This window comes from Microvirga terrae, assembly GCF_013307435.2.
In the GTDB taxonomy this organism is placed as follows: Bacteria; Pseudomonadota; Alphaproteobacteria; order Rhizobiales; family Beijerinckiaceae; genus Microvirga; species Microvirga terrae.
In genome coordinates this window covers 3875015-3932685 of the sequence record NZ_CP102845.1, presented here as the reverse complement: position 1 = coordinate 3932685, position 57671 = coordinate 3875015, and the positions used below count along the sequence as shown (strand labels likewise).

The 57671-nt window shown below is 56.8% G+C and carries 46 protein-coding genes, 3 tRNA genes and 6 pseudogenes (2 of these 55 running past the window's edge); 28 read left to right on the top strand and 27 right to left on the bottom strand.

The window, feature by feature from the left end; translation table 11 throughout:
• Positions 1-231, bottom strand: partial view of a MarR family winged helix-turn-helix transcriptional regulator gene (locus tag HPT29_RS18440; RefSeq protein ID WP_173947946.1) — the 5' end (the start) only. The gene continues 399 nt to the left of window position 1, outside the view; only the first 231 of its 630 coding nucleotides appear in the window; it begins with the start codon at positions 229-231; its stop codon lies beyond the left edge, outside the window.
• A gap of 735 nt (positions 232-966) precedes the next feature.
• On the opposite strand from HPT29_RS18440, the gene HPT29_RS18435 reads away from it, so the two are divergent.
• Entirely contained in the window at positions 967-1824 is an 858-nt protein-coding gene (locus tag HPT29_RS18435) for an exonuclease domain-containing protein (protein WP_173947945.1), read from the top strand.
• Positions 1825-2450: 626 nt separating this feature from the next.
• Here the strand turns inward: HPT29_RS18435 and HPT29_RS18430 are convergent.
• Complete coding sequence (locus HPT29_RS18430; protein WP_259060152.1) at positions 2451-3008, bottom strand: metallophosphoesterase family protein; 558 nt, start codon at positions 3006-3008, stop codon at positions 2451-2453.
• Between the two features lie 545 nt (positions 3009-3553).
• On the opposite strand from HPT29_RS18430, the gene HPT29_RS18425 reads away from it, so the two are divergent.
• Both HPT29_RS18425 and HPT29_RS18420 read left to right on the top strand, forming a co-directional pair.
• Positions 3554-4057, top strand: coding sequence for a hypothetical protein (locus HPT29_RS18425; protein ID WP_173947943.1), 504 nt, complete (start codon positions 3554-3556; stop codon positions 4055-4057).
• Positions 4058-4105: 48 nt separating this feature from the next.
• Positions 4106-4705, top strand: a complete 600-nt coding sequence (locus HPT29_RS18420; protein WP_173947942.1) for a site-specific integrase — start codon at positions 4106-4108, stop codon at positions 4703-4705.
• A gap of 103 nt (positions 4706-4808) precedes the next feature.
• Here HPT29_RS18420 and HPT29_RS18415 read toward each other — a convergent pair.
• From HPT29_RS18415 to HPT29_RS18390, 7 genes and pseudogenes are all read right to left on the bottom strand, one after another.
• A tRNA-Pro gene (locus HPT29_RS18415) sits at positions 4809-4885 on the bottom strand.
• 261 nt (positions 4886-5146) lie between these two features.
• Positions 5147-5299, bottom strand: coding sequence for an excalibur calcium-binding domain-containing protein (locus HPT29_RS18410; protein ID WP_259060751.1), 153 nt, complete (start codon positions 5297-5299; stop codon positions 5147-5149).
• 471 nt (positions 5300-5770) lie between these two features.
• Positions 5771-6268, bottom strand: coding sequence for a hypothetical protein (locus HPT29_RS18405; RefSeq protein ID WP_173947941.1), 498 nt, complete (start codon positions 6266-6268; stop codon positions 5771-5773).
• A gap of 248 nt (positions 6269-6516) precedes the next feature.
• Positions 6517-6996, bottom strand: coding sequence for a ribonuclease HI (gene rnhA / locus HPT29_RS18400; protein WP_173947940.1), 480 nt, complete (start codon positions 6994-6996; stop codon positions 6517-6519).
• A gap of 702 nt (positions 6997-7698) precedes the next feature.
• Positions 7699-8907 (bottom strand): annotated as a pseudogene (locus HPT29_RS18395) (IS3 family transposase).
• A gap of 66 nt (positions 8908-8973) precedes the next feature.
• A complete protein-coding gene (locus tag HPT29_RS28875) occupies positions 8974-9684 on the bottom strand; it encodes a tyrosine-type recombinase/integrase (protein ID WP_432807261.1) in 711 nt (236 codons plus the stop codon).
• A 103-nt stretch (positions 9685-9787) separates the two neighbouring features.
• Positions 9788-9864: transfer RNA gene (locus HPT29_RS18390), tRNA-Pro, on the bottom strand.
• A gap of 147 nt (positions 9865-10011) precedes the next feature.
• Here HPT29_RS18390 and HPT29_RS18385 point away from each other — a divergent pair.
• A tRNA-Gln gene (locus HPT29_RS18385) sits at positions 10012-10086 on the top strand.
• An 84-nt stretch (positions 10087-10170) separates the two neighbouring features.
• On the top strand, positions 10171-10380 hold the full coding sequence (locus tag HPT29_RS18380) for a hypothetical protein (protein WP_173947938.1): 210 nt from the start codon (positions 10171-10173) through the stop codon (positions 10378-10380).
• A 532-nt stretch (positions 10381-10912) separates the two neighbouring features.
• Here HPT29_RS18380 and HPT29_RS18375 read toward each other — a convergent pair.
• On the bottom strand, positions 10913-11428 hold the full coding sequence (locus tag HPT29_RS18375; protein ID WP_173947937.1) for a transposase: 516 nt from the start codon (positions 11426-11428) through the stop codon (positions 10913-10915).
• 33 nt (positions 11429-11461) lie between these two features.
• The gene (locus HPT29_RS18370; RefSeq protein WP_173947936.1) at positions 11462-11947 is read right to left on the bottom strand and encodes a winged helix-turn-helix domain-containing protein; all 486 of its coding nucleotides are present in this window, start codon (positions 11945-11947) and stop codon (positions 11462-11464) included.
• 1166 nt (positions 11948-13113) lie between these two features.
• Between HPT29_RS18370 and HPT29_RS18365 the strand changes: the two genes are divergently transcribed.
• Complete coding sequence (locus HPT29_RS18365; protein ID WP_173947935.1) at positions 13114-13566, top strand: winged helix DNA-binding protein; 453 nt, start codon at positions 13114-13116, stop codon at positions 13564-13566.
• A 112-nt stretch (positions 13567-13678) separates the two neighbouring features.
• Here the strand turns inward: HPT29_RS18365 and HPT29_RS18360 are convergent.
• Positions 13679-14887: pseudogene (locus HPT29_RS18360) on the bottom strand (IS3 family transposase).
• 453 nt (positions 14888-15340) lie between these two features.
• On the opposite strand from HPT29_RS18360, the gene HPT29_RS28665 reads away from it, so the two are divergent.
• Positions 15341-16651: a glycosyl hydrolase gene (locus tag HPT29_RS28665; RefSeq protein WP_173947934.1), complete on the top strand. Its 1311-nt coding sequence runs from the start codon at positions 15341-15343 to the stop codon at positions 16649-16651.
• A gap of 20 nt (positions 16652-16671) precedes the next feature.
• On the opposite strand, the gene HPT29_RS18345 is transcribed toward HPT29_RS28665, so the two are convergent.
• The 3 genes from HPT29_RS18345 to HPT29_RS18335 form a co-directional block, all read right to left on the bottom strand.
• Complete coding sequence (locus HPT29_RS18345; protein ID WP_173947933.1) at positions 16672-17589, bottom strand: glycoside hydrolase family 26 protein; 918 nt, start codon at positions 17587-17589, stop codon at positions 16672-16674.
• Between the two features lie 54 nt (positions 17590-17643).
• The gene (locus HPT29_RS18340) at positions 17644-18180 is read right to left on the bottom strand and encodes a DUF995 domain-containing protein (RefSeq protein ID WP_173947932.1); all 537 of its coding nucleotides are present in this window, start codon (positions 18178-18180) and stop codon (positions 17644-17646) included.
• 97 nt (positions 18181-18277) lie between these two features.
• On the bottom strand, positions 18278-18721 hold the full coding sequence (locus HPT29_RS18335; RefSeq protein ID WP_173947931.1) for a DUF995 domain-containing protein: 444 nt from the start codon (positions 18719-18721) through the stop codon (positions 18278-18280).
• 509 nt (positions 18722-19230) lie between these two features.
• On the opposite strand from HPT29_RS18335, the gene HPT29_RS18330 reads away from it, so the two are divergent.
• Genes HPT29_RS18330 through HPT29_RS18320 form a run of 3 tightly spaced genes read left to right on the top strand, consistent with a single transcriptional unit; the run spans position 19231 to position 23107 of the window.
• A complete protein-coding gene (locus HPT29_RS18330) occupies positions 19231-20286 on the top strand; it encodes a UDP-glucuronic acid decarboxylase family protein (protein WP_432807260.1) in 1056 nt (351 codons plus the stop codon).
• Between the two features lie 7 nt (positions 20287-20293).
• Complete coding sequence (galE, locus tag HPT29_RS18325; RefSeq protein ID WP_173947929.1) at positions 20294-21298, top strand: UDP-glucose 4-epimerase GalE; 1005 nt, start codon at positions 20294-20296, stop codon at positions 21296-21298.
• A gap of 30 nt (positions 21299-21328) precedes the next feature.
• On the top strand, positions 21329-23107 hold the full coding sequence (locus HPT29_RS18320) for a glycosyltransferase family 2 protein (RefSeq protein ID WP_432807259.1): 1779 nt from the start codon (positions 21329-21331) through the stop codon (positions 23105-23107).
• A gap of 2153 nt (positions 23108-25260) precedes the next feature.
• Here HPT29_RS18320 and HPT29_RS18315 read toward each other — a convergent pair.
• On the bottom strand, positions 25261-26526 hold the full coding sequence (locus tag HPT29_RS18315; protein WP_173944988.1) for an IS701 family transposase: 1266 nt from the start codon (positions 26524-26526) through the stop codon (positions 25261-25263).
• 198 nt (positions 26527-26724) lie between these two features.
• Here HPT29_RS18315 and HPT29_RS18310 point away from each other — a divergent pair, with 198 nt between their 5' ends.
• From HPT29_RS18310 to HPT29_RS18275, 8 genes are read left to right on the top strand one after another with little or no spacing between them, the layout of a single operon-like run.
• On the top strand, positions 26725-27696 hold the full coding sequence (locus tag HPT29_RS18310) for a glycosyltransferase (RefSeq protein WP_173947144.1): 972 nt from the start codon (positions 26725-26727) through the stop codon (positions 27694-27696).
• Positions 27693-28682 carry a glycosyltransferase family 2 protein gene (locus HPT29_RS18305; RefSeq protein WP_173947145.1) on the top strand — a complete coding sequence of 330 codons (990 nt, stop codon included), beginning with the start codon at positions 27693-27695 and terminating at the stop codon, positions 28680-28682. The genes HPT29_RS18310 and HPT29_RS18305 overlap by 4 nt, the downstream gene beginning before the upstream one ends.
• Positions 28675-29772, top strand: coding sequence for a Gfo/Idh/MocA family protein (locus HPT29_RS18300; protein ID WP_173947146.1), 1098 nt, complete (start codon positions 28675-28677; stop codon positions 29770-29772). The genes HPT29_RS18305 and HPT29_RS18300 overlap by 8 nt, the downstream gene beginning before the upstream one ends.
• Positions 29769-30884: an NAD-dependent epimerase/dehydratase family protein gene (locus HPT29_RS18295; protein ID WP_173947147.1), complete on the top strand. Its 1116-nt coding sequence runs from the start codon at positions 29769-29771 to the stop codon at positions 30882-30884. Before HPT29_RS18300 ends, HPT29_RS18295 begins: the two co-directional genes overlap by 4 nt.
• Before the next feature lie 3 nt (positions 30885-30887).
• The gene (locus tag HPT29_RS18290; protein ID WP_210272066.1) at positions 30888-32522 is read left to right on the top strand and encodes a glycosyltransferase; all 1635 of its coding nucleotides are present in this window, start codon (positions 30888-30890) and stop codon (positions 32520-32522) included.
• On the top strand, positions 32522-33499 hold the full coding sequence (locus HPT29_RS18285; protein WP_173947148.1) for a polysaccharide deacetylase family protein: 978 nt from the start codon (positions 32522-32524) through the stop codon (positions 33497-33499). The genes HPT29_RS18290 and HPT29_RS18285 overlap by 1 nt, the downstream gene beginning before the upstream one ends.
• Positions 33500-33543: 44 nt before the next feature.
• Positions 33544-34419 carry a glycosyltransferase family 2 protein gene (locus HPT29_RS18280; protein WP_173947149.1) on the top strand — a complete coding sequence of 292 codons (876 nt, stop codon included), beginning with the start codon at positions 33544-33546 and terminating at the stop codon, positions 34417-34419.
• Positions 34419-35354, top strand: a complete 936-nt coding sequence (locus tag HPT29_RS18275; RefSeq protein ID WP_173947150.1) for a glycosyltransferase family 2 protein — start codon at positions 34419-34421, stop codon at positions 35352-35354. The genes HPT29_RS18280 and HPT29_RS18275 overlap by 1 nt, the downstream gene beginning before the upstream one ends.
• On the opposite strand, the pseudogene HPT29_RS18270 reads toward HPT29_RS18275, so the two are convergent.
• The 4 genes and pseudogenes from HPT29_RS18270 to HPT29_RS18255 all read right to left on the bottom strand — a co-directional run.
• Positions 35326-35548 (bottom strand): annotated as a pseudogene (locus HPT29_RS18270) (integrase core domain-containing protein); the annotation flags it as partial. The gene HPT29_RS18275 and the pseudogene HPT29_RS18270 overlap by 29 nt on opposite strands.
• Positions 35549-35607: 59 nt before the next feature.
• Positions 35608-35658: pseudogene (locus HPT29_RS28870) on the bottom strand (hypothetical protein); the annotation flags it as partial.
• 195 nt (positions 35659-35853) lie between these two features.
• Complete coding sequence (locus HPT29_RS18260; RefSeq protein ID WP_259060151.1) at positions 35854-36981, bottom strand: ABC transporter ATP-binding protein; 1128 nt, start codon at positions 36979-36981, stop codon at positions 35854-35856.
• 102 nt (positions 36982-37083) lie between these two features.
• Positions 37084-37986, bottom strand: a complete 903-nt coding sequence (locus HPT29_RS18255; protein WP_210272067.1) for an ABC transporter permease — start codon at positions 37984-37986, stop codon at positions 37084-37086.
• 695 nt (positions 37987-38681) lie between these two features.
• Here HPT29_RS18255 and HPT29_RS18250 point away from each other — a divergent pair.
• The 4 genes and pseudogenes from HPT29_RS18250 (at position 38682) to HPT29_RS18235 (ending at position 43904) form a co-directional block, all read left to right on the top strand.
• On the top strand, positions 38682-39413 hold the full coding sequence (locus tag HPT29_RS18250; protein ID WP_173947152.1) for a hypothetical protein: 732 nt from the start codon (positions 38682-38684) through the stop codon (positions 39411-39413).
• Positions 39414-39733: 320 nt separating this feature from the next.
• Complete coding sequence (locus HPT29_RS18245) at positions 39734-41929, top strand: glycosyltransferase (RefSeq protein ID WP_173947153.1); 2196 nt, start codon at positions 39734-39736, stop codon at positions 41927-41929.
• Between the two features lie 282 nt (positions 41930-42211).
• Positions 42212-43347, top strand: a pseudogene (locus HPT29_RS18240) (IS3 family transposase).
• 326 nt (positions 43348-43673) lie between these two features.
• Positions 43674-43904 (top strand): DUF6429 family protein, encoded by a 231-nt coding sequence (locus tag HPT29_RS18235; RefSeq protein WP_009495284.1) that lies wholly within the window; start codon positions 43674-43676, stop codon positions 43902-43904.
• A 2-nt stretch (positions 43905-43906) separates the two neighbouring features.
• On the opposite strand, the gene tnpC is transcribed toward HPT29_RS18235, so the two are convergent.
• The 3 genes from tnpC to tnpA all read right to left on the bottom strand — a co-directional run bounded on the left by tnpC (position 43907) and on the right by tnpA (position 46335).
• Positions 43907-45523, bottom strand: coding sequence for an IS66 family transposase (gene tnpC / locus HPT29_RS18230; protein WP_173947154.1), 1617 nt, complete (start codon positions 45521-45523; stop codon positions 43907-43909).
• 96 nt (positions 45524-45619) lie between these two features.
• Positions 45620-45967, bottom strand: coding sequence for an IS66 family insertion sequence element accessory protein TnpB (gene tnpB / locus HPT29_RS18225; protein ID WP_173947155.1), 348 nt, complete (start codon positions 45965-45967; stop codon positions 45620-45622).
• On the bottom strand, positions 45964-46335 hold the full coding sequence (gene tnpA / locus HPT29_RS28865; protein ID WP_173947156.1) for an IS66-like element accessory protein TnpA: 372 nt from the start codon (positions 46333-46335) through the stop codon (positions 45964-45966). The genes tnpB and tnpA overlap by 4 nt, the downstream gene beginning before the upstream one ends.
• 883 nt (positions 46336-47218) lie before the next feature.
• Between tnpA and HPT29_RS18215 the strand changes: the two genes are divergently transcribed.
• The 4 genes from HPT29_RS18215 to HPT29_RS18200 all read left to right on the top strand — a co-directional run bounded on the left by HPT29_RS18215 (position 47219) and on the right by HPT29_RS18200 (position 49677).
• A complete protein-coding gene (locus HPT29_RS18215; protein ID WP_173947157.1) occupies positions 47219-48229 on the top strand; it encodes a hypothetical protein in 1011 nt (336 codons plus the stop codon).
• A 77-nt stretch (positions 48230-48306) separates the two neighbouring features.
• On the top strand, positions 48307-48996 hold the full coding sequence (locus tag HPT29_RS18210) for a glycosyltransferase family 2 protein (protein WP_173947158.1): 690 nt from the start codon (positions 48307-48309) through the stop codon (positions 48994-48996).
• Positions 48993-49322: a DUF2304 domain-containing protein gene (locus HPT29_RS18205; RefSeq protein WP_173947159.1), complete on the top strand. Its 330-nt coding sequence runs from the start codon at positions 48993-48995 to the stop codon at positions 49320-49322. Before HPT29_RS18210 ends, HPT29_RS18205 begins: the two co-directional genes overlap by 4 nt.
• 4 nt (positions 49323-49326) lie before the next feature.
• Positions 49327-49677, top strand: a complete 351-nt coding sequence (locus tag HPT29_RS18200; protein ID WP_173947160.1) for a DMT family transporter — start codon at positions 49327-49329, stop codon at positions 49675-49677.
• A gap of 119 nt (positions 49678-49796) precedes the next feature.
• Here the strand turns inward: HPT29_RS18200 and HPT29_RS18195 are convergent.
• Positions 49797-50554 (bottom strand): annotated as a pseudogene (locus tag HPT29_RS18195) (IS5 family transposase).
• Between the two features lie 157 nt (positions 50555-50711).
• Here HPT29_RS18195 and HPT29_RS18190 point away from each other — a divergent pair.
• Positions 50712-51542: an IS5 family transposase gene (locus tag HPT29_RS18190; RefSeq protein WP_173947161.1), complete on the top strand. Its 831-nt coding sequence runs from the start codon at positions 50712-50714 to the stop codon at positions 51540-51542.
• A gap of 136 nt (positions 51543-51678) precedes the next feature.
• Here HPT29_RS18190 and HPT29_RS18185 read toward each other — a convergent pair whose 3' ends face one another.
• Together HPT29_RS18185 and HPT29_RS18180 are read right to left on the bottom strand one after the other, a co-directional pair.
• Positions 51679-53406: a glycosyltransferase gene (locus HPT29_RS18185; RefSeq protein WP_173947162.1), complete on the bottom strand. Its 1728-nt coding sequence runs from the start codon at positions 53404-53406 to the stop codon at positions 51679-51681.
• Between the two features lie 251 nt (positions 53407-53657).
• Positions 53658-54590, bottom strand: coding sequence for a glycosyltransferase family 2 protein (locus HPT29_RS18180; RefSeq protein WP_173947163.1), 933 nt, complete (start codon positions 54588-54590; stop codon positions 53658-53660).
• Between the two features lie 1306 nt (positions 54591-55896).
• Between HPT29_RS18180 and HPT29_RS18175 the strand changes: the two genes are divergently transcribed.
• Complete coding sequence (locus tag HPT29_RS18175) at positions 55897-56940, top strand: glycosyltransferase (protein WP_173947164.1); 1044 nt, start codon at positions 55897-55899, stop codon at positions 56938-56940.
• Between the two features lie 86 nt (positions 56941-57026).
• On the opposite strand, the gene HPT29_RS18170 is transcribed toward HPT29_RS18175, so the two are convergent.
• Positions 57027-57671 carry the 3' portion of an IS256 family transposase gene (locus HPT29_RS18170; RefSeq protein ID WP_173947165.1) on the bottom strand. Its footprint extends 555 nt past the window's final position, so the window shows 645 of its 1200 coding nt (coding positions 556-1200); its start codon lies off the right edge, out of view — the gene reads right to left on this strand; it ends in the stop codon at positions 57027-57029.

Sequence of the window (57671 nt, the reverse complement as noted above, 5' to 3'; positions counted from 1 at the left end):
AAGGTAACCTTTTGCGCGAAGCGATTGCACGTGCGCGTGCAGAACCCCCTTTGACGTCTCGAGTTGATTTGCGATTTCAGTCAAATTCTTTGGGCCTTCGTTGGCTATGACCCACAAGATTGCTCCGGCCCACTTCGAGAGGTCATCTCCAAACGCGAGCTTCTCGGCCTCCTTGAGGACACGCACGAAGGTTGAGATTGAACTTTCTAGTGATGTGGCGTCCCGCAGCATCTCTGTATCCGCGAATGAAGATTACTCTATCCACGATACAGCAACAAAGTTGAGAATTGGTTTGGTGCCAAACACGTTCGGTCTCAAACATGTTCAGAACTAAACTCGTATCGAGGGTGCAGAGTGCTCACCTTTGAGCGCAGACCTGCTCATTAGCGTCAGTGAAGACCCAACCGACACCTCTGACTGGGGACAGAGATCTCCCTTGCCCTGATGTGAGGGGCGGGCAACGAAGGTGAACGAGCCTTCAGGCATTGTGGGCGAACTGCTGAATCAATTGTCCGGGTCTGGTGAGAATTGCTGCAACTTCACCGTTATGGTGGCCGATGGCGAGATCTCGCGCGGCCGCTACCCGGACTGCCCCATGCAGCCATGCGCGGAGCCAGTCACCCCTAAATGGGCCTTATTAATCCATGGTGAATTATAATTTCAACATACAAGCTCCATAGATTTGAGAAAAATTACTGTTTTAATCAAATAATTTGATGCGTGGCATCATGTAATGATTTCAGTGTAATCATCAGTTTTTTACACCAATGACATCATAAGGCGCTTGAGATCTAGACTATACGCGAATCTGTGGCATGTTTACATGAGAGTGAGGGAGGAATTCGGTGTGCTTTCTGTAACGAAGCAAAGGCCGGGCCAAGTTGGGAGTGGCGTGTTACGCCGCTGACGGCTGCGCGGCTTGGTCTGTTCGGGAGACAAGCGCCTCCCGCAATGAGGAGTATGACAATGACGGAGATGAACCCTATGCTGCCTGAGATCGCCACGCTCCACCCCGCCGACGAGCTCGCCAACATCCGCGAGACCATGCGGGCGCTGCGCTCCCGCGAGCAGCACCTGTGCCAAATGGTGATCGATGACCGCGCGGTCCGCTTCGGCCGCGCCGCCTACGTTTACGTGTCGGAGCAGCGGACGCGCGACGGCCACATCGAGCCCGTCGTCACGTCCTACCCCCTGCCCACGTTGGAGGAAGCCCTCGCGCTCCTGACGCAGCCTCTCCTGGTGATCGACATGGAGACAACTGGGCTCTATCCCGCACGTGGCGACCGTGTCCTGTCCATGGCGATGCTCACAGCCATGCACTACTACTGGCCGGACGAGCCCGGCTCGACCTCCCGCTCACGGGCTGGGGTCGTAAGCAAGAGCGACGAATGGCTTCGGTTCTTCGATCCAGAGGGTCGCCGGTCAACGCCGGAGGCCGAGCGGGTTCATGGCCTCACCGAGTCCCTCTTGGAGGGGTTCCTGCCGTTCGCGAAGTACCAGCACGAAATCCATGATGCCCTTGACCCATTCTGGGACGAGAAACCGGTTCTGCTCGGTCACAACATTCTGTTCGACATCAGCTTCCTCAACGCCGAGCTCGCCCTGTGCGGACGCGGCCCCATCCAGAATGCCTTCGTTGATACCTGGGTCATCTCAAAGCTGCTATGGCCCGAGGCGAAGGCCTCTCTGGATGCGTTGTGCGAGCGCCTGGGCGTCGACAGGAGCAGCCGGGACAAGTGCCATGAAGCCCTGACTGACTGCCGCCTTGTGGCGCAATGCATCCCTGGCTTGGTCGCTGAAATCGAGAACAGAATGTCTGGATGAGCTGTCTGATCGACGACTATGGCCTCGCGCGCAGGTGCGGCGAGTCAAGGGACGCCTATCTGCGCCGGCTAAAGGGTACAGTCTATGGCGCCGCTGATTAGCTTGCCGAGGATGACCCGCATCGCCAGGCTCTTCTCCTCGCCGCTGGTACGACGTGATCTTCGCCTGGGCCCCAGTGGCGCGGAAGGCTGCGGAGGCCGAGGGCGGGGCCGTGGAGGAAAAGCCTTATGCCGGGTTCGACCGCATGCTCGAAGACCATCGCCTCGAAGCCGGTCAAGGAGTCCGAACCGGCTCCCGCGCTTAGGCCTGCGCGGCCTAGGCTGCCGCTCCGGACAATCCCTCCCGATGCATTAACATCGGGGTGATCCGGGTGTTGACGCGTGTCTTCTCGGTCGATCTGCGCGAGATCGCCCAGAACGAGAAGGACGCCTATCTGTTATGGGAGCACCGCCTGCGGGATCTCAGAGCCCTTGTCGACACGGCTCCTTAGCGACGAGGGTCTAAAACCTCTTACGAACGTCTCAGATCACTTATCCGGAGGCCGGATGTCTCAGGATGCTTACCGCTGCAAAACGATTACGGGCGCCGCAGATCGGTTATCCGGGCGCCCGTTTCTGACGATTTGATTACGCGGCCTCTTCCTCGTCGTCCCGGCCCTCCGGGTACGCAGGCGGCAGGGTCGCCATGCGGGCCAGGATCTCGGCCAGGGGCACGGGCCGAAAGCCCCAGGCGTCCACCCCGACGTCCAGGGACTGGGAGCAGCCGGGCAGTGCGCCATGGCTGTGGCCATACAGGTGCAGTGATCCCCGGCGCATCCTCGGCCATACCCTCATTCCGTAATGAAATAACACGAGATGCTTACCATCGACGGTGACTTCGAGGAAGTCCTGCTTCGAGGCCCAGGGCAGCTTGTCCCCGAGGCGCTCGTGGTTGCCCCTGATCAAATGCTTCCGCCCGTGCAGCTTGCCAAACACAGCCCGCGCATACTCTTCGCTCGTCCTGTGGGCGAAGTCCCCCAGGTGGAAAACCTCGTCGTCCGGGGCGACGACTTCGTTCCACCGGCGCACGAGCTCGGCGTCGTGCTCCTGGATCGAGGCGAAGTGGTCGCCGCGGCGGCAGTGCATCGTAGGCGACAGGATGGCCGCATGGCCGAAATGATGGTCGCTGGTAAACCAAGTTGCCACGAGGCTCTCCTTTCCTGGGTGAACCCGGAAGGATTGCACAACGATTCTGCAGCTGCAATCAATGACTTAGAGTTTCCCCTGGGCTCACAGGAACCGGGGCAGTTTTCTTAACCATCGACCCCCGGGATTCTTCACGGGACCCGCCCGTGTGAGAGTCTGGGGCATGCCTGAATTTCATCTCATCGTCGCCGGATACGACATCATCCCGACCGCCGACCCAGCCGAGGCCGCCCCGGACGAGCCCCTCCCGCTGGAGGTCGCGCAGCACGTGCCGGAGCTGTACGGGCGCGTCACCGTGGCCATACTCCGCGGCGCCATCAAGCGGTGGGAGCTCCATCCGAAGCGCAGGGGACGGCTGATGTTCCTGTCGAGAAACCAGTTGATAGAGTGGAGAGACCGTTGCGGCCCGAACCCAAGCCTCGACGCGCCAGCAGGCGCAAGAAGCCCCGCACCCTCGGCAGCACAGGAAGGGGCACGCCATACATCTGGCTCCGGGGCGAGCGCATCGCACCGACGGCATCGAGCGCGGGGGCGTCTGGATCGTCATGCACAAGGGGGAGCAGATCTCCAGCACTGGCTGCGGCCCTGATGAAAGCGACAGAGCTCTCGAAGCGCTAGCCGAGTACAGGGCCTCCCTGCACCAGCCGTCGACGCTGAAGGACCAGCCGGCGCACAAAGTCCAGATCGCCGACGTGATCTCGCGCTACCTCGATGCCAAGAAGGGCAAGGTCGCGAGGTTCGAGGAGGTCGCGCAGCGCGCGGTCGTCCTGCTGGAGTGGTGGGGCGACCGCACCCTGTCGGACATCGACAGCGTGACCTGCGCCCAGTACGTCGCGAGCCGGGTCGGCACGCCGTGGAAGGCGCACGCCCGCCTGGGCAGCGGGAAGGACGGCAAGCCGGCGAGGCGGGGGCACTCGCGCCCGGTGAAGGATAGGACTGTGACCGAGGGCGGCGCCAGGCGGGAGCTGGAGGACCTCCGGGCCGCCGTCAACTTGGCGATCTCGGACGGCCTCACGCGCGAGATGGTCAAGGTCACGCTGTTGGATTAGTCCCAGGGCCGGGAGCGCTGGCTCACCAAGGCCGAGGCCGCCCGGCTGGTGCTGCACGCCTGGCGGAAGGTCGAGGTCCAGAAGGGGCATGAGACCGACAAGCTCTGCCCGCGGCACGTGGCCAGGTTCATCCTGGTCAGCCTGTGCGCGGGCACCCGGTCGGGGGCGATCTGCTCGGCCTCCTTCATCCCCGAGATCGGCAAGCCCTGGGTCGAGCTCAAGGAAGAGGACGGCAAGCGGGTGGCGATCTTCCACCGCAAGGCCCTGGGCAAGACCGAGGCCCGGAACAAGAAATGCCCCACCGTCCGCCTGCCGGACCGGCTCGTGGCGCACCTCTGGCGCTGGCACCATGTGCTCGGGCAGAGGTACGTCGTCGAGTGGCGGGGGAAGCCGGTCGGGACCACGCAACGGGCCTTCTCCAATCTCGTCCACGAGCTCGGCCTGGGCGACGACGTCGTGCGCCACACGCTCATGCACACGGCCGCCACGTGGGGCATGCAGGAGGGCGTCGACGTATGGGAGTTGGCGGGCTACCTCGGGATGTCGGTCGAGGTCCTGGAGCGGCGCTACGGCCACGACAGCCCGGCGCACATGGAAGGGGCGAGGGCGGCCATGGACGGGCGCGGGCGCAAGCGAAGGACGGGGTAAGCGATCCTTCGATTTCGGAAGCAATCTTTGGTTGAATAGTTGGTCAGGGAAAACTTGGTCGCGGCGGCCGACCATTCAAACCCTTACAGATCAAAGGTTTGAATGGTCGGAGTGGCAGGATTTGAACCTGCGACCCCCACGTCCCGAACGTGGTGCGCTACCAGACTGCGCTACACTCCGACTGTTCCAAAGCTGATCCGCATCAAGCAAAGAAGCCTTGCAAACCAAGCTGTTAGGATGGTGAGTATCACGGCTGGCCTAATGAGAGCAAGCCTCGGCTTAGCTTGATGGTGACTGCTCCAATGTGCCAGGTGTGCCAAGATTGTGCCACTCAAATCCGAGACCCACCCAAAGGGGGGAAATAAGCTGAGCTTGGATCGAGCGATAGGCTCAGGGATTTTTGCTGTAAAATTCCGACAGGCACCCGGCCGCGATTTGAAGCTACCAGCGGCGAGGGTATGGCTCACAAGCCCAATTGTCCCCGTCCCGGTCATGCCAAGGCCAATATCCCGGTTGCCCCTTGTAAGCTGGGGCTAAGCCGACCAGACGAGCGGCAGAACAGTTGGGGACAGCCGCGATATGCTTTGCGTACATCGATGCGGTCCATGAACCAGACGACGGGGCAGACCACGGTTTGTAGGTCATCAGTGTCCAAGTCACGGCGAAGGAGCCGACCGCGACCAACATAACAAGAGCAGCAAAGTGGTAGGAACGTCGGACCTTAAGGCTGCGGAAGTAGTAGTTTGACACCTTCTGGAAGCGGCTCTTAAGCCGACGCAGTTCCGCCTCAGGGTCACGACGTTGCTGAACAGTCCATGGACTAGGCGTCATTCTCATAGGCCCCCCGCGAGGGAGAACTATAGCGTAACAGGATTAAATGGCTACGCTTATCCTGTTCTGATTAGCACGTACCGGAGGGGGTAATGGGGCTGAAACAAGGTTGAGCGATAGGCTCAGAGATTGCTGCAACAAAATTTCAACTGCTGCTGTAAAGCCGCTTCTCGTCGCTCAGCCTCATGAGTGTCGCAAGGACTCTACAGGCGGGCTCAAATTACCCTGAGACTATTAGGTGAGGTACGGACGGGTAAGATCAGGACGGTATTGAGCTATAAACTCAAGAATATCTCTCGAAGAACGCGCCAGACGAACCGGAATACGTATTACGGGCGAACTGCTAGAGCCTCGCTTGGACCTAACATTCACATACTGCTTGCCGACTTCGATGGCGTCCGCGTCACCCCAACTGATGGAGCTGCGCCAGAATATTCGCGGATAAGCATCAACGCCTGCGCTTGATAGCTTTATTGGCTTTGCATACAGAACCCAGAGCAAGAGATAGATGGAGCCTATCAGGTTGATAGCCGCAATCCCGCCCATGATAGATACTCGAACCATAGGGGGAAGAGCTAGGAGCCATCGGAATTTGTCTCCTCGTATAAGCCCGTCGTAGATGTTCGGCATATCCGATAGGAGCAAAATCGCGAGAGCCATCATACCGGAGCCGACGGCTGCCATCCGATACCGAGGCGCTTGCAAAATCATTGGTTCTTCAACTGATGACATTCAAAGCCTCTAGGCAACAACGTCACAAAGACTGAAAGATCATCTAAGCCCTTCTTATGTCAAGCCGAGAGACTTCGACTGCTAGGACTAGCCTTAACCACTTCGTTTCTAGGGGTTCCAGTCGAAGCTGAGAAGGCTACCCGTCAGGCGATCCAATAAAATACCCTGACAAACCCACAGATCAGCAATCCCTCTCAGTAGCCGTAGTTGGTTTCTGAGAGGGTGGGTGTTAAGCGTAGGGCGAGCCGTTACCTTGCTCTTCCTGCGAACCCAATCGCCATAGCTGCCATCTGAGCCTCTGTATTAGCCAGCCCATCAACCCGCTCGTTCTGCTCATGCCCGGCATGACCCTTAACCCATTGCCAGGTGATCTTCCGACCTTGGATCAGCCTGTCTATCTCTAGCCAAAGCTCTTGGTTCAACACAGGCTTACCATCTGCCTTACGCCAGCCCTTAGCCTTCCAGCCGCGAAGCCATTGGGTAGCTCCTTTGATAACGTACTGGCTGTCACTGTGAATGATGATTGGGGTCGAGTGCGGAACGGCTTCAAGGGCTTTGATCGCTGCGGTCATTTCCATCTTGTTGTTCGTGGTCGAAGGATCACGCCCGACAATGATCTGCTCCTGTCCTGCAATCGTGACTACGGCTGCGTAGCCTCCCGGTCCGGGGTTTCCGAGGCAAGCGCCATCGGTGAAGACAATGGCTTGGGTGGTTGCTTCGTCAATCATGTTTTTTCAGTCAATTGGTTGGTGAAGTTGGATCGCCCTCGAAGGGGCAGGAAGCGGGAATGAGCAGTGGAAGGCGTTAATGTCGCTCGACTGTGGGGGCCTTCAATCTGCTGTAGACGCATACTCTCAACAAGATGGTTACTGCCAAGGTTAACTGTTGGTTAGCTTTATGAGAGCAGTCTGAAACTGAACGTTGAAGGAGCCTCACGATGCGTACCCTCAAAAACTCACTGGTCCTGCTTGTGTCGGCTTCTGTGCTTGGTCCATTCTTTGTTATGTCGGCATATGCAACGACGATCCTAGCATCAGCCTTCGTCGGTCGGTGAGGATTGATCCGAGCTTGTTAAAATACCCTGACAAACCCACGGATCGGCAGACCCCCTCAGATACCCTGATGAGCTTCCGAGTGGGCTGCGTCTTAGTATGTGGCTTAATCGCCAAACAGGTGCGGCTGGAAGAAGGAAAGTGGGATCGGCAGTTGGATAAACCTCGTTGTATCCTTCTTCATTAAGGGCGTCCTTGCCTCCTGCCTCACCCTCTGGCGTGTTACTTGGTTTGACATAGGTCGATAGGGTTTGAACTTCGGTCCTTCCCTATCAGTCTCATGGACGATCTTCCCTGCGGCATCACCTATGGTAGACCGTCTAGCGACCACGGATGAACCCTCATGGATCTGTTGTTGCCCCTGAAATATCGGACAGATCATCCCGGTTGACGTGAGGCAATGAACTCACGTGGTGAACAATACCCGAGCGCCTTGTGCGGGTGAAGGCTGTTGTAGTGCTCGAACCATAACGGCAGGCTGACCAGCACCGTCTGGGCGTCCGGGATCTGGCTGACGCGGACGTAATCGCGCTTGATCGTGCGCACAAAGGCTTCGGCCATGCCGTTGCTTTGTGGGCTCTGCACCGGTGTGGGGCTCGAGCCCCATCTCCCGTGCCAGGCTCTTCGTCTCATGGGCGATGTAGCCCGAGCCATTATCCGAGAGCCACTCGATCGTCTGCGGCAGACGGCTCACCGGCCCAAAGCGGTACTCGACCGCCGTGATCATCAGGTCCTGCACGTCCTCGCCCTTGATCCCCTCGGTCGTGGCCACATGGCCCAGCACCTCGCGGTCGCAGCAGTCGAGCGCAAACGCCACCCGCACCTTCTCGCCATTGTCACAGCCGATCTCGAACCCGTCCGAGCACCAACGCAAATTGGAGCGCTCCACCGCCACGCGCCCGTCGTGCCGGCGCTGTTCGGCTCCACCCGCGTGCCGCTGAAGGGGAAGGCCGTGAGCCTTCATGACCCGGTAGACGCGCTTGTGATTGGGTGGAGCACGGCCCTGCTCCTGGCGAGTCAGGAGAGCGTGCACGCGTCGGTAGTCGTAGGTCGGCAGGCTGCCGATGATTGTCTTGATCGCCTTCACCAGGTCCGCGTCAGGCAACGGAGGACGGCCCCGGTGGTTTGATGGCCGACCGGCCACCTGCTCGGCGATGTTGGAGCGGGCGACCTCAAGGGTGGAGCAGACGGCGCTCATCGCGAACCGCCCCTGGGCCACGACAGCGAGCGCAACAGCTGCTTTTTTGGCCCGGGGGCGACCTCCAGCGCCTCTTTGAGGATCTCGGCTTCGAGCGTCTTCTTGCCGAGCAGGCGCTGCAGCTCGCGGATCTGGTTCTGCAAGGAGCGGTACTCCGAGGCGGCAACGACCTCCTCCTGGGCACTGGTGGCGGTGAGGGCTCCCTGGGCGGCGAACTTGCGCCAGCGGAAGAGCTGGTTGGGCCCCACCCCATGCCGGCGGGCGACCAGGCTGACCGTGGCATCTGGCTCGTAGGTCTCCTGGACGATGGACAGCTTCTCGGCGGCCGTCCAGTGGCGGCGACGTTGTGGTCCGTCGAGGACCTCTATCTTCGGGGAAGAACCAGTCATAGCACCAACACTACTCCTATCTCTTAGAGAGGTGGGAGATCGTGTCCGGTCTATTCAGGGGCTACTTCACCTACCAGTCAAGGGAATGGTGCGAGGGTAGTCGTTCTTAGTGAGTGGGATATGCAGGGTTCTTCTGCTCGGGCTTACATCGCGCCACTTGGCATTGAGCAGTTCGCCACGCCGCATTGCATTCTCTAACGCAAGCTCCACCATCAGGAGGAGGTAAGGACCACGGCACTGGTGACACGCCGCGACCAGCCGTTCCCATTCCCCTGGTTGCAGTCTCCGCTCCCTAGCGTCTCTGATCTTCGGTCTGCTGATAAGGGCAAACGGATTGCTGCTGAGCGGAAGCGCCCAGTCCTTTCTCGCAACCTCCAACGCATGGCGGAATATGTCTAACTGACGGTTGAGAGTGGAGGGTTTCACCGCTTGGAGGCGCTCATCCCTGTAAGTCGCAACGTGAGTCGTAGTCAGTTCAGAGATTGGAGTACGGCTCAGTTTATGCCGGAGAAAGACATTGACGGCGACTGTTTCATTGTTGCGACCACGCTTCTTGGGGATAACCTCATCGCGGTAGCGAGTGAATATCTCACCCACGGTGATCCGCTCCAGCGGCTTCCTGTCCACAGGAAGACCACGACGATCAACCTCACGCTCCGTCTGCCTTGCCCAGACTTGGGCGTCTGACTTGTTTAGGAAGGATCGGGTGATACTCGGAGAACCCTTTCGCCGCACTTGACCGTGCCAACGATCCCCACGCTTACGGATTGTAGCCATCGCTTAACCCCTTGATGTGCCGACGTTGTGCCAGCGAGGCTTGCGAGGCGTTTGTTTGAGGGGCAGGGCAGGGCCTAAACCCTTATAATCCCTAGCTTAAGAATGGTCGGAGTGGCAGGATTTGAACCTGCGACCCCCACGTCCCGAACGTGGTGCGCTACCAGACTGCGCTACACTCCGACACCGAGGATTCTCGGGAGGCCGGTCTTATAGCGGCGAGGGGAGAGCACCGCAAGGGGAGAATTCAGCCTTTCTTGACAATATGTGGCCATCGTAAAACGGTGTTGCCAGCCGCCATCTGGCCGATTATGTACACGCCACACCGATTGGGGCGTCGCCAAGTGGTAAGGCAGCGGTTTTTGGTACCGCCATTCCCAGGTTCGAATCCTGGCGCCCCAGCCATACCATCCTAAGTTCCTGGAATGGGTGGCTTTTTCGCCCGATTTTGGGCGAGTCGCTCCGCACTGCTGCACATCCCTGTCTCACATGGGTGTCACACATGCCGGCCGTTTCTCATCCTATGCGTCGCGGTGCGGTATATTTCTGGCGGCGCCGGCTCCCGGCTCGAACGTACGGCAGGTCCTGCAGATTAGCCTGCAGTCGACCCACTGGGCCGAGGCGCGCTGGATCGGAGCGGAGCTGACCGCGATGAGCGAGGTCGTGTTCGACGAGATGCGGCGCGGCCACCTGACCTAGGTGTTCAGTCGCGCGAGGGCGATCCTCGTTGCAGTTGCCCGCCGCCATGCCGCCAAACCTTGAGCTCGTCGCCATAGTTGACCGGGTGTTTGAAGGCCCTGATCCGATAAGGGGTGAGCGCGCGAACCGGATTAGCGGCATGGTCTACCGCCGTCTCGCTGAACGCGGGAGGACGGCCGGCGCGCCTGACGATGCCAACTGGCTGCGCTCATAGGGGTTTGAACCCTCCGAGGCGGACCAGGTCAGGGCCATCCTGGAGTTCTAACGTAGCAAGAGCTTTGTGCCTCCGAAGTCTGAGCGGCTCCAAAGCTCGATCGCGCAGTATGCTCCTGACGGATGCGCTGAACGGGGGCGCAGGCGACGACACGTCCGACGCTGGCGCATAGCGAGATATTTTGTATGGCGGCGCCGGCAATGACCGCCTGTTCGTCCGCAATGATGACGATGACACGGTGATTGATTGGGAGAGGGAGCAGACGTTCTGAATGGCTGCACGGGCGTCGTCTATCGCGACTACACCTCCTAATGATCTTCACGGAATTCCTGCAACGGAGAGCCCTGCGTGGCGAAAGAAGCTGACGATCATCTCAGGTTGGTGCTGAAGATGGCTGAATTCGCTGCGGACCAGACGGTGCAGGTCCGCGACTGATCCAGGTAGGGCGTTCTCCATGGCGCGCTTGACGCAGGCATTGCACTGCTCCTCCGGGTTGAGCTCGGGAGCATAGGCCGGCAGGTAGGCCGCCGCATAATCCTGCGGGTGGGCTGCGATGAAGGCGGTGGTCGCTTGTGACCGATGGGCATTGAGCCGATCCCACACCACCCGCAGGGGCGTGCCGATCTTGCGGCGGAAGTAGCGCAGGGCCGAGATCACGGTTTGGCTCGAGACGCAGGTGCGGACGTGTCTGGCATAGAGCCGCCCGTCGGGCGTGATCGCCACAATGCTCGACACCTCGCGCCGCTTGCTCACCCGCTGGAGGATCGGGGTAATCCCGCGCCGGGCCCAGGTCGTACCCGGTCGGGCGCGGAAGCTGTTGCCGGTCTCATCCACGAGCAGGATGGTCCGGCGCTCCCGGCGCGCCTTTTATTTGAGCGCTACCCATTCCCGCTTGGGCCAGACCGCAATCACCAACTCGTCGCGCTCCTTGGCCCGTGTGGCGGGACGTTGCACAGTGAAGCCGTGCGCCTTGAGCGGCCGCTCCAGATAGCGGGGATGATAGTGAACCCCGAACTCGCGCTCGATCAGGGCGGCAATGCGCGTGAGAGTCCAGCGCTCGGTGCCAAAGCCTGCCGCTACGGCGCCCCGATCCAGGAGCCGGCCCAGCCGGGCCCAGGCTGTCTCATCGAGCCGCGGTGGGCGTCCTGTGATGGGTTGGGCTTCCAGGCCGCGCCGGCCCTGCTGCGCCAGCGTGCCAGCCCAGCGCGAGACGCTGGCCGGGCTCACGCCAAGGTGTCGGGCGAACTCCGCCTGGGAGAGCCGCCCCTGCCGCAACAGCGTCGCTGCCGCCAGACGACGCTCATCCATTTGTCCCTGCGTCAGATGCGCCGGGCGCCAAACGTTGTCACCCATCGTGCACCTCCTCACGAGGATAGACACCGCCCTATATTACACCGCTTTCGTGAAGATCATTAGGTGGATTGAACATCTGGACTTGTGATCAACTTGCGCGACGGCAGCCAGAACACAGGTGACGCCTGCAGCGACTGGTACATTCACATGGCGGGGCTTATCGTCTCGGCCTACAACAATCCGTCTGTCGGCGACATTGTGTGCAGCTAGCCAGAAGGCGCTGCTACTCATTTGACGCTAGAAATCCCAGGGTCATAGGTGGCCCTTAAACGAGGGATGGACGACGGCGAGAGCATCGACACCGTATCCTAACGGTTTTCCGGGGCATGTGTCTCGGTCGGCCTCAGCGCAGGCGGCGGCGATGTCAACGACTCCCAGAGGGACGCTTGGGTGAACTTCGAGAACGTTGTCGGTTCTGACTTAGACGACACGCTGACTGGGGATAAGAGGGCCGCCAGGATGAGCTCGACTTCTCGCAAACTGAGGCTGAAGCGGTGACCCAACCAGATGGCTTCGTTGATGATTTCAGCTGGGTCGAGAAAACCTCAATATGTTTGGGGCTTCCTGCTCATGTCTGAGACCCTGCAGAGGTATCGACCTCTGCTAACCTGACATGACCCTGATTGTGACGATGGAGAGGTTCGTCTACGTCCAGTTGACGAACTAAGTTATGAAGCGAAGAGATCTTGAAGGGGCTTTGTCGCCGCGCTCGCCGCAATCGTTATTGGCCACTCGGCTCAAAAGTTATTTATGTTAAATTCGGCAAACGAGCGGCCTCCGGTGCCTTGCTGATTTCGAGGAATTTGTCGGTATGTATGACTTAGAAGCTTAAAGATGTGATAGAGGAAGAAGACGCCGGACAAATATATCATATTATGTAATAACGTTTCGTAAGATAGGATAGTTCAAGGAGCTTCCACTCCTTCTTCAAGAGAATGTGGTGAGAAGCCGTTGCCGGGATCACTCGGCTTCGGGACAGAGGAGCAAAGGCGGTATATGCTAGTAGGAAGGCAACAACCAACGTGCGCGGTTATGGTTGGCTCGTGATCTATAGAGTGCACCATTGCACGGTGAATTACGGATTTATATGTGATTCGCTGTGAGACGAGGCTAACAGTCAAGTTGAACGGATGAGCCAATTTGTCGGTTGGATTCAGGAAGCATACATGAAGCAAGAATATCTTGCTGTGATTGCACTTGCGGAACGGCTTCATCGCCGAACGCTCGATAGATTGCAGGTTGAGCTCACACAACTGAAGATCCAAGATATCAACGCTGTTCAGGCGATGATCCTGCTCAATATCGGGCCCCAGGAGGTTACCGCCAAGGATCTCATGATCCGCGGCTGTTATCAGGGTACTAATATTTCCTACAACTTGAAACGTCTTACGGAAAACGGCTACATCGACCAATCGCGATCCGAGAATGATCGTCGGCTTGTTCTTATAAAGCTGACCGCGAAAGGTCAGAAACTCCTGGAGGCACTAGACTCCTTCTACGAAGGGTTAGCTAGCGACTTAGCCGCCAAAGCCGTTGACGGGGAAACTCTTGAGAACTGCAGGGCGACTTTGAGCATGCTTGATATGTTCACAGGACGGCAGGCTGATCAATTTGCGTAGCCTTAGCCGGTAACGCCAGAATGCTTCGGTGTGGACATCCGGCAATATCCCACAAGCAAGGGCCACATGAAGGTCATTGATCATGGCCACTCTGCAATCGTGTGGTTGCCCCTTAAAGAGCGGACATCGCTTCCTTGGTTTGATGGGCCGCGATGAACTCGCGGGGTGCACGATAGCCGAGAGCCCGATGCGGGTGAAGATGGTTGTCATGACCCAACCAGCCTGGCAGCGCGGCCATCACGGAGCAGGCACCCGGGCAGGAGCTGACGCGAGCATAATCGCGCTTGATCGTGCGCACGAAGGCCTCAGCCATGCTGTTCGATTGCGGGCTCTCCATCGGCGTGGTGCGCGGTTCCAGTCCAAGCTCCCGGGCAAACGACCGGGTTGGCCCTGACCTAGCAGCTTCCGTTGTCGGTCAGCCACCCGATCGTGTGCGGCAGCCGGTTCACAGGCCCGAAGCGATGCTTGACCGCGCTGAGCATAAGATCGCAGACATCCTCGCCTTTGATCCCCTCTGTCGTGGCAACATAGCCCAGCGCATCGCGGTCACAGCAGTCCAGGGCAAACGCCACCCGCACCTTCGCGCCATTGTCACAGCCGAGCTCAAATGCGTCCGAGCACCATCGGAGATTGGACCGCGCGACCGCGATGCGCCCGTCGTGCCGGCGTGTCTCAGCGCCGCCCGCATGTCGCTCGAGCAGCAGGCCGTGCACCTTCATCACCCGATAAACCCGCTTGTGGTTGGGAGGGGCCCGGCCCTGCTCATGAGCTCGGCGCGCCAGAGCGGCATGCACCCGCCGATAGCCGTAGGTGGGCATGGTGGCGATCACGGCCTTGATCTCCTCGACCACAGCGGCATCCGGCAAGGGCGGCCGGCCGCGCGAGCGGGAGATTTGTGGCTGCGTCTGCTTGATGAGGTTCGAGCGCGCCACTCCAAGGTTCTCGGCGACAACACTCATCGGGAACCGTCCTTCGGCAACGAGACGGACCGCAGCAGCCTTTTTTGAGACCGCCACCTCCAAGGCCTCCTTGAGCACCTCGGCCTCAAGCGTCTTCCTGCCCAATAGCCGCTGCAGCTCGCGCACGTGGTTCTGGAGAGCGTGGTAATCGGAGGCCGCACGACCTCCTCGCCACGCCCAGCCGCCGTCAAAGCGCCTTGGGCAGCCAGCTTGCGCCGGTGAAAGAGTTGGTTCGGGGCAATGCGGTGCCGGCGGGTGACCAGAGTGGCGGTGCCACCCGGCTCCTAGGTTTTGCTGATGATGGCCACGTTCCCGGCGGCCGTCCTGCGGCAGCGCCGTTCCGGGCCGCTCGGGATGTCGATCGGGGGTGGGGTTAGTCATAGTCACAACGTTAAGCCTATCACTTAGCCAAGTGGGAAGCCCTGTCCGCTCAATTCGAGGGGCTACAACAAATTGCCCCCAAACAGGCCGTAACCGGTACACACATGGCAGCGAATTGGCTGCCAAGTGGAATTGAGTCTCTCGATCGACGTTAGGCCATACGGCCTATGGCGTGTAGCCGAATTTTCTTCCTCTTGGAGAGCCTCTAGGGTGTCCATGACGGATTATTCCTTCGATCATTTGTTGCTTCCATGTGAATGACAAGCAAATCCGATAGTCGGGAGAAAGGTCGTAGCAAGTCATCCATCGGATCGGGTGCTGAATTCGATGCATTGTGGGTGCCAAGTTGAAGTATATCCTACTTTGTGATTGGCGCGTTCATGCTCTTATTTTCAGTGACGATCCAAGCTGCCAGTTGTCTGGAGTGAATTAACATGTCCACCGGCAATCTTCCGTATAGGATCGACAATCCGGAGAAAATCGGAATCGGACTTTGGGATAAGGACAATCTCGGCACCGCGCTCAACGATGTCGATCGTGCGAAGTTCAACTGGTATTACAACTGGGATGAGCGCGCGCTGTGGGATGTCGATGAGACGCCCGAGCAGGCAAGCTACGCCCCAATGGTTTGGGGTGGCGCCGCTCTTGATCTTAAGGAAATCGAGCAGGCAAAGGCCGCGGGGGCGACCACTCTCCTAGGCTTCAATGAACCTGATGATCTTTATCAAGCAAACATGTCAGTGGATCAGGCGGTGGCACTGTGGTCGCAGCTTGAAGCGACAGGCCTGCGGCTAGGCTCTCCGGCCCCAACACAGCATGGGGTCCTCGGTGAAAACTCTTGGCTTGGACGCTTCATGACTGAGGTAGACAATGCGGGCCTTCGCGTTGACTTCATTGCCGTTCACTATTTCTCGCAAAGCAAGGACGTCAACGAGTTCAAAGCGTGGCTTGAAGCTGTTTATAAGCAGTACAACAAGCCCATCTGGGTGACCGAATGGTGTCTGGCTGACTGGAGCAATCCGGGGCGATTCACAGAGGAGGAGCAGGCGGCATTTGCACTGGCGGGTGCCCATATGATGGACGATCTTCCGTTCATCGAGAAGCATGCATGGTTCGCAGCCTACGAGGGCGGCGATGGATGGAACCTAAATAGCGGGCTGTTCGACCAAAACGGTGGTCTGACAAAGGTCGGCCAGGTTTTCGATGATCTAAACAGCGGACGGAGCACGCTCGGTGAGGCTCCTCCCATCCTTGTCAGCCAATCGGGAACATCGAAGAAGGATAAGATGGTTGGCGGCTCGGAGCACAATGAGTTCAAGGGCCGCGCCGGAAGCGATATTTTGTCGGGAGGAGACGGCAATGATCGGCTTTGGGGTTCAACTGGCAACGATACGCTGACGGGTGGAGCGGGCGACGATGTGTTCGCCTTCGACACCAAGCCGAACAAGAAGACGAACCTGGACACCATAAAGGACTTCAGGGTCGGTGAAGACACTATCTGGCTCGACAATAAGATTTTCCCGATGCTGGGAAAGAAGGGCTCTTCAAGCGCGCCAGAGGAGTTGAGCAAGAAGTTCTTTGCAACGAACGCGCCTAAGGACAAGAATGACTATATCACATATAATAAGAAGAGTGGATACCTTTCGTATGATGCGGACGGCTCAGGTAACAAATACAGTGCGGTAGAGATCGCCCTGCTCAAGAAGGGCTTGGCTCTGAGCGCGGCGGATATCTTTGTTATCTGACGCTCAGATCCGAACTCGACCTACGGCAATGAGGTAAACTCGCGGTGGCATCCAAATTGACGTCTGTCGGTGATGCGCCAATCTGGCTGGCCATGTGGCTTAGGCCAATGCCAAGTCTCTCGGTCATTAAAGTAAACGAGCGCTTCGACATGCGGGAACCTCCGCAGTTTTTCCTGGGCGCATGACAGCTGCTTTTCTACGTAGCTTTCCGTGCCGGCGACTCCGAATTCAACCAAGACAATTGGTTTGCCGAAATTTGCCACCTGTCCGTGGAGTGCGCCGAACTTGTCTGCGAATGTTCGAGAATCGTTCTGTGCAATGTTCCACGCTTCAAGATCGAACAAAGTCAGGCCTATGAAATCGACATAGGCGTCACCTGGATAGTATGAAGCCAAATTGGCTTCACCCTTTGGAGTCCAGCCAAACCGGGCCTTCGGCGCGATGGGCCTACACTGGTCCACGAAATGCTGGTAAGCCTTCTGGAAGATCTGCGGATCCTTATTGGCCCATGGGAACCGACCCTGAGTTTCATCCATCTCGTGTCCCCAACTGACCATCACGGGAGCATCAGAAGCTCCGATCTCGTGACAGATCGCTGAAATCTCGCGGTCGAACTCGCCCTCGATGACATTGGTCAGAAGCTTCTCGGATCCGTCCTTCCAGTTCGGCGCTCTGGTCCATGGTTCGACTGTCACGAGTACCTGTCGCCCACGTTTGGCAGCATCCTGGGCAAAGGATCTGTACTCTTCCGGTTTGAAATCCTGCCAGTAAAGAAACGTGTGCTCCAGCGAAAAACTCGTATCATCACGGAGCAACTTATGAGGATCGTAGACGCCGAGCTTCGGAACGGGGCTCGCGTTATCAGCTTGCGCACTCCGCTGCATGTTTGATGCAAACATAAGGCAGGCCAATGCGGCAAGTCCGATCTCGAGTCTCATTTCTGTGGCCCCTTACGCAAAAAACAAATCATCTTCGACCGATCGCCGAACAAACTACCGCGAGGCCAGAGCCGCCCTGATCTGGCCGAACTGCTCGGCAATTCGGTTGCCCGTTACGATCTTGTTGAATTCGTCATTCTGTTGTGCCTCGGCATGCTTGAACACATACCAAGCTCCACGGGGGGCCCGGCGCTGGTAGATCTCAGCGCCGTTCACGTAGTGGGTAAAGCAAGTCCTGGCGGAGTTGCTCCCCGTCTGCGTTTTCCAGCGCCCTTCGAAGCACATTCTCCCCTTGCCGTCCGTCGCCCAGGTCCCCCTAGCCAATGACCCCGTGGCGCGCTTGGTCCCTACGGCCGCATAAAAGCGTCCGCTCGGATCCATGTAGCCCCCACCATTGGACCAGAGCCAAGTCTTCCCGCCGTAAAGCTTGCGAAGTTCAGCTGCGGTCATCGGTCTGCCGCCCGGCGCCTCCGAGGCGGCTCCTTTCGTGGGCTTGGCATCTGCGGCACCTGCGGTCGCGATTCCTGAAAGGCAAACAACGCCGAGTATCATCAGCTTCCGCAGATGAGAGAATCCAAGTTGATGCCGCATCGAGACAATTCCTTCGCTGATGAATCCGCCTCTAGGAACCCTCATACAGATTGATCGCGACAGATCAGCCGGTGCTCCAAGGCTGCGGAGCCAAGGTTTACATGAGAATGCCGTAGAGATATTTCGCCCGAACCTCGCCGAACTTTGCTTTGATACGATCGCCCGGCAAAATCTTATCGAACTCATTCCTGTGTCCTGAAGAGCCCCTGAAAACATACCAGGACCCGGTGTCGCCCCTCTTCTGAAGGATCTTCCCCTGAGCCATCTTATGGTAGAAGCAGGTCCGCTCGACATTCTTGCCGCTTTGACCATTCCAAATTGCCTGGAAGCACATCTCGCCATTGGCTCCGGTGTGCCACTTGCCACGTGCCAGATATGATGACGGAGCGTCTGATCCTACCGCCGCGTAGAAGCTTCCATCTGGGGCGAAATAGCCGCCGCCCTCCGACCAGATCCAGGTCCGATCGCTATAGAGTTGCGTCAACTCCCATGCGGTGAGATCACGTCCATTTTCGCCCCCTTTTGGCAGAGAGCCTGTCACGTCAGGGGCCGCTGGAGCACGCGGCCGGTGTACAACTGCAGTCGAGAATGTGCGCTTGCGAGACGTCGATTCCCTTGATGGGGCTGCGCCCTGAACTCGCACTACTCTATTGTCATGATTTTTGCGAAGATGAGAGGACGCGCAACCCTTTTGCGGCGGCGCAGATAAATAGCATCTTTCCGATCGGGGACTTGCCTGAGCAGGCATCAATACAACTGAACTCAGGAGGAAACTGAAGCCTGTTGCCAGAATACCAAAATGATTACGCATAGCCCGCCCAAGCCTACTTCAGAACTATTTGGGCTCAAGCTCAGCCCTATGGATAACTAAATATGGCTCGGGTCGGTATGAAGCAAGAGATTTTTAATCAAAATTAAATAAAATTTTACCCATTTCGGTTTCGGCGCTATATAAGGGTCCCGCTGGCGTAGGGCAACGCTCTGACAGCAACTGAGTTCAAACAAAACGCGAAAGAGCGCCGAGGGGGCACTATGAGTGGTGGAAGTGTAATGCGTTCCCGCGTCCTTCAGTGGCGCGTCCCATCAGAATTTCCATCCAATGGAGCTACATCTCGGGGCGGCTCGCGAAAGCGCATTCTGGTCACGGGCGGGGCGGGGTTCCTGGGATCTCATCTGATCGAACGACTCCTCGAAGGAGGCAATGAGGTCGTTTGCGTCGACAACTTCAGCACCGGCAATTTACAAAACCTTCGAGGAATGCTCCGAAACAAACGCCTCTCGGTTCTTGGGCACGACATCGTGCTACCTCTCGACGCCGGGACCTTCGACGAGATCTACAATTTGGCCTGCCCTGCATCGCCTCCCCACTACCAAGCAGATCCGGTTCAAACGACGAAAACCTGCGTTCTTGGTGCTTTGAACGTTCTCGAGATCGCCCGTATATCGAATGCACGCATCCTCCAGGCTTCCACATCCGAGGTGTACGGCGACCCTACCGTTCATCCTCAGCCGGAGACATACTGGGGCAATGTCAACTCAACAGGGCCGCGCGCCTGTTACGACGAGGGCAAACGCTGCGCGGAGTCCCTGTTCTTTGACTATGCCAGAATGCACGGTGTTAGCATCAAAGTGGCTCGTATCTTCAATACTTACGGTCCTCGTATGCGCCCGGACGACGGTCGTGTCGTGTCAAATTTCGTCGTGCAGGCTCTCAAGGGCGAAGACATCACCATCTACGGTTCCGGTTCTCAAACGCGTTCATTCTGCTATGTGTCAGATCTGGTCGATGGACTGATGCGACTGATGGCGTCTCCGGACGCTGTTAATGGGCCAGTGAACCTTGGAAATCCCGCGGAATTCACCATCGGAGAACTCGCCTCGATTGTTGTTGAGATGACTGGCTCTCAGTCAAACATCGTTTATTGCGACCTGCCGGTCGATGATCCACGTCAACGCCGTCCAGACATTACGATCGCAAAAGACTCTCTTGATTGGGTTCCACATATCTCTCTCAAGGATGGCTTGTCTCAGACAATCGACTACTTCGAATCTGCGGTAGCAAATCCGGACGATCGCCATCCTCTCAGCGCCGCTGCATCCAGGTAGAGTTCCCATGAGTGAGCCATATATTCTGGTGACCGGCGGGGCAGGCTTTATCGGAAGCCATGCATGCAAGCAGTTGGCTGCACAAGGATACATTCCCGTCGCGTATGATAACCTCTCGACCGGACATGCGGATGCTGTCCGTTGGGGTCCGCTCATCACGGGTGATATTCTCAACACGCATCGCCTTGAGGCTGTTGTCCGGGAGTTCAAGCCTGTCGCAGCTATGCATTTCGCAGCATGTGCATCGGTTGCGGAGTCAGTCGCCGACCCGGCGAAGTACTACCTGAACAATATTATGGGTACATCGACCTTGCTGAGGGTTTGCGAGAAGCACGGAATCGGGAACCTGATCTTCTCCAGCAGTTGCGCCACTTATGGTGCGCCTGAAGTGCTTCCAATTCGAGAATCCACCGCTCAGCAGCCGATCAATCCCTATGGCGGCAGCAAGCTGGTCGGCGAGATGCTTCTGGCTGATTATGCGGCCTTGTGCGACCTGAGATATGTCGCCCTACGCTACTTCAACGCATGTGGGGCAGATCTCGATGGAGACCTGGGTGAGCGACATACGCCTGAGACGCACCTTATCCCTCGGGTTCTGATGGCTGCTTCAGGCGAAGCCACCAGCTTCGAACTCTTTGGCGATGATTATGAGACGCCAGACGGAACATGCATCCGCGACTACATCCACGTTTGTGACTTGGTCGCGGCACACGTCTTGGCGCTCCGCCATCTTCTCGGTGGCGGAGAGAGTCTGGCATTGAATGTGGGTACCGGCAGCGGACTGTCCGTGAGGGAGATCGTGGACGCTGTCAGCCGTATCACTGGGTACGTGGTACCTACTGTGATCAAGCCACGGCGCCCTGGTGATCCTCCAGCCCTGTATGCTGATCCTTCACTGATTCAGCAGAAGCTGGGTTTCCGAGCCAAGTACTCTGACATTGATACGATCGTCAGGACAGCGGCGCCCTGGTTTTCCCTTGACCTGCAGCCCCCATTTCGGGTTGCAGTCTAAACAGGCGCGTCCGTACAGCGAAGACTTTTCGTGAAACCTCAATTCCAGATCAACTCAGGTGAGATAACCGCTCTCCTTGTTCCAGTTCTGACGACCAGGCAGCAGGTCGAGTACGGAATCCTAGGCGTTCTATGGATGATAGCCCTCGGGGACTTCTGGCTGTGGTGGTTGCAGCCGGATCACATCATCGAACTTGGGCGCTATATCGCCATCACATTGACTCTCGGGTGGCTCTCATTCTGCCCAATCTATTTCTTTGCGGTCTTCTACTTCGGAAGGGTTCCCAACCCAAACATTCCGGTTCCACAAGACTACAGGGTGGCGATGGTCGTCACAAAGGCGCCGAGTGAGCCCTTCGAGGTTGTGCGCGAGACGTTAGAGGCGATGCTGCGCCAGACATACGCGCACGATACATGGCTTGCTGATGAAGACCCCCAGCCTGAGACCGTCGCGTGGTGTGGGGCTCACGGAGTCAGAATTTCGTCACGCAAGGGACGAGATGATTATCACCGTTCGACATGGCCACGCCGGACACGATGCAAGGAGGGAAACCTCGCATACTTCTACGATCACTTCGGTTACGAGAACTACGATTTTGTTTCGCAGCTAGATGCAGATCACGTGCCGGATCCCACGTATCTTGAAGAGATGCTGAGGCCCTTCATCGATCCTGGCGTAGGTTATGTGTCTGCGCCTAGCATCTGTGACAAGAACGCTGAGCACAGCTGGTCCGCTCGCAGCCGGTTGTTCATCGAGGCACCTATGCATGGTGCTATGCAAGCCGGCTACAGCAATCGCTTGAGACCGCTTTGCATAGGCTCACACTATGCTGTGCGGACTGCAGCATTGAGAAGCATTGGGGGTCTCGGTCCTGAACTGGCTGAGGATCATTCGACCACACTATTCATGGCGGCCCACGGCTGGCGTGGCGTCCATGCGATGAATGCGACTGCTCACGGTGATGGGCCGGCCAATTTTGCCGATCTTGTCACACAGGAATTCCAGTGGTCACGCAGCCTCGTCACGATTTTGCTCCAATATACACCGCAGCTGCTGCGCAAGTTGCCATTGCACCTCAAGTTTCAGTTTCTCTTCTGCCAATTGTGGTATCCGCTTCTCTCGATTACGTCGCTCGCGATGTTTGCCGTTCCGGTGATTGCATTGATTTTTGATGTTAACTTGGCGAGGGTTACTTATCCCGATTTCATCGCCCACGCCGTTCCCCCAGCGCTACTTTTGACGGCCCTGATCATCCGACTTGCTCGCCACGGTCTATGCCGACCCCGAAAGACGAAGGTCCTCAGCTGGGAAGCTGCATTGTATCCTCTCGTTCGATGGCCATGGGTCCTGATTGGCACATTGACCGCATTCCGGGACTGGTGGACTGGGGCGGCGGTTGATTTTCGCGTCACCCCGAAGGGCTCTGCCGCGACAGCAAGATTGCCACTGCGGGTTGTTGCCCCGTTTGTTATTCTCTCCATCGGCTCTGCGCTGCCCGCACTGCTGCTGAGCGACATACAGGAGGCGCGCGGCTTCTACTTCATCGCTCTCGTCAATAGCGTCTTCTACTCACTTGTGACACTCACCATCGTTTTCATGCATGCCCACGAAAACAGGACGCTCCATTCTCGTGTTGGTTCTGGGCTCAGGCATGAGGTCTCGCGGTTGCTCATCATTGCCGCCGTGGTAGCCGCTCCGTCACTCGCCATACCGCTCCGCATTCCAGCAGGCGCGCGCGCCATCATAGAAGGAGGGGGAAACCTTCTTCCATCATTTGTCGTATCAAAGCTGCATTCAAATGAGCGCTGATACATCAGGTGTATAAAGATGTCGCGTCCAGAGTTACCAAATGGGGTGTGGCCGGGCCCAGAGTTAATGCCTTAAATTCGGCTCATCTGCTGTGGGTCGGGCTTAGTGGTTAATACGAATTCACGTGTCGCCAACCGAACCTGCAAAGCCGTAGCATGAAGGACTTTGCGCTCTATGGTGCGCTGTTTGGCCTCGTCGTGGAGTTCGTCCACTCTTGCGTTCATGCCTTCTGGTGTCAGTCTCATGGCCGCGATGAGATTGAGCGCATTCGGTAAAAATTGGTCATATACATCGTGGCCGGCGCAGCCTTGCCTCCAGCCATTGCTCTGATCCGCAGGTTGGTCATGCGTCGGCGGTAGACCGAACAGGAGCGATCAGGAATTGCACGCCTGGACTGAGCCACGCTACACAGAGGTGATGTAGTGAACAAGGTTGGGTGACACCGCACCCCGCAAGATTGACAGCCACATCCGGGCAAGACGGGGTTGATTCACGTACTGCATCAGTCGGGCTTTATGCTCTCCAGCTTCTCAGCCAGTTCCCGATTGTAGGTGCTCATCTTCAACGTCATCGTTCACACAAAGCCTCTATTTGTAAGTTTGCAAGCGCCTGTTCTCGGCACGGTTAGCAGACAAGTCAGGTGGCTGGGCTTTCGGGAGCCATGTTCGACCAGCAGGAAGAGCGCTGGAACTCGGCCACTCCAAGGATCACGGCGTGGCCGAGCTAACCAAAGGGAGGGAGCTGGGCTGTATGGCTCCAAGGACAAGTTGAAAAGATGTCCGCACGAAGGTGAGAAGGCCACTGGTGAAAAAGGCGAACAAGAGCAGGGTGGTCCGAGGCCTTGATCCATGCCCGGACAAGCCGCCTTTCGCGAGCTTGAGTCTCCCGGATAACCATCGTCGTGATAGGGATCGTCCGTCATCTGTGGCTCTCACTAGCCCTTAGCCTTGTCAGTCTCCGGTGTGTAGAAGATGACGTCGGCTAGTGTCTCCGGTACGCCCGTGCCGAAGAGGCCATGTGTGGAGTCGCTCTCTAGCCGCCTCGGTACGTTTGTTGGCCTGCTCAATCCCCGCCGCCACCGGTTACTGTGTGTTTGCGGCTCCGGACATGAGTGACGGGGCGCGTGAACCAGATCTGCTGCAGCGTCAGTCGCCTTCAAACAGAGAAGGCTGCCGAACCGCCGGCTATGCCGGGGGGCTGCGCTCTGAGAGTCTCGAGCGCGCCGTTGCGAGCCCACATTCAAACATCCCGCTCTTGCTGCTTGGTACCTGCTCTGATCCGATTTCATGACTTGTCCGGCGAGTTCGCCTCCGACCTCAGGAGCAGACATCCGAATGGGTGCCAGTATGCCGGAACACACCGGACTTTCAGGGCTTATACCTACATAGACCATCTGGCCTAATCGACATGCCTCCTGATGTGCGCCAAGTTGGCTGCAACCGGTGCAAGAGGTTGGATACTATGATTGCGTTGATCCTCACGGCGATTGCGAGCGGTGTTGGCTCCTTTATACTACTTTGGCCCTATGGAGCAGTCGTCGCGCTTGCTTGCGTCCCGTTTACAAGTAGTCTTTGCGTGCTCCTAGTGGGCATTGTTATAGCTTACGTCAGGGGCGACACGCGACGTAAACGATGCAATGCTGTTGGCATGCCTCTGAATGCTATTTAGATCTCATTGCGACATCTATTTTCCATTTGTGAAATCTAGTGGTTATTCTGTAGTCTGGATTCAGAGCGTCCCGCTTGCGCGAAATGACCTCTGTTCACAAGACCCGACTAAATCTGATGTGTTCAATGGACAAACGGGGCTGGTAGCAGCTTATGAGACGTTCCTGCCCGAAATAAGCTGACCGGCGCGAACGCTGACTGCCCACACGGTTCAACAGCCTGTGCTGATCGTCAACACTGATGCGCCTAACGTTGAGTACTGAATGCTCGGCTGCCCCGGGCGGTATCCTAATCGCAGGTGGAGCCTTCGCTGCAAAGAGTGGGTGCTTCGAGAAGCTGGCGCAGGGTCGGCAAGCCGATGAATCGCCGAGCCCTGCGGCTATCGCCTCCGATTGCTAGCACTACATTGGCACTTTCATCAGTGATCCAAGAGTGAAGCGGGCGCGGCAGAAGGGACATCGCAGGCGCATGGCGTGCGTGATGTGATCAAGCAGCATGCGCCGAACGGCCGGTAAGCTGGGTTGTGGCGGTGGCCCGCCAGCCTTTCTTTTTTCCCCCTGTGGCGGCCTGCAGCCGCAGATGCTGCAAGAACAAATACGCGATCAGGGTCAGCAAGGCATGCCGGTGCAACCCGCGCCACGAGCGGCCCTCGAAGTGATCCAGCCCGAGCTCTTCCTTGAGCTGCTGGTGCGCCTGCTCGCACACCCAGCGCGCCTTGATCAGGGCCGCCAGCTGCTTCAGGGCTGTGTCCGGCGGAAGGTTGGATAGGTAGTACTTGCGCTCGCCCGACGAGCGATGCTCGCCCACGAGCCACACTTCGTCACCCGGCAGATGCTGATTGGCCTGCCCGTGCAGACGAACCGCAGGCCCATCGGCGACCCGCACGCGCACGGCCGCGAACTTCGCCTTCAGCGGGCCTTTGGTGCCGCGTCGCCACGTGATCCGACGCCAGGAGGCCTGCGCCAGCATGGCTTCAGCCGTCACCGCCTCCTGATCCGGGATCTGTCGCGTGCGGGAGCGGCCACGGGAGGGCGGACTTGGGATCATCTGCACATCCGCCGCATACACCTTCTGGATCCGCACGGTGCCCACGGCCCAGAGCAGCCCGAGTGCCGAGAGCGCCTGGCGGAAGGGCCCGCTGATGCCATAGCCGGCATCCGCCAGCACGGCTCCGAAGCTGACGCCCGCTTGCATGACCTGCTGGAGTTCCGCCAGCGCGATCTCGGGCTTCGAGCGCTGCGTCCAGAACGCCTCGGGCACGCCGGCGTGGTGCAGGCGCGCGGGATCCTGGATCCAGGTGTCAGGCAGGAACAGCCGCAGCACGATCGGGACCGGCACCTCGCCCTTGGCGAGGGTGAGCGAGACCAGGCACTGACAATTCGCGTTCTTGCCCACCACTCCGGCATATTGCGAGGTGACGCCCACGGAATGGGAGCCCTTCTTGAGCAGCGCCGTGTCGTCGATCACCAGGATGGCCTCAGGTCCGCCGACCAGCCGGTTGGCCTGGGCCAGCAGTTCGGCTTCGAGCGGCGCCTCGTCCCACGGGCCCACGGCCACGAAGTGATGCAGTTGATCATAGTCAGCCGGCGCCACCCGCGCCGCCATCGGCTGCAGGCTCTTGCGTTCGCCGGGACCGATCAGGCCAGCGACATAGAGCGGGCACATGCGCCGCCGAGCCGGATGATGAAGAGGAGTGAGGAAAGGTTCAAGCCAGGACTGGAGTTCATGCTCCCACGCCACTGAGGTGCTCATGACAACCTCCTGCGGATGATCCTTCAGGGAAGACGTCGGCAGGCCTCGCGGGGTTCCTCATGCCTGCCAAAGTAGTGCTAGGCGCAGTTAATCATAAACATATTTGACCTTTATCCTATAGCCAGCGCTAGTCGACTTGGCGGCCGACGGATTGTACATACGAATCTTGGAGCAAGGTCCCCTTCCAGCTGAGTGGGCATGTTGCTGCCGGATCGGATGATCGGCGCTATGGCGAGTACATCTAAACGTATCAAAGTTTCTGTCTTGGTGGTCGCCTACAATCACGAGCGATATATCCGTCAGGCTCTCGAGAGCGTCATGTCACAGCAGACGGACTTCCAGTTCGAGGTTATCGTCAGTGAAGACGCATCAACCGATAGAACCCGACACATCATACATTCCATCGCCGAGCGATGGCCAGATCGAATCCATGTGATCGAGTCGGAGCGAAATTTGCGCTCCAACGAGGCCGTGGCCCGTGGATTGCGAGCGGCTCAAGGAAAGTACGTTTCCTTGCTCGACGGTGACGATTATTGGATTTCCAACTCTAAGCTTCAGACGCAAGCCTCTTTTCTGGACGAGAATCCGCATTGCACAGCCATTTTCCATAATGCGCTAGTAGCCCGCGGGGGAACGATTGGCCCGCAACGTTGGACCCCTTCCAATCAGAGGGATTTCTCAGGCCTTGATGACATCTGGCGCGGCAATCCTTTCGCGACTTGCGCTGGGATGCTGCGTCTCGCTCCTATCAAAGATGTTCCAGAGTGGTACACCGCATTCTTCCCGCTTACTGATTGGCCGCTGTACATCTTATGTGCAGAGAAGGGGAAAATTGCGTTTCAGGACGAAAATGTTGGTGTGTATCGCATGCACGATGGAGGTCTGTTCTCATCATTGCCTGATAGCGAGAAGAGAAGGCTTATATCTTCGTTCTACCGTCAGATGAATAAAGTACTGAATTTCAAGTATGACCACATCGTACGAGATGCCTGCTCTCAGTATTTCTACGATTGGTCAGTTGAATTCTCATCACGAGGAGAGATAAGCCAAGCTTGGGAATGCCTCTGGCGCTGTCTTATGAGTAATGGAGTCGGGGGTTCAGTATCATACAGGCAACTACTTCGTTTGGCTAAGCATCTTCTGGCACCCAGACGGTTGTCATCAACATGATTGAGGCAGATCAGTACCGCGGCACAGTGTCGGCTCTCGCGCCGGATGTAGAGCGTCCGTTATGGTCCGTAATGATCCCGACACACAACTGTGCCCAGTATCTAGGTGCGACCCTCAGAAGCGTTTTAGACCAAGACCCAGGACCGAACCTCATGCAGATTGAGGTGGTCGATGATAACTCGACCCAAGATGACCCAGCGGCTGTCGTGAGGGCTGTAGGGCAGGGGAGGGTCGGATTCTTCCGGCAAGAACGAAACATTGGGCATGTTGCGAATTTTGAGACGTGCCTGAACCGTACACGGGGCCATCTTGTCCATATCTTGCATGGAGACGATCGTGTTCGGCCAGGGTTCTACGAGAAGCTCGGACAAGCATTTGAGCTTGCTCCTGAGATTGGGGCAGCGTTCTGCAGGCAAATTTTTATCGATGCTTCAGATCAGACGTTGTCTCTTTCTCCGTTAGAAGAAACGACCGCAGGCACTCTACCTAACGCATTGCTCCGCCTGGCGCAGGAGCAAAGGATTATGACGCCATCGATCGTCGTCAAGCGCAAGGTCTACGAACGACTTGGCGCGTTCGATCGGCGGCTCACGTGTAGTGAGGACTGGGAAATGTGGGTTCGCATCGCGGCGAACTATCCAGTTTGGTACGAACCCGAGCCACTCGCTCAATACCGAATCCATGAAGCCTCTTCATCCGCGCGGCACCAACGCACGGCGGACGATATGGCTTATACCCGAGCGGCGATCAAAATCTTCCAAGCCTACTTGCCGGAGGACCTCCAACCAACGGCAGAGCGACACGCTCGAAGAGTCTACGCTGTTGCCGCACTAGTGGCAGCAGGTCATATGTTGGAAAAGGGCGACGTTTTCGCATTTTTTGCTCAGCTTCGGGAGGCCCTTCGCTTCGAGCGATCTCCTGGTATTCTGATGCGTGTGGCACGCATGCTTGTCCGGTCAGGTATTGGCAGGTTGCGGCATGGTTGAAACGTCTGCCAGTCGCAAACCTGTGTCGGTTGCTATTGCCGGGTGTGGGGCTGTCGCTCGGCTTTATTATGCGCAGGCTTTGGCGGCGCTTTCTAACGCGAGCAAGATTAAGCTCACGGCAGCATTCGATCCCAATCGCCCGAGTGCCGAAGCACTCTGCAGCCAGTTCAAGGAATCAAAAGTTGCCGACACGTTTGAGGATTGTTTGAACGGTCCGGAGGTCCTCATTGTAGCCTCGCCGCCCCGTTTCCACGCGGAGCAGGTCAAAGCAGCTCTCAACGCTGGCCTTCACGTTTTTTGTGAAAAGCCGTTAGCGACGAACAGCGACGATGCCGTCGATATGCTGCTAGCAGCCAAGCAGAGCAAACGAATGCTCGGCGTGGGTCTCATACGGCGACATCTTCCAGCTGCCCGAATGATCCGCGAGCTTCTAAAGGCTGAAGTCTTGGGTCGTCCGCGCCGCGTGCACTGCTTCGAGGGTGGGCCTATGAGTTGGCCTGTACACTCACCGGCATATTTTTCCCGCTCTCTGTCAGGCGGCGGCGTGCTCCAGGATATCGGCACCCATGCGCTTGATCTTCTAACATGGTGGTTCGGACCGCCTCTAGCCGTCGATTACGAGGATGATGCTATGGGGGGCGTTGAGGCCAATTGTCGAGTGGTGCTCGATTATCCAGAGTTCCAAGCAGTGGTACGCCTGAGCCGTGATTGGCAACAACCGAACCGCTGGTTCATTGAGGGTGAAAAAAGTTGGCTTGCCTGGAATGCCAATGATGGTAACGAGCTGGAGTTGGGCACCCGGGGGGGGAGTGTCACTCTTAGTGCGGCTCTTAAATGCACCGAATCAAACCCTCAGCGCATGAACGCCACCCACCCGGTTCATGATTTCCATGCTTCCTTCGAGGATCAGATTGCCTCCTTCATCAACGCTGTCCGTGGCGGAACTCGCGCTCCCATCTCAGGTGAACTTGGCCTTGACGTATTACGGATCATTGACCGTTGCTATGCCACCCGTAGGTTGATGCATATGCCATGGCTCTCGGAGGCCGAGTTGGCACGTGCATTGGCTCTCTCGGACAACCCGACATGAGCCATACGATAGCTGTTCTTGGGGCAAATGGTTTCATCGGTGGGCGGACGGTCGAGATGATGCGGCTACTCGGCTGGGCCGAGCCAAGGCCACTTGTGCGCCGCACCGAGGCACTTGCTCAAGTTTGCCGCTTCGCCCTTGATGCCCGGATAGCTGACGCTCGAGACGAGACTGCCCTGCGAGCGGCGTTTGTCGGCTGCCAAACCGTACTGCACGCTGTCGCTGGCGATCGCCACACCATTCTCGGAACGTTAGAGCCTGTCTACAGAGCGGCACATCAGGCCGGCGTAAAGCGGCTGATTTACCTGAGCACCGCGTCGGTCCATGGCCAGGATCCTGCGCCCGGGACCGACGAAACCACCCCGCTTTCAGATCGGCAGCCGATTGCCTACAACAACTTCAAGGTGCGTGCTGAAGCGCGGCTCTCTGCGCTGCGCCGCGCTGGGGAAGTTGAAGTCGTAATACTCCGCCCAGGCATTGTTCATGGCCCGAAGTCAGCCTGGACAGCGGGATTCGCAGACGAACTCCTCGCTGGGCACGCTTACCTTGTCGGCGGTGGGCGCGGTGTATGCAATAGTGTTTACATCGATAATCTGGTGCATGCAATTCGGCTTGCTGCCAGTGCTCCACATATCGACGGCCAAGCTTTCCTGGTGAGTGATGCCGAACAGGTGACTTGGTATGATCTTTGTCGGCCGATCGCGGAGGCGCTTGGATACCGCGTGGAGGACTTGCCAGATCCTCCCGTAGCAGCAGGTGATCGTACGCTGCTTAGCCGCCTCCGTCACACACCGGAGGTTGTCACAGCGTATCGCAGGCTCCCACAGCCCTTGCGGCACGCATTGCGGGCTGGTTATGCCTCCTACCGGGCTCAGCATGACAAACCCGAGAAAAAAACACATGCCGGGAGCCGATTGGAGGCCAGCCACGAACGCGCGCTCCTCCACCAGTGTGGATACCGCTTACCCTTCACACGAGCTAAGGAGCGGCTTGGTTTTGAACCTATCGTCACTTTTCCTGAGGCGGTGCGCCGGTCCGTTGCTTGGCTAAATTTTGCTGGTTATCCTGTAGTAGATGAACCCAATTCAAGGCTAGAGCTTAGTTGGAGATAGATCTTGTCCGACTCCTACCCGCCTGCGCCAAAGTCCCAGGATCACACAAACGGGCCGACGGAACGTGTGCAGCCAGCCGATGCATCAGTTTCCGTGATTATAACCACCTTTAATGACTCTCATTATTTAGGTGATGCACTCAATAGTGTCACTGCACAATCGGTCAAGCCCCAAGAGGTCATCATTGTGGACGATGGCTCGTCCGACGATCCCAGTGCCGTAGCCGCCCTCTACCCAGGTGTTCGTATCATTCGGCAATCTAATCAGGGCCTGGCTGCGGCACGTAACACTGGTCTTCGCGCCGCCAGTGGTCGCTATGTGCTTTTCCTGGACGCGGACGACATTCTGTTCTCCAAAGCCATTGAGGCGAACCTTCAGCAGTTCAAGGCAAACCCCTCTGCCGGATTCGTTTATGGGGCTTACCGGTATGTGGACGAGCATCTCAACGTTCTGCATGTAGCAACTTTTCGTCCAGTCGGAGACGACCCTTATGCAGACTTCTTGAAAGAAAACTGCATCGGGATGCACGCTGCCGTTCTTTATAGACGCCAATGCCTTGAGGCAATCGGTGGATTCGATGCCAGCCTCAGGGCGTGTGAGGATTATGATGTTTATCTACGGATGGCGCAGAAGTATTCCATCGCATGCCAGCCCAAGTTGATCGCCGATTACAGAAGGCATGATCGCAACATGTCGCACAACGCGCCGATGATGCTTGCTACGGCTCTCAAGGTGCTGGATAAGCAAAAGCTATATGCAAGTTCAAATGAGAAGTGGCGGAATGCGCGCAGAACCGGGATCCTTAGCATAAAGCAGTATTATCTTCTTGAACATCTTCGGAGGGTTCGGAGTGTACTAAGCCGGGGCCACCGGCGAGGAGAGATGGCTCGCCAGACACTCAGCATGTTCAGCATGGCGCCTGGTTCATTTCTGACGGTTGGTCTGCGGGGGGGGCTGCGGGTTGCAGCGAAGCGCCGAGACAAGCGAACGCCACGCATGGGAGATCTCAGACGAACAATACCTTTCAGTAAGCAATTCGGATACGATCGAGGAAAGCCGCTCGACCGCCACTACATTGAAGCTTTTTTGATGCAGAATGCCTCTGACATCAAGGGTCGGGTTCTCGAGGTCGGGGACAGCAGCTACACACTGCAGTTTGGTGGTGAACGAGTGGCAACCGCCGATGTGTTGAACCGCTTCCCGGGCAACCCTCAAACAACTTTCCTCGGCGATCTTGCCGGTGAAAGCAATCTTCCCTCAGACACATTCGACTGCGTTGTGCTCACGCAAACATTGCATCTTGTCTACGACATGCAAGCTGCCGTTCGCACTCTCCTGCGTGTGTTGCGTCCCGGGGGTGTGCTTCTCCTTACCGTACCCTGGATAAGCCCAATCGACCGAGGGGAATGGGGAGATACCTGGTACTGGTCACTAAGTCCGCATGCACTCGGAAGACTTCTTAGCGAGCATTTCGGCAGTGATCATGTCAGCATCAATCACTACGGGAATGTGCTGTCAGCGACCGCGTTCTTGTACGGTCTTGCAGAGCATGAACTGACTCCTCAAGAGCTCGACGTCCACGACCGCCACTGCCCAGTCATTGTCGCAGGACGTGCAATCAAGGGAGTTGTAGCCTGATGAGAGGTATCGGGCGAGCGCAGACATTGCTGCGGCGGCTAACGCGCCGCGAGCGGCCAATCGTGCTGATGTACCATCGCGTTGCGGAGGTAGCCTGCGATCCCTGGCAACTGGCTGTGCGTCCTCAGCGCTTTGCCGATCATCTCAGGGTACTCACGAGGGAACGGAAGGTCGTACCACTGGCCTGGCTTGTGGGTGAGTTGCGCGAGAGTCGCATCCCCTTGGGAAGTGCCGTGCTTACTTTTGACGATGGCTATGCGGATGTGTTTCATACAGCCAAGCCGATCCTGGAGGAGTATGGCTGTCCCGCAACCGTATTCTTAACGACTGGGGCTCTGGACACTCCGGGGTTCTGGTGGGACGTGCTCAGCCGCATCATCTTAGAAACGCCCGCACTCCCTCCAAGGCTAGAAATGGATGCGGGCGGCAAGACCAACAATTTTGATGTTAGGCAAGTTGTGCAGCCTGGCAGAGTTCAAGGCGTCGCGGCGCGTGAAGCGTTGCATACCGAACTATGGCGAGCATTGCGGCCGCTCGATCCAACTGAGCGCCAGTCTGTGCTCGCTGAACTTGCTGCATGGGCCGGTGTCGACGCGACGCCCCGCAGCAGTGATCGTGTAATGACGTCGCAGGAGGCTAAAGCATTGTCGGAGTCGCCGCTCATCAGCATCGGAGCACATACAGTCACTCATCCATCCTTGCCTCTGATTGAGGACGAGGACAGGAGCCGCGAGATCCGCGAGAGCCGGATGACGTGCGAGCGCATTGTCGGACACCCTATAACGGGATTCGCCTATCCCTTCGGCGACCAAGATGATGCGAGCGTTTCGGCTGCCCGTGCAGCAGGGATCCAGTTCGCCTGCACAACCGATGCTGGCGTAGTTACACCCAAAACCGATCTCATGAGAATACCACGCATCTTGGCTGCTGATTGGAGCCAGGATGAGTTTCGTCAGAACGTTTTAAGCTTTTGCTGAGAAGTTCTTTATTCTGATTTTCTTGCCCTCAGTGTATTCCGGACATGCCATCTTCGTCCCCCTGCGTCAGCGCGATCATCATCGTCTACAACGGTGAGGACTTTCTGGAACAAGCTATTGCCAGCGTCGCGGGCCAGACGTTCGGCGATTGGGAGCTTCTGATTGTCGACGATGGCTCCACGGATGGTAGCGCAAATATTGCACAGCGGCACGCAGATCGAGATCCTCGTATGCGGCTTCTATTCCATAAAGATCGGAAAAATCATGGCATGAGTGCGGCGCGAAACCTCGGGCTTGCCCATGCGCGAGGGAAATTCGTTGGCTTCCTTGATGCCGATGATGTTTGGATGCCCGAGAAGCTTGCTGAGCAGATATCGATCTTGGAGGCTCAGCCAAGTGCTGGCCTAGTCTACGGTCGGACGCTGATCTGGTCCTCGTGGGCGGGAGGGAAGGGCAGCGACTTCTATTATGACCTGGGATTGCCACCCAACAGGATCTACGAACCACCTCTCCTGTTCCATGTCCTTCTTGCCAACAGATCCCAAACCCCGACAACCTGTAATGCACTCATGCGCAGCAGCCTCATCGGCCAAGTTGGCGGGTTTGGGGATACCTTCAAAGGGATGTTTGAAGATCAGGTTTTCTTTTCAAAGGCGCTCCTCCAGGCGCCAGCCTACCTCTCAGATCGGACATGGGCGAAGTACCGGCAACATTCGTCCAGTTGTTCTGCACAATCCGCGGCCGCGGGTGAGGACGACAAAGCCAGATTTGTTTTTCTAAGATGGTTGGACGCGTATGCCGCCCGAGAGAACGCAAAATTAAGCACTCGGCTCCGTATATGGCGGGAGACGGCACGATGTAGGAAAAGGCTCATTGCTGACCGTCTTCAAAAATCATTACACGCTAGGATGCCGACCTGATGCCCACGGTTTCAGTCATTACGCCATTTCTGAACGCCGAACCCTATCTTGCGGCTGCGATCGAAAGCGTCAGAAGGCAAAGTGAGACAAATTGGGAGCTGTTGCTGATTGACGATGGCTCAACGGACAAGAGTGTTGCGATCGCTCGTCGTGCTGCAGAACTCGATCCGAGACTTCGTCTGGTATTCAACTCAGGCGAGCAACGTGGTGCAGCAGCCGCACGCAATCTTGGTCTCCGATCTGCTCGAGGAGAGTTCGTATCATTCCTTGATGCTGATGACCTCTATGAACCTGATGCCCTTGCCAATGCCGTGGCCGCCCTCAAAGATAATCCTAAGGCTGGGATGGTGTATGGACCGTCACGCTGGTGGCACCCCGGCAATAACGAGCAGGATTGGACCGAAAGCGTCGCAGGTCTCACTCAAAGCCTCCACCATCCGCCCGACCTGTTGATACATGTCATTCTCCTGCAGCGTGGGCATGTTCCTTGCACCTGTGGTGTTCTTATCCGCCGCGAGGTCATTGACACGGTCGGAGGGTTCGAAGAGCAATTTCGGCTCTATGAGGACCAAACTTTATGGGTAAAGGTATTTCTGTCCAGCCCAGTGTCAGTCATCGATACTTGTATGGCGCGGTACAGGCAGCATCCTGAGTCCGTCTCGGCGTTGGCCATGGAAAGTGGGGAGTATGATCGGCTTCAGCCTCATACTGCGCGGGCTGCATTTCTACAATGGTTGTCAAGCTATGTGGACGATTGTCGCCAAGACGATCCGCGTATTCGGCGGGCGATGCGCATCGCCCGCGCCTCATACGATGCACCCCCAGGTCTGCAAAGAACTCTTGACCGGCTTTCCTTGTTCGCAGATCGCATTCTCTGCGACGCTCGCGATGTGTTCAAAGGTAGAATTACGAGACTGCTGAGATGTGAATTCTGATCAGGTTGTTCCGGCGCGTCCTGAGCCGGTGTTCGTCGGCCAAGACTACCATGCGGGCGCTGCTGATTGTACCAGGTCAGCCACCGCGGCAGGTCGGCGGCTCTCGCATGGGATGAGCTGAACGGGATCGCATAAGCCCACTCTCGTAGGAGCGTCTGGATGAAGCGCTCCGCTTTGCCATTAGTTTTCGGCGTTCACGGTCTCGTTTGGCTACTGTCCGGGGACGGGAGGAGCGGTTCTCCAGCCCGCTTGGTCCTTCAGCCTTGAAGCGGGCCAGCCACCTGCGCGCGGTCCGCTCGCTGATGCCGAAGCCGCGGGCCAGCTCTCAAATTGGCTGCCCGTCTTCGAGGATGCGGCGGATCATTTCCGCTCGACCCAAGCGGGTCGTGCGGGCATTCTGGTGCGGGTTGTTCATCTCTCAGGTCCATTAGAGGGTGCGTGTCGCAACGACCACCTTCAGGCCCTCAGGCGGGATGAACAACCTCCTCCGAGCTCAAGCCTAGCGAACTTTTGTCCACATGTGTTCCATCGTCATATGGCCATACCCTGGATAGGCAACGACAGTTCTTCCGGCCAGTTGGCCAGGATGTACTTCGAACATTGCTGCGCGCTCGACGTGATCTTCCATTACGCCACCAATAGCGTAAAGACCTGCATTGATATAGTACCTCCCTGGAACCAGGAGAAGCGGGGTGAATTCACACCGAAATTCGGGGCCGATTATGTCGTTTCCCGAACTATTGGCCGAGTCAAAAGATGCTACAGCCTCTCCAAGTTCATCGTAAATTGTGAAGGAGCATTCCACCTTCACATCAGATCGCGACATTTCAAATGTGAACAGTGCGGGGGAACCTGCGAGCAACACGCCTGCGGGTGAGGAGATCTCAATGCGTGACAGCCTCACTTCGCCTTGCCCAAGCCGATCGAGTCGACTGGCCAGTCCGCTGTCCGCCGTGTGCTCATCAACTCGCTGGAGGTGAGCGCTAATTACTTCGAATGGGGGCCCATCGGCCGCCACTGTGCCGTTCGAGATCAGAAGCGCACGTGTGCAGAGTCTTTGCACGGTACCAAGTTGATGGCTGACGAATATGACAGTGCGACCGCTGCGGCTGATATTTTCAATACGGCTAAGACATTTGTTTTGGAACTCAGCATCGCCAACCGCTAAGATTTCATCAAGCACAAGAACCTCAGCTTGGATGTGTGCTGCTACTGCAAACGCTAAACGCAACTCCATTCCACTTGAATAGCGCTTAATGGGTGTGTCCAGAAAACGCTCAACGCCAGCGAATTCAACAATCTCATCAAGCTTTGCCGCAATCTCGTGGCGCTTCATTCCCAGAATAGCACCATTAAGGAAGATGTTCTCCCTGCCTGTAAGCTCAGGATGGAAACCTGTGCCCACTTCCAGCAGAGCTCCTAAGCGACCGTGGACTGTTGCGAGTCCACCAGTCGGTGAAACGACTCTCGCCAGAATTTTAAGGAGAGTGCTCTTGCCTGCGCCGTTCGAGCCAATGATACCAAGAACCTCCCCTTTTCGAATCTCAAACGAGACATCGCGCAGCGCCCAAAATTCCGAGGGAGGCGAACTTTCGGTTCGGCCGCGACGAACAATTTGTTTAGCCATCGATGTAATGGCTTCCCGAAGCGTAGGATATCCATCAGTCGGGCGAAGACTGTATTTTTTAGACAGGTGCTCGACTCTCACTGCTATGTCATTCATTTTTGATTACACGATATCTGCGAAGCTGCTTTCACTGCTTAGGAAGTAGTAAGTTCCAACTAGCAGTAGGATGAACGAAGTCACGATGGATACTATGATCATCTCTGGGTGTGGGGAGATGCCCAGTACACTCCATCTAACGCCCTCGATCACTCCTGCCATCGGATTCAATGCGTAAACCAGCCGCCAAGCATCTGGAATAAGGCTGCTGGGGTACACAACGGGAGTAAGGAACATGAGGATCTGAATGGCAAATGGAGTTACGTAGCCCACGTCGCGGTACCTGATATGTGCTGCTGCTAGTGCTGCGCCAACACCTAGTGCCGCGCAGAAAGCGACTAGAAGAAACAGAGGCAAGAAGGCGATATTGAGCGAGACAGGTACCCCAAGTACGACCATAGTCACTATCAGGAGACCAAAGCTAGTTACAAAATCAGAAACACAGGAAATAATAGACGACAGCGGAATAATCATTCTGGGAAAGTAGATTTGTCTTAGAAGTTCGTGGTTGCTGACAAGGCTTCCAGAGGCACTTGCAAGTGCATGAGCGAAAAAACCCCATGGGAGAAGTCCGGCCAAAACGAATATGGGATAAGGGACTTCGTCCGACGAAATCCCAGCAAGGCGATGAAAGACAACGCTAAACACAATCATTGAAGCTAAGGGTTGAAGCAAAGCCCAAAGCACCCCAAGAAGCGTCTGGCGATAGCGCACCTTGAAATCTCGCCAGACTAGAAAATAGATGACAGTGCGATAGTGAACGATCTCCCGAAGGTCTGAGAGGTTGGTCCTCCCCCGCGGCTTGATGATGATGGTTGGTTGCGGTCCGTCAGGTTCCTTGATGCCGCGACTAACATCATTTTGCTGAACGCTGTTCGTGCCAGGCCATGGACCCATGTTGTGCGTCATTGTAAGGGGTACTCGTCAGGTGAGTAATAATCAAGAAGCAGACACCGGGCTGCTCCCTGTGACTTATAATATCGTATTGTGAGTGCCTTCTGAACATCCGTTCTATTCGAACGTGCAGACCTCAGGGCCTGTGCTCTTGGCATTCGATGCTGCACCTATCCTCATGAAGCGCGCCCTTTCAGCTGTCGCATTTGCGGTAACTGGAGCGTCTGTTGCCGCAATGAACGGGTTGCCAGAATGGCCATATCTGCCTTGTCTGCATCACCATAGAGATCTCCATGCCGCCTATGCAACTAACATCGAGATTGATCCGCATCACGGATGCGCCGTTGTCTGACCAGACAAATCGCAGTGGAACACGCCGGTGAAATCGCAGGTGTGCCAGCTAATACTCAGGCAATCGGACTCGCATGACCCACCATCTGTGGCTATCCTCATGGACAGAAAGGTCAAAAAGCCCAAAATGCGGTAAACGGTACTGGCCTGCGAGCGGCATTCACCCAAGCGATTGAAGCGCTATACCCGTGGACTGGGTTCAATGGTCAGTCCTCGCATTGAAAATTTACTCCATGGTACGTATCGTTTCGTCTAGATTAAGACAATCTTCCCGACGCTTATCGTTTATCTTGGTACACTGCGCTTGTTAATCGCAGTATCGGATTTGGCGTTACTCCCTCACTATGACTAGGAACATCATGATGCGATATTGGATACCGCCAAGCGAAACGCTAGAGCATCTTTGGTCTGAGCGATTCCCGGCACTGCCACGCTATTGCGGCAACGATTCTCAACCTGGGATTGATGAGGTTGAGGAATGGCGCGACTGGACAATGCTCGACACGACCCCCGATCAACTGCGAATTGAAGGTTTCCTTGAGCGCCATGACCTAAGCCAAGCAACCCTTCTCCACGTCGGCGTCGGGAATTCAGGTCTCGCTAAGCGCTTCGCGCAGCGTACAAAGGAAATTGTTGGCACAACAATTTCAAATTCTGAGATGTGCCATGGGCGCAAATTGAATATCCTGAATTATCATGTTTACATTAACAATAAGTATAGTGGAGAGCCTGTGCCAGGACCTGAGGAGTTTGACTTTATTATCGATAATAATCCCACGACTTTTGCATGCTGTCGCGACCACCTATGTAAGATGATGGTGCAATATCGCAGCCGCTTGAAGGAGAACGGTATGATTGTCACCGATCGAGAGGGGCTCGGTTGGGTCGTTAGTGCGCCTAGCGCGAACCCACGTTGGGGTTTCAGCTTCGATGACTGGGCTGCTTTAGGAGAGGTATTCAGGCTCAAGCCCAAACGTATTGACAACGATATCTATGTGCTCGCTGGGGAATCGGCTGTGATTAGGCATAATTTTAGGCCTCCCTCAATCAAGCATGCTGTCCGGAAGATCTCTCGCTTGTTCAGGAGATAGTGGCAGAATGCTAGAAAGTGCTTTCTCCCATTGAACCAGTTCAACCGGCTAGAGCTTGTCCTCACACGAGTTCTGGGCCAACTCCTCTGATGGATCTCCAGTGTCTCGACACCTCACCCTAATCTGAGATCATAATATTTTATTCCTAGTGCTCAGTTTGCAGGCAATTCTTCGCCGGCTGGGCGCCTGGTTTAGTGATATTTGACTGAGTGTAGGATTAAACTAGACTGGTGAGGAGGTGCCAAGCTGTTATCGTCAACCTACCTTGACACCTCCACCATCGAAACCAATGTTGCCCTTGTCAAGAGTAATGTCCTAACGTGCGCACGTTTTCAAGATTAGTTGGTGGCGCTCGCGTTGATAACATCCAACTCGAAGAGTTAGGAAATCGCCATCTCCACCCAGCAACACTCTATACCGTGTGGGCTGATAATTTTGCCGTTGGCCAGCTTTTCACCGGGCGCAAGTGCAACTCGAATATAATCAGTGCCGCTCTGCGAGAACTGCGGCGTGCACGTCAATCAATCCAAGCATATCCTTCGCCGTTCACTGCTCTACCCAGTACCGCGACGATTGTTGTCGATCATGCCAAGGGCCAGGTTTCGGATCTTGAGCGATGTCTGCAGTCGCTCCGCCACCAAAACCGTCCCCCGGATCAAATCATTGTTCTTGACCGCAGTTCCAACGGAGCCAGTGTGAAGGTGGCCGCAGACAGCGCCGGAGCTGAGTACCTTTCCGCAGTCTCCGCCGGGCCATGTTTAGGGAAGAACGCGAGCATTCGCGCCGCAGTCGGGGATATAATTGCATTTGTCGAGGATACTCTGGTCTTCCAACCGAGTTGGCTTCAGAGGCTGATCGAGGCCTTCGATTCCGGGCAAATCATGGCTGTCACAGGACTGGAACTCCCACTCGGCTTTGGAATGGAGCCACAAGGCGTGGCGGGCTCCCGGCAAGTCACTCGAATCTTTAGGCGGAAAGACTTTTCGCCAGAGGTTATTGCAAGCATAGAACGAAGCGGAGCCCCAATCTGGGAGGCCGGCGCAGGTTCAAGCATTGCGTTCCGAAAGGATGTCTTCAACGTGATCAGCTTCGATGAAGACCTTGATCACCAGACATCAGAGATAGCCGGTACTTGCGATCTCTGGTTCCGCGTGGCGTCAGCGGGAGGAACTTGCAGAGTCGAACCAACTGCAGTGGCAATACGCGACGTTCAGCACGTGCGTCGCCAGGTTCAAGCTCAAGTGAGCGGCTACGTGATTGCGTTGCTAAGTAGCCCTCGGGTTCAGAGGGCGAACAGCCTGAAGCTCCGGTTACCTATCGTCTTGGCCGGCAGATATGTGCGGAAGCTCCGATCTCGTCTCGCAGGCGCGACGCTCAGCAACCTCATGGTATATGATGAGCTTCTTGGGTTTATCAGAGGCGTGTTTGCACGTGTTGCTCCTTGGAACCGCTTAGGAACGAGGGGCGCGGATTCGGTCAGCTTCGAGCCGCCACCTATCATCTTTGGTGATGCGCCGCTCATAAGCGTCGTGATACCAGCCTACAATGCGGCTGCTACGATAGATGCAACTCTGAGGAGTATCCGGTTCCAGACCTACAAGAACCTTGAGATCTTGGTTGTTGATGATGGCTCAGTAGATCAAACATCGGAGATCGTTGAGAGGCACTCACGCGTCGACGCTAGGGTAAAGCTCATCCGCCAAAACAATCGAGGACTCGCGGCAGCTCGGAACAGCGCAATATCGTTATCGAACGGAGAGCTGATTGCTCCAGTCGATGCAGATGATTTGTGCCATCCGGAAAAACTCGCACGCCAAGTTTCTGCCTTCCAGAAAGCTGGCTCAATGTGCGGTTTGGTTTATGGATGGTCGGTCACGATCGACGGGACCGACAACATCCAAGCAGAGGCTTGGCCATACTTTTTTGAAGGCTACGTTGTCAGACAGCTACTTGCTCATAATTTCATCGGCAACGGAAGCTCACCATTGATGACAAGAGCCGCAGTCGTCGAATGCGGTGGCTACGATACGACGCTGAAAGAAGTGGGAGCGGAGCGTTGCGAGGACCTCAAACTTTATCTCGCAATTGCAGAACGTTATGACTTCGCTGTCGTCGCGGCTCCACTTACTGGCTATCGTGTGACTGACGGGAATCTGTCATCTGACATCAACAAGATGATACGCTCTCACCAAATTGTTGTTGGCGAGTATGCGCGCCGCTACCCAGAGTATAGATCCGACATCCGCAGCGGTCATATCACACTTGCTGCTCATTTCGTTGTAAGGGCATTGCACGATAGGCAGTTCCGCATCGGATTAAAGGCCCTGACCGGAGCAATGCTCTACGCACCGAGCACATCCGTCTGGGTTTTATCAGCATTTGTTATCAGTCATTTGCGTCGATCCGTAGCGGCAAAGTTCAAGAGGCTTCAGGCTCAACAGGGGACTCCCTCAAAATTCCCGCTAGTCGAAGATTGCACTGATGTGCCCGCTCCGGAGCGTAGCCAAGACCTTTGAGCGGTAGCTGGATAGTACGCGTCCGCCGAGGACCTCAGATTTCGGCCGCGGCGGGTAAAGTGACCGCATGGAGATTGATACGGCTCGACAGCGTCCAGCACCGGACAGCTCCTCGGTTGGCGAATCCGGCTCCTCTCCACAGCACTCATGCCACGAATGTCGCTCTCGATGCGATAGAGTTCCGCAATTGGCGTGAGAGAGGTGGCTCGGGAAATTTGAACAGGGAGATAAGTGGAGTTTCCGCCTGAGAGCGGCCAGAATGGCTGCCGAACAGGAGAAACGATGAGCAAGAGACCCCGCCGCAATCACTCTCCGGCTTTCAAGGCCAAAGTGGCGCTAGCCGCCGTAAAGGGCGAGAAGACCCTCGCCGAGTTGGCCCAGCACTTTGATGTGCATGCTACCCAGATCATCTAGTGGAAGGCCCGGCTCCTCGACGGGGCTGCCGACGTGTTCGGGGCCGAGAAGGCTGGAGCGGCCAAGCCGCCGGTGGATGTGAAGACGCTGCATGCCAAGATCGGCGAGCTGACCCTGGCCAATGATTTTTTAGAGCACGCGCTCGGCAAAGCCGGAGTGTGGCCGAGCGCAAAGCGATGATCGACCGCTCCCATGCCCTGCCGCTGGCCCGGCAGACCGAAGAACTCGGGATCAGCCGCGGCAGCCTCTATTACCAGCCGCAGCCGGTCTCAGCGGCCGACCTGGCCCTGATGCGGCGGATGGACGAACTCCATCTGGAGTTCCCGTTTGCGGGCTCTCGCATGCTGCGCGATCTGCTGGTCGCGGAGGGCTTCACGGTCGGGCGCCTGCATGTTGCCACGCTGATGAAGCGGATGGGTCTCCAGACGCTCTACCGCAAGCCCAACATCTCCAAGCCGGCGCCAGGGCATCAGATCTATCCTTATCTGCTGCGCAAGCTGCCGATCACCCGCCCGAACCAGGTCTGGGCTATGGACATCACGTACATCCCCATGGCCCGGGGCTTTGTCTATCTGGCGGCAGTGGTGGACTGGTTCAGCCGGCGAGTTCTGGCCTGGCGGCTGTCCATTACGCTGGAGGCGGCGTTCTGCATCGAGGCTCTCGAGGAGGCGCTGGCCCGCTATGGTCGGCCGGAGATCTTCAACACGGATCAGGGCAGCCAATTCACCAGCCACGACTTCACCAGCGTGCTGCTCACGAACGGGGTCGCGATCAGCATGGATGGCAAGGGCGCCTGGCGCGACAACGTCTTTGTCGAGCGCCTGTGGCGGTCCGTCAAATACGAGGAGGTGTATCTGAGGGCCTACGACAGTGTCGCCGAGGCCCGTACTTCGATTGGTCGATATCTGGCCTTCTACAATGGCCGGAGACCTCATTCGAGCCTTGACCGGAGGACACCCGATCAGGCCTACTTTATCCCGCTGCCGCAGCTTGCGGCAGCCTAACCCCGGCAGACGCTCCACTTAGCGAGCCGAAATCGCTGTTCAGACAAACCAAGCCACCTCATTGTACAGCCAGTTGAACTTAGCCCTAGCATTCATTAAACGAACTAGAGGCACTTAGCTATAGCCGCCTCATCAGTCGCGCAGCTCCTGTGACGAGCCGCGCGTCCAGCTTCTCCTCAGCCGCATCATAACGAGCCACCCACCGTTCATAGGTTGTCCATCGCATACCCTCCGGCTTCGGCGGCAGGTCCCACTCATCAGGGTCTTCATCGTATGCATCCGCCGAGGACCGCGGAATTTCGGCCGCGGCGTGGTAAAGTGGCCGTATGGAGATCGACCACGACAAGATCGATGAGGCGGTTCTCGCCCTGCTGTGGCTGACGCTGCATGATGGCTATCGGGCCTGGAAGGGTTTTGACTGGGCAACGATGAACAGGCTCTATGAGAAGGGCCTGATCTGTGACCCGGTCAACAAGACCAAGTCCGTCGTGCTCACCGATGAGGGGCTGCAGAAGGCTGAGGAACTCTTCAAGGCGCTGTTTACGCGACAGCCCTGAGATCAGGCGGCCGCCTGCTGATCCCGTAAGGGCTCCCAGTTCCAGGGCAGGAGCTCGGCAAGGCGTTTGGCCGGGTGCTCGGGCAGTCGCGTCAGAACGTCAGCCAGCCAAGCGCGCGGGTCGACCTCATTGAGCTTGCAGGTCTCGACCAGCGTGTACAGCGCCGCCGCCCGATGGCCACCCACATCCGAGCCCGCGAAGGTCCAGTTCCGGCGCCCGACGGCAATGCCGCGGATGGCCCGCTCGGCGGCATTGTTCGACAGGCAGACCCGCCCGTCGTCGAGGAAGAGCGCGAACGACGGCCAACGCCGGAGCATGTAATTGATGGCTTTGGCCGTCTCACTCTTGGGCGACAACCGTCCCCGCTGCGCCCGCAACCAGCTCTCCAGATCGTCAACGAGAGGTTTGGACTGAACTGCACGGATGGCGCGTCGCTCGTCAGGCGGCCGGCCGATGATCGCGCGCTCGATCGCAAACAGCGCGTCGATGCGCTCGACCGCCTCGATCGCGATGGGCCCCTTCTTCAGCTCGGCCAATTCAAAGAATTGGCGGCGCGCATGCGCCCAACACGCTGCCTCAGTCGCCGGGCCGATCGCACGACCCGGTTCGTACAGTTGCCCGAAGCCGGAATAGGCATCCGCCTGCAGGATCCCGCTGTAGCTCTTCAGGAACGACTGCGGGTGCTCTCCCTTGCGATCCACAGAATAATAGTAAACGGCCGCGGGTGGATCGGCCCCAGCGAAGGGCCGATCATCGCGCACCACCGTCCAGAGCCGGCCAGTCTTGGTCTTGCCCTTGGCCAGCACCGGCACCGGCGTGTCATCGGCATGCAGCCGCTCGGCCTTCATCACATGCTCGGCGATCAGAGCGCTCAGAGGCTGGGTCGCAAAGGCGACTGCTCCCATCCAGTCGCACAGGGTCGAGACGTCCAGGTCGACACCTTCCTGAGCAAACACCGTGCTCTGGCGGGTCAGCGGCAGATGCAGCCCGAACTTGCCGACGGTAATCTCGGCCAGGAGGTGCGGGCCGGCACGCCCACGCGGAATGGCATGGAATGGCGCCGGCGTCTCGGTGATCGTCTCGCAGGCCGCGCAGCTGAACTTCTCACGGACCGTCTCCACGACGATCCACCGCGCCGGGATGCGCTCCAGGGTCTCGGTCACGACTTCCCCGAGTTTGCGCAGGCCTCCGCCACAGCAGGCGCAGGCGGTCGGGCCAGGCAGAACCACGCGCCGGCGTGGCAGGTGTCCCGGCAAGGGCCGGCGGGCGGGCTTGGCCCGCTTCAACTCTTCGACCGTCCACTGGGGCGCACCCGGTGCCGCCGCGGCATCCTTCGCCTCGGCCTCGGCGTCCAGGTGGGCGGCGCTCTCCTCCAGGTCCTCCAGAGCGAGCAACAGCTGCTCGAGACGGGCACTGCGTTCCGATGAGGTGCCAAAGTGCTGGCGGCGCAACTTGGCGATCTGCAGCTTGAGCCGCTCGATCTCGAGTTCCAGGGCATAGCGGGCGGCGTGGGCCTGGGTGACTTCGAGCCGGGCGACTTCCAGCGCAGCGCGAGCGATCTCCAGATCCCCCGCGCGGGCTTCGGCCGCCAGGCGTGCGGCCCGCTCGGCGCGGATCATCGCGTGAGCATCAGCCAGACTGGAGGGGAGCGGATCAGGGTGATTTGCCACGCTCTGAGTCTGCCACGGAAGCGTTGATTTGCAAGGCTTTGACGCTCATCCGGCGGCGGTCGGGCGCCAGGTTTGCTGGGGATTGCGCCAGTCGATGCCTTCCAACAGATAACCCAACTGGGCGGTGGAAATCGACACCGTGCCGTCCGCCGGCGAGGGCCACAGAAAACGGCCCCGATCAATGCGCTTCGAGAACAAACACAGGCCCTGGCCGTCGTACCAAAGAACCTTGATCAGATCGCCTCTGCGTCCCCGGAAGACAAACAGGTTGCCCGAATGCGGATCACGTTTGAGCGTCTCCTGCACGAGCAGGGAGAGGCCGCCAAAGCCCTTGCGCATATCGGTATGGCCGGTGGCCAGCCACACACGCACACCGGTCGGCACCGGGATCATCCCAGGCTCTCCACCACCTGCAGCACCCGCCGCAGCGCCTCGGCATCGACCTCGCGATCCACGCGAATGCGGCGCCCGCGGCCCAGGACGATCTCGATCAGGCCGGTACGCCGCGATGGCGAGGCCACCGACGGGGCCTGGGCTGGGACGGGCGTGATCTCGACCGGCATGAAGGCGGGACCGACGTCACCCAGTCGGCCTTCGCGAGCCAGACGGCGCCAGGTGAAAACCACGCTGGGGGCAAGACCATGGCGGCGGGCCACGTCGGTCACCGTCACGCCCGGCTGCATCGTCTCTTCCACGATCCGGAGTTTGTCCGGGAGGCTCCAGCGCCGCCGCCGCTCTGTGCCGAGAACTTCGATCTTCATCAATCTACTGACCTTAAAGCGAGCCTTAAGGTCAGAACGTCACGCGCAAACAGCGCTCTCACAAGAGGGCACACGCCGAGTGCTTACTCTTCATCTGCGAGCAGAGCTGCTTTCACCCTCGCCTTCGTGCGTCACGCTCGCCCAATTGGGTCAAGGATCTACGATGTATAGGTAGCCCTGCGGCCCCAAGCATTACGGCTGGCGAAGAACTTAGCTCCCAGCGGGCGGTACAGCACACGTAAGCGCCGCCCAGTCCAGCTTGGCATGGCTACACACACTGGCGCTCTCGATCGCACTCTTGGCCCTAAGCCCGGCGCTTACCGACGACACTTAAAAACCGCTCGGCAACAGATGAGGAAGGCACACTGAAGCGCTGCTACCCTTTAAATCGTTAGGCTGGTCGAAGACCCAAGCAGGTAGGACAATCAATAACTAAAGACTATTTGCATTGGTAGGATCTGCGGTATTAGCTAATCAAACCAAAGCGCTTGGGGGCTACGAAATGGACGTTGCACGAGGTTTGACCCCTCCTAAGGCAACAACTAGAGTTGTAATTCTTACAATCTGGGCAGCGGCGGTTCTTATTGCGATAGCTCCTGCTATTGCCAATGGGTTCCCTCTCGTGTTTTCTGATACAAATGTATATGTTAGGCCAATTTATGACCAGTGGGAGGGTACCCCACCATTTTACTCAATATTTGTGTTTGTTGTCGCTCGGGCGAGCGCATTGTTCGCGGTGCCTTTTGTGCAGGGTATATGCACCTTAGTTATACTCGAGTTAGCGCTTCAAAATCTTACACCTTTAACATCTACCGTTTCTAGAGCCCTTGGAAGCCTTGTCATTATATCCGCAACACAATTACCTTGGCTTGCGTCGTGGATCATGCCTGATGTGTTCGGTGGCTTAGGTATAATTGCTCTGGTTGCGGTACTCCTTGCGCGTTCTCAGCCGCCGCTGTGGCAGCGAATGATTCTTTATGCCATGGTTGTATTCTCAGGAATGTCTTCGACCGCAAACGTTTTGACGCTCGTTCCTATTGCTCTCTTTTGTCTTCTCATACGGCGGGTTTGGCTAGAGTTAGGTGTCCCAATAAGGCTTCTCATTACAACGGTGACACTGACTGCTGTGACTCTTGCTCTGCCCATCGCGTGGAACTTCGCCAAATTCGGCAAGCCAAGCCTGAACGTTGCTAGCGGAGCGTTATTGTTTAGCAAGCTTGTCGATGCTGGCCTTGCGCAACGATACTTGGCGGAAAAATGTTCGATTTCTCCACATCCGATTTGCGAACACCTCAATAAGTTAGTTAGCGTTCCGTCCTCCCAAAGCTTTCTGTGGGATGGTAGCCCGCCGCTCGCCTCGCAACTGAATGCCTGGCGTGATCCCGATAATTCCTTCAAGGAATTAGCTTACGACATCTTGCGAACGTACCCAGTTGAGGCACTGAAGCTCGCTCTCAATGACACCTTTCATTTGTTTACCGCTCTGACATTGGACTTCAATGACGAGCTGAAGCCCTACGGAAACGGTGAGCCTGGAAACTCTGTGCGAGACAAGATAGAGCAATATCATAGAGTCGGCATAAATGCTTTCGACAGCGCTCGTCAGCAAAATGGAGCTTTGGAGCAGTTTTATCCCTCGATCCTCTATGCGATAACAACACTTGGCTCTTACGTGGGGCTAGTGTTTGTCTCTGCGATTTCTCTGCTGCGAAGAAATCGGGAGCGCAGCGCCACCGCAATCATCTTCCTATTCAGTACATTAATTGGAGTTGCTATTCACGGTGGCCTTGTCGGGCCTTTTGCCCGCTATCACGTTAAATTATCTTGGTTAGCAAGCTTTGCTATAACTTTATGGGTCCTACAGACTGCAAGCAGTAGGGCAAGTAGAACGTAGAGCGAGTCGAGGTCCTCATACCAGGCAGTGATGCTGAGGCAAGGAGTTCGCCATTTACATACACAAAGGCACGGCTAATGACGGATTTGACTAGAACTTGGCTGGTGGTACCTGCGTTCAACGAGGCACAAAACGAGACAATCACGCTAACGGTTCGCTCTGCCCATCGCATCTTTCCCAATATCATTGTCGTGGATGATTGCTCAAGCGACAACACTGGCGAACTAGCTTTGCGCGAAGGTGCGCACGTATGTCGGCATCCTCTAAATTTAGGTCAAGGCGCCGCTTTAGCAACAGGCATCCGTTATGCGCTGGGGCAGGGCGCAGAGGAGATAGTTACCTTCGATGCTGATGGTCAGCACTCTATTGCTGATGCAGAGGCAATGGTTTGCATGCTCCGGGCCAAGAAGGTTGATGTGGTTATCGGCTCGCGATTTATCAGAGGAACCACCAACGTTCCTCGTGGCAAGCGACTGCTCTTGATGGCTGCAACAGCGTTTACTAGGCTCTCTACCGGGCTCCAGATTACCGACACACACAATGGACTTCGCGTACTCAGTAGATCTGCCGCTATGACAATCACGATCAAGCAAAATCGGATGGCACATGCGTCAGAAATTTTGAATCAAATTTCAGATTTAAATTTATCGTATGCAGAGGCGCCTACAGATATATCTTATACTAAATATTCGATCAATAAGGGGCAAAAACTTTCCGGCGCTATAACGATTATTCAAGATCTTTTACTTGGGAGGCTATACAAATGATTTTCCAGCTGGCCCTGATAGTTGTTTTGATTGCCCTCATTTTATATGCGCTCTCGCAACGCCGGCGGGTGCCCGTCGTCGCAAGAATAATCCTCTGCGGTTCACTCATAGGGATATTTTTCGTCATTGCTCCAGAATGGACCAACTATCTTGCCCACTGGGTGGGCGTTGGTCGTGGTGCTGACCTTGTGTTTTACGTTTTCGTTGTCCTTACGCTCGCTGCAGTTTTCAACTTGCATCTACAAATCCGCGCGAACGCGGAGGTAACAACAGAGTTGGCTCGCATGATTGCGCTTATGACAACGCGGCGTCCTCCACGGGAGTAGGGACGTGCCTCCGTCTATTATCATTTCCTGCATATTGGTTTCAATCAGCTTGGCAGGAGGGCAAATTCTCTTCAAGTTGGCAGCGCTGGATATTGTTAAGTACAAGGCACTGGGAGTTGCTAGCGTTTTTACGCCTTGGCTTGCCGCCGCGCTCATGGTCTATGCCTTTTCGACAGCACTGTGGGTATGGGTTCTAATGCATGCCCCAGTCAGCAAAGCCTACCCGTTTGTTCTTCTAGCCGTGCCACTCGTTCCCCTTGCAAGCTATTGGTTGTTTTCCGAGGCTCTTAACATGAAATATGCTATTGGCCTCGGTCTGATAATTTTTGGGCTATTTTTGATACAGTCAGACTGAAATTCACAACAGATTGACTTTGAATCGAATCTGGCCACTGGATCGGGAGCGATCACAGACGACAACTCTTCTGCGTTGGATATTTTTATAATGCGCTGGCCGACTAGGATCAGGACACGTTAATTGAGGTAGAAGGCTACAGCTGCTGCGATGAAGATGGCTGAGAAGAAGATGTGGGCGCATCGGTCATAGCAGGTCGCGATCCGGCGCCAGTCCTTGAGCTTGGCGAACATGTTCTCGACCTTATGCCGTTGCCGATACGGAGCCTTGTCATAGGCCGTAGGAGCTTTCCAGTTCTTCGTGGGCGGAATGCACGGTGTGATGTCCTTCTCGACAAGAGTTGCCCGAAACCAGTTGCTGTCGTAGCCCCTATCGGCAATCAGCGTTGCGCCCGCTGACAGCGCTTCCAGGACGAGCCGAGCGCCCTTATGATCGCTCATCTGGCCCTCGGACAGCAGCAGGATGATGGGGCGACCCGCGTCATCGCAGACAGCGTGGAGCTTGGAGTTCAGGCCTCCTTTGGCGCTTCCGATGCGAGGGGGAACATCCCCTTTCTGAGCAGGCACGCCGCGGTGCGGTGGGCCTTCAGGTGTGTGGCATCGATCATGATCCGCTCGGGCTTGGGACCCTCACTGGCAAGCGCGGCGAAGATCCGGTCGATCACTCCCAGTCGGCTCCAGTGCATGAACTAATTATACAATGCCTTATGGGGCCCATACGCATTGGGCGCACCCTTCCACTGCAGGCCATTGCGGATGACGTAGACAATCCCGCTGACCACCCGCCGGTCATCCACCCGTGGAACTCCATGTGCCAGCGGGAAATGCGGCGAGATCCGCGCCATCTGGCGCTCGCTCAACAGAAACAGATCACCCATTCAGAGCCTCCTCGACAGGAGCCTCTGAATCACAACTCAGCTCAAATTAGAGGCTGGTGAGCAATTTTATTGCTAAATGTAAGTACTTGATTCAGAATAGGTTTGTGCTGGGCCGCTGAGGCGGATGTGGGCTGTTTGACGGTCTTGGAGCCCCGCCATGGATGCCTGTCTCTACGCCAGCGATCTCACTGATGCCGAATGGGGGTGGCTCGCGCCCCTGATCCCGCGCAGTCATCCGGCCGGGCGGCGGCAGACCTATCCGCTCCGGCGCATCGTCGATGCCATCTTCTATCTGCTGCGCACCGGCGCCCAGTGGCGGCTGCTGCCGCATGAGTATCCACCCCGGTATGCTGTCTTCTACCACTATGCGCAGTGGCGCGAGGATGGCACCTGGGAGCACGTGACCCAGGTTCTGCGCGAGAATTACCGCTGTAAGATCGGCCGCAATTCTCAGCCGAGTGCAGCGATCATTGACAGCCAATCGGTCAAGACCACTGAGATGGGTGGACCACGAGGGTATGATGGCGGCAAAAAGATCAAAGGCCGCAAGCGTCACTTGCTCGTTGATACGCAAGGCAATCTGCTGAAGAACAAGGTGCATCCGGCCGACATCCATGATCGCGCAGGGGCCGAACTCCTGCTGGAGGGGCTGCAACATCTCTTTCCAGCCATTGAGCTCATGTGGGCCGACACCACTTATCGCGGGCTGAAGGATTGGCTGTGCAGAGCGCTCGGATGGAAGCTGTCGATTCCGCAACACTGGTGGAGCGGCGGCGTCTGGATGCGGGCTGACGCGGAGCCGCCGACGCGCCCGAGCGGCTTTCAGGTGCTCGCGCGAAGGTGGGTGGTGGAACGGACCATCGGTTGGCTGACCACCAACCGGCGGCTGGCCAAGGATTATGAGCGGGTCGTCGAGACCGGCGAGATGCTGCTTTACCTCGCCATGAGCCGCATCCTGCTGCGCCGTCTCACGCGAAAAGAAAGATAATTGCTCACCAGCCTCTTAATAGGTCCTGAGCCTAGGCTCATGCTTGCGCAGTCAATGTGATCCTAGAGATCTTGACCGTGGCATGGAGATCGCAGCTGGTGCGGTTTGATGGTTAAAGCTCGCTCCCGTGATGAGCTCATGCCAATCTCCGCAAGCCCGCTTGCGACATCTTTGTGTGGAATTTCCGAAAAACAGCAATAGCTTCTGGTGCATTCATCTTCAGCCAGAAGCGGAAACCAGTATCTTTAGAGAGAACCTCAACGCGAGGGATAGCCATCACGTCCAGGTTCCTTTTAAAGCGGGTCGGGTAGAGGCCAAATCCTGCTTGAAAGCCAGAGCGCCTTACCGCGTCACGGGCATTATGGTCCTCCTCGCCGAAGGGATAGGCGAAGTAACGAGGTCGTGGTAGACCCAGTGCCTCGATATCAGCCGCAGCGCCCTCCGTTTCGCTAGAGAGTTCCGACGTGCTGAGATTGACTAAGGAGCGGTGAGTGCGCGAATGAGCACCGACCTCGATCTGCATCTTAGACACTGCTTGAAGGCCACTCCCATCAAGCAGTTGCAGCTTAGTATGGCCTTTGCAATGGTCCCACTCGTTAGTATTCGACGCTAAACCCGTCACCGCGAACGCAACAGCCGGAATTGCGTGTTCCGCTAGGAATGGGGCCGCGACCAGCAGCAGATCCTCATAACAATCATCGAACGTCAACAGTACTGACTTTCGGGGTAAACCTGCCTCTCCTTTCAGGTAAGCAGCAAGCTCATTGCCTCCTATGAAGCTGAAGCCATGACGCTGTAGATAGCTGATTTGCTGTTCGAACAATGCGAACGGAACTGCATAAGGTTTCAGGATTGGATCAGCAGCCAGATCCCTAATAGAGTGGTAACATAGGACAAGAAGTGGCCGGTCTCGTGGAATGCCTCCAGCAAGATAAACCCCTCGCCAATAGAGTAGGTCACGCGCTATAAAAAAAAGCCGCTTAGTCTTTTCCATCATCAGCCGATTTCGCGGCTCATGCTTGACGAACCAGCATGCAAGCGATCCAACCGCTTTCGCGAGGCCAGGGATCCGCGAGAGTGGAATAAACATTAGGCGCGTCTTGGTGTCCGATGCCCCATGAAGCTCGAAGAGGCTCTCGGCAAGGGCCGGATGCTTACGTGCAAACGCAACGTCTGCTATGCCCGCCTGGAACCACTGTCGGAGATGACTTTCATAAGACACGACATACCGCTGGTAGCTGACTGCGTGCGGATTGAACGCGACGTTGAAACGTGCGAGCAGGCGTGTGCCAAAGTCAAGGTCCTCATCCCCGAAGCTACCATTGCGGGTGAAATTCTCGTCGAACCCCCCAAGTTCCTCGAAAACAGACCGTCGAACCGAAAGCTGGCCGGTTAGTAGATCAAATAAGCTAAGTTGGCTATTCTCTGTCAGTCGCTGGCGCCGCTCTGCGGCCCATTCGCCAACACCAGCACTGAGGAAATTTGGCGGCGAGTTGGGATCCAAGGGGATATCGCCCAGTACAGCATCTGCACCCTCCCGATAACTCCGCGCGTGCTGCTCGACAATATCCGGGTCAGCCATCATGTCATCATCCATGAACAAGAGCACGTCACCGGAAGCTGCCTGTGCACCCCGATTCCGAGCACTCGATGCGCCTCTATTCTCTTGGCTGATCACGTGGATTGGAAACTGGGCCGAAATGTTTGCAAGTGCTTCCGAGGTGCCATCGGTCGATCCGTCAACGACGATTATTACCTCAAGCACACCAGAATAGCGGATGCGCTTGATCGCAGCGAGAGCATCGCACACGACAGCGCAACGTTGGTAAGTCGGTATGATTATGGAGACGCTTGGCAGATACATTCTGATTTCATCCGTTAAAGCCTTGTTCGCTGTGGGTGGAATGACCTGGTGAGCTCCTGCCCGGGCTCTAGGTTGCATGCTCGTGAAGTACTGGCTGGATTTGTCCAGATATGATCCACAAATCATGCAACTTGCTGAAACGCATTGGAAATCCTCCTTCAGCCTTCAATTCGTTTTCGAGCGACAGAGCGTTGCCAATCAAGGATTGGCCTATGCCAAAGCAAAGCAATCGGCTGATTTTGTTAGACGCTCTAATCCGCCGGTGCCAACAGCTTCCATAGCTTGCCGACAACGCGCCGCGGTGACTTTCGCAGCCCCCAAGCCATCCAGTGAAGTATAGGATATCGATAAGGCCACAAGGCTTGGTTCAATGCTCGCCGCACCATTCGATCCTCCAAGGCGGAGTGAGCTCGCAAGTAGCCATCGAACCACGTCAAGAACGAATAACGCACCTCGTTGTAGCGGTCAGTGCGGGTACCTTCATGCTCAAACAAAAGGCTTGTGCAGGAGGCGGCGTGCTGGCGGTAGTCGATCCAAGTTCTATCAGAGAAGTATATAGGCCAAGCAAGATAAAGCTTGGCCAAGAACGCTTGGTCCTCATACGCGCCTCTGAACTGCACCTCGAAGCGACCAACTGCGTCGACTGCAGCTCGCCGGAGGAGCATGTCCGAAGGACAGGGTGCAACTGCCTTTCCTAGGGGATAAAGCGCTAAGGAGGCTTCAGGTGGGCGCACAACCGTATTTTGAGCATGACCAGTGGGCGTCAAAACGTCGTCCCCGCCGGTCCACGAACGCCAGTAATTGACTACACCGCAAACCATGCCAAGCTCGGGATGAGCGTCCATGATATCGATCTGCTCGGAGAGCTTGTCCGTCCGCCAGACATCATCTGCGTCAATGAAAGCAATGAACTCGCCCCGAGCTGCTTCGAGACCCAAGTTCCGGGTTGCGCTCATGCCATGATTCGCGTGACCCTCATGCTCTAAATAACGGATCTTCTTAGGATGTTCGGCCGCCCATGCCTTCGCGATTTCGCTCGCGGCTTGTTCTGAACCGTCATCACAGAGAAGAAGTTCGAAGTCGGAGAATGATTGGGCCATGACGCTCTTAATGGCTGCATCCAGAAAGGCCTCGCCATTGAGGAAAATCAGGATTGTCGAAATGCGGGGGCGGGGTGGTTCCATCAGACTTCTCCCGAGGAGGCGATTAGACCGCTGCCAATCGGATCCAGAATTCGTAATTGGGAGAGGTCGTCACGATGGAGCACAGACTGGGTTACTCTTACAGAGGCACATCTATTGCACTCAGCTTTGAATGTAGGCCCGACCCAGCTACAGGCGCCGGAAGAGTCGTGCACATAGCAAGTGACGAGGTGTTCACATGCTAAGTAGCTTTGCCGTGTTTCAGCAGCTTGAGCGGCGGGCACTAACCAGACTAAACGCCAGTACCGGGCCGAGCAGGTGCTCTTGGCGCAAATGACGGTCTGTCCGTCGGATACACTGGCCTGGGCAGGTGCGCTACTGAACGAACCAGCGAGAAGCTGGGCGCCGCGGCGGCATCGTGACTGCAACGATGCGTTCTGGTCGAGTCGCAACCCCTAGGCCTCCTTCTATGCTAAACTTAGTTGCTAAATCCTGCCAATTGCGATGCTTACCAACGTGCGATGGGAAGCTGTTATAAGGGATGCACTATTCTTGCTCAGTTGGCAGCAGAGTCAATCTATGGGTTACAGTAGCTCGTTCTAGCGAGCGGGCTACTGTTGGGGCATACTTCCCTACACTTACGGATATCCGCCGTCAGCACTCACGAGATGAATCGGGCGAGTGGAGGAGAGGTTCTGGTTTATCGTAGTCTATGGGACATGAGATGAGACAGAAGCCAAGACCTCCCAAGCAGCTGGCCGAGGCGTTTGTGAAGAGGATTGCCGCGCCACCCGCAAACACGACGGCGATGAGGAGAATATCCGCACCGTGCTGGAAAGCCTGCGCAGGGAAGGCAACATTGCCGAGCTCCGCCGCCAGAGATATCTCCCGGACGTGTACTGCCGCTGGTCCAAGGATTTCCTAAGGGCTGGCATGAGGCGCCTGGCCTGCGATATAGCCCAGGGAAGACCACCTCGGAGGAGGTCGGGCGCCAGTGTTGGGAAGCTGCCGCTCCAAAGGAGGTGGCGGCCTGGCTCACTGTTAGATCAGACGGCCTTCTGTCTCAAACTCCCTGAAACGGACAGTTCAAGGCTGAAGAGGGGAGGGGCACAAGAGAAAACATCCAACAAGGTTCCGAGAGGTGTCAAGCTGACACGATACACTGCTCGTCCTGTTGATCGAGTAGCTCGGCGTGCCAGAGGACGTTCGGGTTGCAATCTGCAATCTCCTTGTGTCACAAGGACATGAACTGGATCGGTGACCACGTGCAGCAGCAAGTAACCCGTATGTGACCTGACTCTGGACTTGAAGCTCAACTTACGAAGATTATGAACGGAAGCTATAGAATATGAACGCTGGTCACAATAACATGCCAGGGGATAACGTCATATTGCTCTTCTACAAGGAGTTCGAAGCCGATAAGTTCATCAAGTATGACCGGTATCTCAAACGTATATTGAAGCCGATCTATCACAAGTTTCATACGAGGCAGAAGAAAACTGGCTTCGCGGTGTCATTTTCTTTGCTTCACCGTGCGCTTGTGCAAGCTGGATATGATGTGCGAATTAACGATTTCACATTTGCGCGCCAGCATCTCGAACATCCCGTCGGCCTCGTTGGGTTCCCGACCATTCTCGAGGGGTGGGATCTACCCAATCCCGCTCTGCTTGGGCCTTCGCTATACGATCATCCCGGGCTCGCACCGAACCTCATGCAAGATGAACGGTTCCAAGGCTACCTAGTCCTTGCTGACTGGATGCGGGACATGTTCAAGCCAGTGTATGGCGATAGATGCACGTCCTGGTTTGCAGGTATTGATACTGAGGAATGGCCGGATACACGGAGTGCTGCCAAGGACATCGATATATTAATCTATGACAAGATAAGATGGGATCGATACGTCTTCGAGCCGCATCTGCTTGCGCCAATCAGGAGCAAGCTCGCCCAACGAGGTTTGCAGGTTGCGGAACTTCGATACAAGTTTCATGACCACCGAACCTATCAGGACATGCTGCGCCGTTCGAAGGCCATGCTGTTCTTGTGTGAGCATGAAACCCAGGGAATTGCGTATCAAGAGGCGCTAGCCTGCAATGTACCCGTTCTGGCTTGGGATTTCGGAATGTGGGCCGACCCACTCTGGAAGATCTTTAGTCAAACACCGATTCCGGCATCTTCAGTCCCGTTTTTTTCCGATCGCTGCGGCAGGCGGTTTCGCGTCCTTGCAGAGTTTGACAACTGTCTGCAAGATTTCTTGGATAACATGGACAGCTACGAGCCCCGTCAGTTCGTCTCAGAAAATTTGAGTCTGAGCCAATCCGCACATTTATATGCATCACAATATTTCTCTCTCTTGAAGAGGCATACGGCGCGTTCGCCCGACAGGGTCTCGTAATACCGGTAGTCGGTAGCTGGATCGTGTCCCTTGGCGTGGTGTAACTGACGGCGGATCACCACGATCCCCAGCCAGAGCCGGGATGATCAGATTGCCACGGCAGGCAAGCTGACCAGCAGATCATCGCTCATCGGCGCCATGGTTTCCAGCGTCAGATAGCGGGCGCGCTGCACCGCCCATTCATCGTTCTGTTCCAGCAGGATCGCACCCACCAGCCGTCGGATCGCCGCCTCATTCGGGAAGATGCCCACCACATCGGTCCGGCGCTTGATCTCGCCGTTGAGCCGCTCCAGGGGATTGGTCGAATGCAGCTTGGTCCGGTGCGGAGCAGGAAAGCTCATATAGGCCAACACATCCGTCTCGGCTTCATCCATCAGGCCCGACAGCTTCGGCAGCTTGGGACGCAGTTGGTCGGCAACTTGCCGCCATTGCTGCCGGGCGGCTTCTGGCGTGTTCTGGGCAAAAGCCGTGGCCATGAAGGCTGACACCACCCGCCGGCCGCTCTTGCCCGCATGCGCCAGGGCATTCCTCATGAAGTGCACCCGACACCTCTGCCAGGTGGCACAGAGCACCTTGGACACGGCGCCCTTGATCCCCTCATGCGCGTCCGAGATCACCAGCTTCACGCCGCGCAAGCCGCGCCGCGTGAGCGTTCGCAGAAACGCGGTCCAGAAGGGTTCCGCCTCCGAGGGGCCGATGTCCAGGCCCAGCACCTCGCGCCGGCCATCGCT

Bases quoted from the DNA above. Each gene is read 5' to 3' on its own strand.
- HPT29_RS18255 (WP_210272067.1), bottom strand. From the start codon at position 37,986: ATGACGCACAACATGGGTCCATGGCCTGGCACGAACAGCGTTCAGCAA.
- HPT29_RS18425 (WP_173947943.1), top strand. From the start codon at position 3,554: ATGCACAAGGGGGAGCAGATCTCCAGCACTGGCTGCGGCCCTGATGAA.
- HPT29_RS18405 (WP_173947941.1), bottom strand. From the start codon at position 6,268: ATGTCATCAGTTGAAGAACCAATGATTTTGCAAGCGCCTCGGTATCGG.
- tnpA (WP_173947156.1), bottom strand. From the start codon at position 46,335: ATGAAGATCGAAGTTCTCGGCACAGAGCGGCGGCGGCGCTGGAGCCTC.
- HPT29_RS18275 (WP_173947150.1), top strand. From the start codon at position 34,419: ATGCCCACGGTTTCAGTCATTACGCCATTTCTGAACGCCGAACCCTAT.
- HPT29_RS18260 (WP_259060151.1), bottom strand. From the start codon at position 36,981: ATGGCTAAACAAATTGTTCGTCGCGGCCGAACCGAAAGTTCGCCTCCC.
- HPT29_RS18215 (WP_173947157.1), top strand. From the start codon at position 47,219: ATGCCTGATGTGTTCGGTGGCTTAGGTATAATTGCTCTGGTTGCGGTA.
- HPT29_RS28665 (WP_173947934.1), top strand. From the start codon at position 15,341: ATGTCCACCGGCAATCTTCCGTATAGGATCGACAATCCGGAGAAAATC.
- HPT29_RS18210 (WP_173947158.1), top strand. From the start codon at position 48,307: ATGACGGATTTGACTAGAACTTGGCTGGTGGTACCTGCGTTCAACGAG.
- HPT29_RS18285 (WP_173947148.1), top strand. From the start codon at position 32,522: ATGAGAGGTATCGGGCGAGCGCAGACATTGCTGCGGCGGCTAACGCGC.
- HPT29_RS18410 (WP_259060751.1), bottom strand. From the start codon at position 5,299: ATGTACGCAAAGCATATCGCGGCTGTCCCCAACTGTTCTGCCGCTCGT.
- HPT29_RS18205 (WP_173947159.1), top strand. From the start codon at position 48,993: ATGATTTTCCAGCTGGCCCTGATAGTTGTTTTGATTGCCCTCATTTTA.
- HPT29_RS18310 (WP_173947144.1), top strand. From the start codon at position 26,725: ATGTTGCTGCCGGATCGGATGATCGGCGCTATGGCGAGTACATCTAAA.
- HPT29_RS18345 (WP_173947933.1), bottom strand. From the start codon at position 17,589: ATGAGACTCGAGATCGGACTTGCCGCATTGGCCTGCCTTATGTTTGCA.
- HPT29_RS18300 (WP_173947146.1), top strand. From the start codon at position 28,675: ATGGTTGAAACGTCTGCCAGTCGCAAACCTGTGTCGGTTGCTATTGCC.
- HPT29_RS18190 (WP_173947161.1), top strand. From the start codon at position 50,712: ATGGATGCCTGTCTCTACGCCAGCGATCTCACTGATGCCGAATGGGGG.
- HPT29_RS18435 (WP_173947945.1), top strand. From the start codon at position 967: ATGACGGAGATGAACCCTATGCTGCCTGAGATCGCCACGCTCCACCCC.
- tnpB (WP_173947155.1), bottom strand. From the start codon at position 45,967: ATGATCCCGGTGCCGACCGGTGTGCGTGTGTGGCTGGCCACCGGCCAT.
- HPT29_RS18380 (WP_173947938.1), top strand. From the start codon at position 10,171: ATGGGTGTCACACATGCCGGCCGTTTCTCATCCTATGCGTCGCGGTGC.
- HPT29_RS18180 (WP_173947163.1), bottom strand. From the start codon at position 54,590: ATGGAACCACCCCGCCCCCGCATTTCGACAATCCTGATTTTCCTCAAT.
- HPT29_RS18175 (WP_173947164.1), top strand. From the start codon at position 55,897: ATGAACGCTGGTCACAATAACATGCCAGGGGATAACGTCATATTGCTC.
- HPT29_RS18315 (WP_173944988.1), bottom strand. From the start codon at position 26,526: ATGAGCACCTCAGTGGCGTGGGAGCATGAACTCCAGTCCTGGCTTGAA.
- HPT29_RS28875 (WP_432807261.1), bottom strand. From the start codon at position 9,684: ATGGCTACAATCCGTAAGCGTGGGGATCGTTGGCACGGTCAAGTGCGG.
- galE (WP_173947929.1), top strand. From the start codon at position 20,294: ATGAGTGAGCCATATATTCTGGTGACCGGCGGGGCAGGCTTTATCGGA.
- rnhA (WP_173947940.1), bottom strand. From the start codon at position 6,996: ATGATTGACGAAGCAACCACCCAAGCCATTGTCTTCACCGATGGCGCT.
- HPT29_RS18340 (WP_173947932.1), bottom strand. From the start codon at position 18,180: ATGCGGCATCAACTTGGATTCTCTCATCTGCGGAAGCTGATGATACTC.
- HPT29_RS18185 (WP_173947162.1), bottom strand. From the start codon at position 53,406: ATGTATCTGCCAAGCGTCTCCATAATCATACCGACTTACCAACGTTGC.
- tnpC (WP_173947154.1), bottom strand. From the start codon at position 45,523: ATGATCCGCGCCGAGCGGGCCGCACGCCTGGCGGCCGAAGCCCGCGCG.
- HPT29_RS18370 (WP_173947936.1), bottom strand. From the start codon at position 11,947: ATGGGTGACAACGTTTGGCGCCCGGCGCATCTGACGCAGGGACAAATG.
- HPT29_RS18305 (WP_173947145.1), top strand. From the start codon at position 27,693: ATGATTGAGGCAGATCAGTACCGCGGCACAGTGTCGGCTCTCGCGCCG.
- HPT29_RS18365 (WP_173947935.1), top strand. From the start codon at position 13,114: ATGAAGCAAGAATATCTTGCTGTGATTGCACTTGCGGAACGGCTTCAT.
- HPT29_RS18295 (WP_173947147.1), top strand. From the start codon at position 29,769: ATGAGCCATACGATAGCTGTTCTTGGGGCAAATGGTTTCATCGGTGGG.
- HPT29_RS18280 (WP_173947149.1), top strand. From the start codon at position 33,544: ATGCCATCTTCGTCCCCCTGCGTCAGCGCGATCATCATCGTCTACAAC.
- HPT29_RS18235 (WP_009495284.1), top strand. From the start codon at position 43,674: ATGGAGATCGACCACGACAAGATCGATGAGGCGGTTCTCGCCCTGCTG.
- HPT29_RS18330 (WP_432807260.1), top strand. From the start codon at position 19,231: ATGCGTTCCCGCGTCCTTCAGTGGCGCGTCCCATCAGAATTTCCATCC.
- HPT29_RS18250 (WP_173947152.1), top strand. From the start codon at position 38,682: ATGATGCGATATTGGATACCGCCAAGCGAAACGCTAGAGCATCTTTGG.